33 protein-coding genes are annotated in these 40975 nt (G+C 73.9%); 17 read left to right on the top strand and 16 right to left on the bottom strand.

Features of this window, described 5'->3' with window-relative positions; translation table 11 throughout:
- Positions 1-207: 207 nt before the first annotated feature.
- Positions 208-924 (top strand): TetR/AcrR family transcriptional regulator, encoded by a 717-nt coding sequence (locus ACFRCR_RS01330; protein ID WP_377674842.1) that lies wholly within the window; start codon positions 208-210, stop codon positions 922-924.
- 107 nt (positions 925-1031) lie between these two features.
- Here ACFRCR_RS01330 and ACFRCR_RS01325 read toward each other — a convergent pair whose 3' ends face one another.
- On the bottom strand, positions 1032-3335 hold the full coding sequence (locus ACFRCR_RS01325) for a sodium-translocating pyrophosphatase (RefSeq protein WP_377674840.1): 2304 nt from the start codon (positions 3333-3335) through the stop codon (positions 1032-1034).
- A 222-nt stretch (positions 3336-3557) separates the two neighbouring features.
- Between ACFRCR_RS01325 and ACFRCR_RS01320 the strand changes: the two genes are divergently transcribed.
- From ACFRCR_RS01320 to lysX, 5 genes are all read left to right on the top strand, one after another.
- The gene (locus ACFRCR_RS01320) at positions 3558-4259 is read left to right on the top strand and encodes an RNA polymerase sigma factor (protein WP_377674838.1); all 702 of its coding nucleotides are present in this window, start codon (positions 3558-3560) and stop codon (positions 4257-4259) included.
- The gene (locus ACFRCR_RS01315; protein ID WP_377674836.1) at positions 4256-5734 is read left to right on the top strand and encodes a hypothetical protein; all 1479 of its coding nucleotides are present in this window, start codon (positions 4256-4258) and stop codon (positions 5732-5734) included. The genes ACFRCR_RS01320 and ACFRCR_RS01315 overlap by 4 nt, the downstream gene beginning before the upstream one ends.
- 153 nt (positions 5735-5887) lie before the next feature.
- Entirely contained in the window at positions 5888-6436 is a 549-nt protein-coding gene (locus tag ACFRCR_RS01310; protein ID WP_377674835.1) for a sigma-70 family RNA polymerase sigma factor, read from the top strand.
- Positions 6433-7833, top strand: a complete 1401-nt coding sequence (locus ACFRCR_RS01305; RefSeq protein WP_377674833.1) for a hypothetical protein — start codon at positions 6433-6435, stop codon at positions 7831-7833. Before ACFRCR_RS01310 ends, ACFRCR_RS01305 begins: the two co-directional genes overlap by 4 nt.
- 152 nt (positions 7834-7985) lie before the next feature.
- Positions 7986-11387 carry a bifunctional lysylphosphatidylglycerol synthetase/lysine--tRNA ligase LysX gene (gene lysX, locus ACFRCR_RS01300; RefSeq protein WP_377674831.1) on the top strand — a complete coding sequence of 1134 codons (3402 nt, stop codon included), beginning with the start codon at positions 7986-7988 and terminating at the stop codon, positions 11385-11387.
- A 31-nt stretch (positions 11388-11418) separates the two neighbouring features.
- On the opposite strand, the gene ACFRCR_RS01295 is transcribed toward lysX, so the two are convergent.
- A complete protein-coding gene (locus ACFRCR_RS01295) occupies positions 11419-11655 on the bottom strand; it encodes a hypothetical protein (RefSeq protein WP_377674829.1) in 237 nt (78 codons plus the stop codon).
- Between the two features lie 292 nt (positions 11656-11947).
- On the opposite strand from ACFRCR_RS01295, the gene ACFRCR_RS01290 reads away from it, so the two are divergent.
- Entirely contained in the window at positions 11948-13525 is a 1578-nt protein-coding gene (locus tag ACFRCR_RS01290; protein WP_377674827.1) for a D-alanyl-D-alanine carboxypeptidase family protein, read from the top strand.
- A 10-nt stretch (positions 13526-13535) separates the two neighbouring features.
- Here ACFRCR_RS01290 and ACFRCR_RS01285 read toward each other — a convergent pair whose 3' ends face one another.
- From ACFRCR_RS01285 to ACFRCR_RS01275, 3 genes are read right to left on the bottom strand one after another with little or no spacing between them, the layout of a single operon-like run.
- Positions 13536-14384, bottom strand: a complete 849-nt coding sequence (locus ACFRCR_RS01285) for an alpha/beta fold hydrolase (protein ID WP_377674825.1) — start codon at positions 14382-14384, stop codon at positions 13536-13538.
- 13 nt (positions 14385-14397) lie between these two features.
- Positions 14398-15192: a DUF998 domain-containing protein gene (locus tag ACFRCR_RS01280; protein WP_377674823.1), complete on the bottom strand. Its 795-nt coding sequence runs from the start codon at positions 15190-15192 to the stop codon at positions 14398-14400.
- A complete protein-coding gene (locus ACFRCR_RS01275) occupies positions 15189-15956 on the bottom strand; it encodes a TetR/AcrR family transcriptional regulator (RefSeq protein WP_377674821.1) in 768 nt (255 codons plus the stop codon). Before ACFRCR_RS01275 ends, ACFRCR_RS01280 begins: the two co-directional genes overlap by 4 nt.
- A 191-nt stretch (positions 15957-16147) precedes the next feature.
- Between ACFRCR_RS01275 and ACFRCR_RS01270 the strand changes: the two genes are divergently transcribed.
- Together ACFRCR_RS01270 and ACFRCR_RS01265 are read left to right on the top strand one after the other, a co-directional pair.
- The gene (locus ACFRCR_RS01270) at positions 16148-19057 is read left to right on the top strand and encodes a DEAD/DEAH box helicase (protein ID WP_377674819.1); all 2910 of its coding nucleotides are present in this window, start codon (positions 16148-16150) and stop codon (positions 19055-19057) included.
- Entirely contained in the window at positions 19054-19914 is an 861-nt protein-coding gene (locus ACFRCR_RS01265; protein ID WP_377674817.1) for an SWIM zinc finger family protein, read from the top strand. The genes ACFRCR_RS01270 and ACFRCR_RS01265 overlap by 4 nt, the downstream gene beginning before the upstream one ends.
- On the opposite strand, the gene rlmC is transcribed toward ACFRCR_RS01265, so the two are convergent.
- Positions 19879-21075, bottom strand: a complete 1197-nt coding sequence (rlmC, locus tag ACFRCR_RS01260) for a 23S rRNA (uracil(747)-C(5))-methyltransferase RlmC (protein WP_377674815.1) — start codon at positions 21073-21075, stop codon at positions 19879-19881. The two genes, ACFRCR_RS01265 and rlmC, sit on opposite strands and share 36 nt — an antisense overlap.
- A 50-nt stretch (positions 21076-21125) precedes the next feature.
- Positions 21126-21677 (bottom strand): putative protein N(5)-glutamine methyltransferase, encoded by a 552-nt coding sequence (locus tag ACFRCR_RS01255; RefSeq protein WP_377674814.1) that lies wholly within the window; start codon positions 21675-21677, stop codon positions 21126-21128.
- Between the two features lie 329 nt (positions 21678-22006).
- Between ACFRCR_RS01255 and ACFRCR_RS01250 the strand changes: the two genes are divergently transcribed.
- The gene (locus ACFRCR_RS01250) at positions 22007-23329 is read left to right on the top strand and encodes a M18 family aminopeptidase (protein WP_377674848.1); all 1323 of its coding nucleotides are present in this window, start codon (positions 22007-22009) and stop codon (positions 23327-23329) included.
- 231 nt (positions 23330-23560) lie between these two features.
- On the top strand, positions 23561-26239 hold the full coding sequence (locus ACFRCR_RS01245) for a DEAD/DEAH box helicase (protein WP_377674846.1): 2679 nt from the start codon (positions 23561-23563) through the stop codon (positions 26237-26239).
- Between the two features lie 84 nt (positions 26240-26323).
- Here the strand turns inward: ACFRCR_RS01245 and ACFRCR_RS01240 are convergent, their stop codons facing one another.
- From ACFRCR_RS01240 to ACFRCR_RS01225, 4 genes are all read right to left on the bottom strand, one after another.
- Entirely contained in the window at positions 26324-26677 is a 354-nt protein-coding gene (locus ACFRCR_RS01240; protein WP_377674812.1) for an Rv3654c family TadE-like protein, read from the bottom strand.
- Positions 26674-27060, bottom strand: coding sequence for a TadE family type IV pilus minor pilin (locus ACFRCR_RS01235; protein WP_377674810.1), 387 nt, complete (start codon positions 27058-27060; stop codon positions 26674-26676). Before ACFRCR_RS01235 ends, ACFRCR_RS01240 begins: the two co-directional genes overlap by 4 nt.
- Complete coding sequence (locus ACFRCR_RS01230) at positions 27057-27269, bottom strand: DUF4244 domain-containing protein (RefSeq protein WP_377674808.1); 213 nt, start codon at positions 27267-27269, stop codon at positions 27057-27059. The genes ACFRCR_RS01235 and ACFRCR_RS01230 overlap by 4 nt, the downstream gene beginning before the upstream one ends.
- Before the next feature lie 164 nt (positions 27270-27433).
- Positions 27434-28393 (bottom strand): alpha/beta fold hydrolase, encoded by a 960-nt coding sequence (locus ACFRCR_RS01225; RefSeq protein ID WP_377674806.1) that lies wholly within the window; start codon positions 28391-28393, stop codon positions 27434-27436.
- 157 nt (positions 28394-28550) lie between these two features.
- Here ACFRCR_RS01225 and ACFRCR_RS01220 point away from each other — a divergent pair, with 157 nt between their 5' ends.
- From ACFRCR_RS01220 to ACFRCR_RS01210, 3 genes are read left to right on the top strand one after another with little or no spacing between them, the layout of a single operon-like run.
- Positions 28551-28961, top strand: a complete 411-nt coding sequence (locus ACFRCR_RS01220) for a YciI family protein (RefSeq protein ID WP_377674804.1) — start codon at positions 28551-28553, stop codon at positions 28959-28961.
- Between the two features lie 12 nt (positions 28962-28973).
- Positions 28974-29312, top strand: coding sequence for a YciI family protein (locus ACFRCR_RS01215; RefSeq protein ID WP_377674844.1), 339 nt, complete (start codon positions 28974-28976; stop codon positions 29310-29312).
- Between the two features lie 22 nt (positions 29313-29334).
- The gene (locus ACFRCR_RS01210) at positions 29335-30612 is read left to right on the top strand and encodes an RNA polymerase sigma factor (protein ID WP_377674802.1); all 1278 of its coding nucleotides are present in this window, start codon (positions 29335-29337) and stop codon (positions 30610-30612) included.
- Positions 30613-30646: 34 nt separating this feature from the next.
- Here ACFRCR_RS01210 and ACFRCR_RS01205 read toward each other — a convergent pair whose 3' ends face one another.
- From ACFRCR_RS01205 to ACFRCR_RS01185, 5 genes are all read right to left on the bottom strand, one after another.
- Positions 30647-31279 (bottom strand): type II secretion system F family protein, encoded by a 633-nt coding sequence (locus ACFRCR_RS01205; protein ID WP_377674800.1) that lies wholly within the window; start codon positions 31277-31279, stop codon positions 30647-30649.
- Positions 31276-31935, bottom strand: coding sequence for a hypothetical protein (locus ACFRCR_RS01200; RefSeq protein WP_377674798.1), 660 nt, complete (start codon positions 31933-31935; stop codon positions 31276-31278). The genes ACFRCR_RS01205 and ACFRCR_RS01200 overlap by 4 nt, the downstream gene beginning before the upstream one ends.
- Positions 31932-33089 (bottom strand): TadA family conjugal transfer-associated ATPase, encoded by a 1158-nt coding sequence (locus ACFRCR_RS01195; protein ID WP_377674796.1) that lies wholly within the window; start codon positions 33087-33089, stop codon positions 31932-31934. Before ACFRCR_RS01195 ends, ACFRCR_RS01200 begins: the two co-directional genes overlap by 4 nt.
- A complete protein-coding gene (gene ssd, locus ACFRCR_RS01190) occupies positions 33086-33853 on the bottom strand; it encodes a septum site-determining protein Ssd (protein WP_377674794.1) in 768 nt (255 codons plus the stop codon). Before ssd ends, ACFRCR_RS01195 begins: the two co-directional genes overlap by 4 nt.
- A gap of 143 nt (positions 33854-33996) precedes the next feature.
- Positions 33997-35622: an FAD-dependent oxidoreductase gene (locus ACFRCR_RS01185; RefSeq protein ID WP_377674792.1), complete on the bottom strand. Its 1626-nt coding sequence runs from the start codon at positions 35620-35622 to the stop codon at positions 33997-33999.
- A 176-nt stretch (positions 35623-35798) separates the two neighbouring features.
- Here ACFRCR_RS01185 and ACFRCR_RS01180 point away from each other — a divergent pair, with 176 nt between their 5' ends.
- The 3 genes from ACFRCR_RS01180 to acs all read left to right on the top strand — a co-directional run bounded on the left by ACFRCR_RS01180 (position 35799) and on the right by acs (position 40948).
- Positions 35799-36674: an HAD family hydrolase gene (locus ACFRCR_RS01180; RefSeq protein WP_377674790.1), complete on the top strand. Its 876-nt coding sequence runs from the start codon at positions 35799-35801 to the stop codon at positions 36672-36674.
- Positions 36675-37160: 486 nt separating this feature from the next.
- On the top strand, positions 37161-38564 hold the full coding sequence (locus tag ACFRCR_RS01175; RefSeq protein ID WP_377674788.1) for an NAD-dependent malic enzyme: 1404 nt from the start codon (positions 37161-37163) through the stop codon (positions 38562-38564).
- 353 nt (positions 38565-38917) lie between these two features.
- Positions 38918-40948: an acetate--CoA ligase gene (acs, locus tag ACFRCR_RS01170; RefSeq protein WP_377674786.1), complete on the top strand. Its 2031-nt coding sequence runs from the start codon at positions 38918-38920 to the stop codon at positions 40946-40948.
- Positions 40949-40975: the final 27 nt, after the last annotated feature.

The raw sequence follows: 40975 nt of genomic DNA, 5'->3' as shown, positions 1-40975 counted from the left end.
GGAACGAGGTCTTCATCCCTCCATGATGCGGGCTGGAGGCCCTGCACCGAAACTGCCCGACCCGCACCGGAGCGGCCGGATCGACGCAGAACGGACGTCCGTCGAGGCCCGACCGGCCCCGGTCCCCGACCACCTGCCCCGCGACCGTCACCAGTTCTCCACGGTGGACGACGCCCCCTTGGTCCGGTTTCTCCCTAGGATGACCGCGTGAGCGCGACGCAGCGAGAGACGGTCGGACCCTCCCACGCCACGGGACCGGAGGGCGAGCCCCTCCTCGCCCGCCCCGACACCCCTCCAGCCGTCCCCCCGGACCCCACGACCGCCCGACGCCGGAGCACCGACGCGCGCGTCCCCGTCCAGGCCCGCAGCAGCGACCGCCAGCGCGCCATGGTCGACGCCGCCGCGCGCCTCCTGATCGCCGAGGGCTTCCCCGCCGTCACGCACCGCCGGGTCGCGCGAGCGGCACAGGTCCCGCAGGGCTCGGCCTCGTACTACTTCCCGTCGAGCTCCGCGCTCGTCACGGCCGCGGTCGAGGCAGCCGAAGACCTGCGCAGCACCGCGGCGACCGAGAAGGCCGCCGGTCTCGCGCGTCGTGACCGTTCGACCGCGACGACGGCGCGGCTGCTCATCGAGACGTTCTACGCGCCCTCGGTCGACGACCAGGTGGTCGACGTCCGGCTGGACCCCGTGCTCACCGCGATGCGCGACCCCGCGCTGCGCCCCATCCTGCGCGCGAGCCGCCCCCGGCTGCTCGCGGCCCTGCGGACCGTGCTCGAGGCCAGCGGGTACGACCACGTCACCGACGTCGACCTCCTGGGGCACTTCATCGACGCCGCACTCCTGTCCGCAGCCGCCGACGGGACCGAGGACGTCCTCGACCGGGCGACGGGGACGACGGCGCGGCTGCTCGAGCACTGGCGCTGAGGCGGGCACGACGACGGGAGACGGTGCGCGGCGCGTGGGGTCGGTTCGACAGAAGGGGGCCGGGCGACAGCCCGACCCCCTTCCGACGAGATTCCCCCGGTGGCGCCTCAGCTCGTCCGTACCGCCTGCGGCTCCTCCGACATCTGCTCGCGGTCCACGCGCGCCGCACGCAGCCTCGACAGGATGACGGCTCCGAACGCGATGCCCGCCGCGACCACCGCGATCGCGATGCGCAGCGTGTGGTTGGCGTCCTCGGGGACGCTCAGCAGCACCACGGCCGGGGCGATGAGCACCGATACCAGGTTCATGACCTTGAGCAGCGGGTTGATCGCCGGACCGGCAGTGTCCTTGAACGGGTCGCCCACGGTGTCGCCCACGACGGTCGCCTCGTGCGCCGGTGACCCCTTGCCGCCGTACGCGCCGTCCTCGACGATCTTCTTCGCGTTGTCCCACGCGCCGCCCGAGTTCGCCAGGAAGACCGCCATGAGCACGCCGGCACCGATGGCCCCCGCGAGGAAGCCCGCGAGCGGCCCTACGCCGAGCCCGAAGCCCACCGCGATGGGCGCGAACGCGGCCAGCAGGCCCGGGGTCGCGAGCTCGCGCAGCGAGTCACGGGTGCAGATGTCGACGACCTTGCCGTACTCGGGGCGCTCGTCGTACGTCATGATCCCGGGGTGCTCGCGGAACTGGCGGCGCACCTCGTACACGATCGCACCTGCCGCGCGGGTCACGGCGTCGATCGCGAGTCCCGAGAACAGGAACACGGTCGCGGCGCCGAGGATCACCCCGACCAGGGTGATGGGCGAGATGATCGAGTAGTCGAGCATCGAGACGACGAGCCCGCCGGCCGGGTTCGTGATGTCCGCGAGCGCCCCGCCCACGGCGTCGGCGTACGACCCGAACAGCGCGGTCGCCGCGAGCACCGCGGTCGCGATCGCGATGCCCTTGGTGATGGCCTTGGTCGTGTTGCCCACGGCGTCCAGGTCCGTGAGGATCTGCGCGGCCTCCGGGTCGCCGTCGCCCGACTCGCCGACGGCCATCTCGTAGATGCCCTGCGCGTTGTCCGAGACGGGCCCGAACGTGTCCATCGCGACGATCACGCCGACCGTCGTCAGGAGGCCGCAGCCCGCGAGCGCGATGAGGAACAACGACAGCCAGACCGAGCCGCCCGCGATGAGGAAGACCCCGCAGATCGCCGCCGCGATGATGCCCGCGGTGTACACCGCGGACTCGAACCCGACCCCGATCCCGGACAGGACCACCGTGGCCGCGCCCGTGCGGGAGGTGGCGGCCACGTGGAGGGTGGGCTTCGACGTCGTGCCCGTGAAGTAGCCCGTGACCCACAGGATGATGCCCGCCAGGACCACGCCGATGAGGACCGCGAGCGCCGCGACCATGCGCGGGTCGCTCGTGACGTCGCCCAGGTCCGCGGTGCCCGACAGCTCGGAGAACGAGGACGGCAGGTACACGAACGCCGCGACGCCCGCGAGGACCGCGCCCAGGAGCGCCGAGAGGTAGAAGCCGCGGTAGATCGCCCGCAGGCCGTTCTCGCTGCCGCGCACGCGCGTGATGAACACGCCCAGCACCGCGACGAACGCGCCGATGGCCGTGACGATCAGCGGGAAGACGAGCCCCTGCTCGCCCATCGCGGCCTTGCCGAGGATGAGGGCCGCGACGAGCATGACGGCGTAGGACTCGAAGAGGTCGGCCGCCATGCCCGCGCAGTCGCCCACGTTGTCGCCCACGTTGTCCGCGATGGTCGCGGCGTTGCGCGGGTCATCCTCGGGGATCCCCTGCTCGACCTTGCCCACCAGGTCCGCACCGACGTCCGCCGCCTTGGTGAAGATCCCGCCGCCCACGCGCATGAACATCGCGAGCAGTGCAGCCCCGAACCCGAACCCCTCGAGCACAGCCGGTGCGTCCCCTCGGTACAGCAGCACCACGCCGGCCGCACCGAGCAGGCCTAAACCCACGACGGACATCCCCACCACGCCACCGGTCCGGAACGCGACGCGCGCCCCCTCGGTCCGCCCCCCGGGCCGGGTCGCGGCCGACGCGACGCGCACGTTCGCGCGCACCGCGAGCCACATCCCCAGGTAGCCGATGCACGCCGAGAACCCGGCACCGACGAGGAACGCGACCGACCGCCCCACCTTGATCCCGGCGTCGCCGGGCAGGAGGAACAGCAGTCCGAAGACGATCACCGCGAACAGCGCCAGGGTCCGGAACTGCCGGTTGAGGTAGGCCGAGGCTCCCTCCTGGATGGCCTGGGCGATGTCCTGCATCTTCGCGGTGCCCTCGGGAGCGGCCAGGACCTGGCGTCTGAGGACGAAGGCGAAGACGAGCGCGGCGAGACCTATGGCCCCGATCACCGCGACGATCGTGAGACTGGTGGAGCTGAGCGTGAGCATCCGTCCTCCTTGACGACTGCTGGACCGGGATCACCGGCTGGTCCTCCGGCACCCCCGGAGGATGCGCCCGAGTCTAGCCATGTGTGGCGTGCGTCACGAGACGTCGTGAGAGACGTCACGAGGAGGCGCGCCCGACTTCACCCCCAACGATCCACGGGCACCGGGCGTCATGATCAGTGACACCGCCCACCAGGGGTGGTCGGACGGAAGAAGGGGGGAACGGTGGCTGACTGGGACGACGAGCTCACCGCGCTGAGCAGCCAGCGCGGCGACGCGCTCGTGGGGTACGCCTACCTGCTCTGCGGGAACAGGCGCGACGCGGAGGACGTGGTGCAGGACGCACTCGTCAAGGTGTTCTCGAGGCTCCGCGGAAGGGGCCCGACGACGGAGCGGCAGGCCCCGCCCGGCTCGCCCTCGGGCGGGACGCGGCTCTTCACGCTCGACGACACCGCCGACCGCGAGGCCCACCGCCCCGTCGCGCACCTCGAGGGGTACGTGCGCCGGGCGATCCTCACGCTCTACCTCGACGGGTACCGCCGCCGACGGCACTGGCTCGGGCTGAGACATCTCGTCGGTCAGCGAGAGGGCGTCGCCGGACCGGAGGCTCCGGCCACGGCCCGTGCCGACACCGCCAGGGCGCTCGCCCGGCTCACTCCGCGGCAGCGGGCGTGCGTCGTGCTCCGGTACTACGAGGACCTGACGGTCCCGCGCATCGCCGAGGAGCTCGGGTGCGCCGAGGGGACGGTCAAGCGTCACCTGTCGGACGCGATGGCCGTCATGCAGCAGACGCTGGGCGCAGCACCTCCGACGGCGGCCTCCGCCGCGGCGGCGACGACCTCCTCTGCACCCTCCGCCGGGTCCACCACCGACCCGGCCCCCACAGCCACGGCACCGCGCACGACGAACGGGAGGACCACGAAGTGAGCACCACCGACCACGGACCCTCGAACCACGAGGACGACCTGGGCCGCGCGCTGCGTGACCTGGTCGACGACGCGTCCCTGCCCGGTCTCGACGCCCACCTCGACGTCGTCCGCGGGCGGACGCGGCGCCGTCGGGCGGCGAAGAAGGTCGCCCTCGGGGCGACGACGCTGTGCGTCGCGGGGGCCCTCGGCATCGCCGCGGTCTCGCTCCCGCAGGACGCCCGGCCGGAGCCGATCGCACCGGCCCAGTCGCCGACAGCGACCCCCTCGCCGACGTCTGCGTCCCTGCCGACCTTCCCGACTCCGCTCACCGCGCAGGCCCTCGGGTGCCAGCAGCCCGCCCCGACCCCGACGGGCGACCGGCTCCCCGCCCTTCTGAGCATCGACGCGGCCGCGCTGACGGTGCAGAACCTCGGCCTCGTCGACACCACGGTCACGGCGACCTTCACCGACGACGCGAGGATCACCGTCGCCGGGGAGAAGTGGCCGGGTGCCTACGTCGTGGTGCAGGACGGGGTGATCGTCAGCTCGCTCCTCCCCCTCCCGGAGTCCGACGGCCCCCTCGCGCCGGAGCCGGGCTCCTCGGTCACCCAGGAGCTGAGCGTCGACTCGTTCGCCTCCTGCGACCCCGAGGGGCTCGGCGACCACTCGCCGTCGTTGTCGCCCGGCGACTACCAGGTGTACGCACTGTCCAGGTTCCAGCTCGACTCCTGGGCACCCGTCGGGCCCGACGGCACCGTGGGCCCGGAGACCACAGGAGCGCTCTACGACGGGTGGCTCGTCTCGGAGCCCGTGCCGCTGACGATCGCACCCGCGACGGACACCGATCCCGTCGCTCTCCAGGACGTCCTGCTCGCGGACACGTCGGCCGTCTTCGCGTCCCTCCGCCAGGCGGCGGAGGCAGGCGACCCCGTGGCTCTCGACCTCCTCGTCGACCCCTCGCGGATCCCCGTGGCCGACGGACCGTACGGGACGTGGACACTCACCATCGCCCCGAACGCCAGCACCGGTGAGCGTCAGCGGACGACCAGCGACGACGGATGGACCCTGGTCCTGCGGGGTGGAGCGCCCTTCTCCGCCCCGGCGCCGTCGGGCCTGGCGTTCTCCCGCTTCGTCGGGACCTACGACGTGCTGGTGGACGACTCGGGAGCGACCCCGACCATCAGCCTCCAGGTGGTCGAAGGAGGGATGGCCGTCGAGGCCCCGGCGACCGAGGATCGAGAAGTCTGCGACGCCTACGTCGACGCGAGCAGGGGCGTCGACACCGCCGGCGGCCCCCTGGGCACGTACATGGACGACCTCGTCCTGCTCGCCGGTGACACGGTTCCTGCCGCGGACTCTCCGCTCTACCGGGAGCTGCGAGCACGGTGGATCAGCTCCCCCAGCGCCTGGTGGTCCATCGTCCACGGCGTGGACCTGATGCGCACGACGGACGTCGGCGGAGACTCCCTCGCCTTGATCTGCGAAGGATCCTGACCCCGCCCCCGGGCCGCGGCCCCGCTCGCCCCACGGTGAGCGGGGCCGACGTGCGCGGCCCCCGACGGTCCGCCCCGACCTCACCCCAACCTTTCGTCGCTGCTGCTCGTTGAGAGCAGTGACACGGCACGCAGATCGACGCAGGAGGACTTCATGGCCCGTTGGGAGCAGGTGCTGGACGAGATCGTCCGCACCCGTCGGAGAGCGCTCGTGGGGTACGCGTACCTCCTGTGCGGCGACCTGCGGGAGGCGGAGGACCTCGTCCAGGAGGGGCTCGTCCGAACGTTCCGGCGCGGGCGTGCCGCGACCGACTTCCAGCTCGCCGAGAGCTACGTCCGCAAGGCGATCCTCACGACCTATCTCGACGGGTTCCGGCGCCAGCGGCACTGGGAAGGGGTCCGGCACCTGTTCAGCGGCACCGACGAGACCGAAGCGACCGGCCCCGGCACCCCGGCCGCCACGGACGCCCGCCTCGACGTGCAGAAGGCGCTGATGACGCTCGCTCCCCGCGAGCGCGCCTGCGTCGTCCTGCGCTACTACTCCGACCTCACGATCCGTCAGGTCGGCGAACAGCTCTCGCTCAGCGAGGGCACGGTCAAGCGGTACCTCAGCGACGCGAACAGCAAGCTTGCGGCCTCCCTCGGCCCGATCGACACCCCGTCAGACGACCTCGACGTCACTCCCCTGGGAGGAGCCCGATGAACGACAAGATCCCGCCGTCGACACCGCTTCACCTCGACGCCGCCCTCTCCGAGATCGCGACCGACGCGAGCCGTGCCGCCTCCGACGGGCTCACGGGCTCGGCCGAGGTGCACCGCCTGATCAAGCGCTCGCGCCGCCAGCGCGCGACCGCGTTCGGCTCCGCCGGTTTCGTCCTCCTGGGCGTCGCGGGCATCGGGCTCTCAGGCGTCCTCTCACCTGCCCCGGTCGAGATCCTGCCGGCCCCGCCGGTGCCGTCGCCGACCCCCGAGGTCGTCGAGCCTCTCGACGGTGCGTTCGCTCCCGCGTGCGGCGAGGACCTCTCGGAACTCCGTGCGACGACCACCCCCGTGGCGCTCGGGCCCGCGACGTCCGACGTCACGGGTGAGACGCCTCTCCAGGTCACGAACACCGGCGACACCCCGCTCACCGTCGCGTCGGCGGGCCGCGTCACGGTCTACCTGCTCGATGCCGAGGGCAAGGTCGCCTCGACCCACGTGCCGGCCGACCCCGCGACCGACGAGGCACCGCAGCCGCTCCACCTCGCCCCCGGCGAGTCCGGCGAGCTCGGGCTCTCGGCCGTCGGCCCCTGCGGCGACGCGACACCGCCGGCGGCCGGGACCTGGTCCGCGATCGGGTCGCTCGCCGGCGAGACCACGCCCGCGGGCGGGGTCGCGGCCGCGGGCACCGTCGTCGGTGGCCCGTGGACCGTGACGCTCGACGACCAGGGCAGGGTGACGAGCCTCGACGGCCGCACGGTCGCCGTCCCTCCCGCCCAGCCCGCCACTCCCCCCGAGGCCCCCGAGGCCCCCGAGACCCCGGAGCCGCCGACCCACCTGCCTGGTGCCTTCGGCTCCGAGAAGGCGACCTTCCCCGCTCCGACGGAGTGGGAAGACCTCCAGTGCGGCAGTCCCGCACCGGCCGCCACAGGTGACGCCCTGCTCGCGCGTCTCAAGGTCGTCGGACAGGTCCCGGCGATGGGCGGTTCGTCCGAGAAGTCGGTCACCGCGCGCGTGACGACGCACGCGCACGCCAGGCTCGACGTCGTCGACTGGTTCTTCCTCTACGAGTACGTGATCTCCCAGGACGGCGTGATCGTCTCGAGCCCCCTGACCGCCACGGACTCGTACGAGAACGCGGAGCTGCAGCCCGGGTCGGTGCAGGACGGCCGGTTCACGCTGGCGGCCACCGCGTCGTGCGACCCGTACGGCACGAGCAGTCCCCAGCCGCTGCCCCCCGGCACGTACCAGCTGCACGCGACCCTTCCCTGGATGATCGACTCGTACGCGCTGCAGCAGACGGACGGGGCGTGGGGACGCACCGTCCAGCGGGAGGCGGGAGCGGAGGCACTGTTCAAGGGCAGGCTCGTGTCCGCCCCCGTCACGTTCACGGTGCAGTAGCCGCCCACGACAGCGCCCTCGCGGCGGCCGGCCCGACGAGACGTCGAACCGGCCGCCGCACCACGTCAGCGGCGTGGTCAGCCGTGTTCCACCTCTCGCATCCACCGCTCCTGCGCTTGAATGAGTGCACCGACCTGCACCGAGGAGCACGCATGCCCCGCTCGACCTCCCTGTCCCGCACCTCCGCCCCGCCGTGGGCGGAGACCGTCGCCTCGTGGGCGGGGAGGATCGTGCAGGCCGTGGCCTTCTGGCTCGTGCTCGCGCTGATCCTGCTGCTGTTCGCTCCCGGCGTCGTGCGGACGGTGAGCGACTGGCTGGCGGTCCTGAACATCCCCACCTTCCCGAGCGTCTTCTCGGTGGTCCTGGTCGGAGTGATCGCGAGCGGCCTCCTGCGCCGGCAGCGGGCGGCCCTGTGGTTCGTCGTGATCGTGTGGCAGTTCCCGGTCGCGGTGCTGGGGCTGGCGGTGGGCCTGCTGTGGGTCTTCGACGAGGACAAGCAGGCGCTGCGAGCGGACGGCCTGGTGCTGTCACCGCTCGAGATCGCGTCGTGGGTCGTGGCCGTCGCGGCGGTCGTCCTGCTGATCGCGGCCCGGGCCGCGTTCCCTGCCCGGGTCAGCAAGGGCGCGTGGTGGCGGGCGATCCTGGTGCTCGTGGGCGGTGTCGCCGTCTCGGGGTTCCTCACGCTCCTGCTGCTCGAGGTCTTCCCCCACACGCTGCACGGGATGCGCAACCGGGTGAACTGGAGCCTGTCGGTCGCGCTCGGCCTCAAGCCCAGCGACTACCCGCTGCACGCCGACGGCTCGGGTCCTGGCTGGCTGGCCCTGGTCGCCGGTCTGATCTCGGCGCTCGCCCTGGTGCTCGCGATCGCGGTCTTCATGCGTTCGGCCCCGCACGACGCCAAGGTCGAGGCGGCCGACGAGCTCGCGGTGCGCAAGCTCCTGCTCGAGCACCCCAGCGACGACTCGCTCGAGTACTTCGCGACGCGCTGGGACCGCAGCGCGATCTTCTCCCAGGACCAGCGGGCGGCCGTGACCTACCGGGTCATCTCGGGCGTGTGCCTCGCGGCCGGGGACCCGATCGGCGACAAGGCGAGCTGGCCCGACGCGATCGAGCAGTGGCGCGCGCACGCGCGGCGCTTCGGTTGGGTGCCTGCCGTGCTGTCGACGAGCGAGCTGGGCGCCAAGGCCTACCAGGCCGTCGACCTGCACCCGATCGCGCTGGGCGACGAGGCGATCATCAACACACGGACGTTCACTCTCGACGGCCCGGCGATGAGGTCGGTGCGTCACGCGGTCGCGCGCCCCGAGCGCGAGGGGTACAGGGTCCTGGTCCGCCGCCAGGCAGAGATCCCGGTCGACGAGCTCGCGGCCCTGGTCGCCGCGGCCGACGAGTGGCGCCACGGCGAGGAGCGCGGTTTCTCGATGTCGCTCAGCCGCCTCGGGGACGCCGCGGACCCGCGCGAGATGATCGTCTCCGCGCACGACGCCGACGGGAACCCGCGGGGCCTCCTGTCGTTCGTGCCCTGGGGCCGCCGTGGCCTGTCGCTCGACGTCATGCGCCGCCACCCGCAGGCCGTCAGCGGGGTCACCGAGCTCATGGTGACCGAGCTCGTCGCCGCCGGGCGCAGCATGGGCATCGACCGCATCTCGATGAACTTCGCGATGTTCCGCGGCTCGTTCGAGCAGGGGGCGCGCATCGGCGCGACCCCGATCCAACGCTTCAACCGCCGCGTGCTGCTGATCGCGTCGCGGTTCTGGCAGCTCGACTCGCTGTACAAGTCGAACGAGAAGTACCTGCCGGACTGGAAGCCGCGCCTCCTGTGCTTCCAGAACGCGGGCCAGCTCACGCAGGTCATCTTCGCGGTGGGCCAGGCCGAGGGCTTCCTGCCGAACACCCCGAACCTGTTCCACCGCCGTGACCGCTCGCCGGACCTGCACCGTCCCGAGGTCTCCGCGGCGTTCGCCGAGGCGGTGCGCGCCCAGGAGACCGCGCTGCTCACCGTCTCGGCCCCCACGCGCCGCCTGACCGAGCAGCAGGCCACGCGCCACGCCAAGCTCGGCGTGCTCCGTGCGGCGGGCATGGAGCCCTACCCCGTCTCCGTCCCGCGCACGGTCTCGATCGCGGAGGCCGTGCGACGCGGCACGTCGCTCGGCCGGTCGCAGGGCGCACCGGGGCCCGACGGCGCCGCACCGGCCGGGGCGAGCACCGCACCGGGCGACGCGGACGCCCAGGGCGACCTGTCCGTCGTCGGGCGCGTGGTGCGTCTGCGCGACCACGGCGGCGTGATCTTCGCCGACCTGCGCGAGGGCGTCGACGAGATCCAGGTCATGTTCACGGCCGACCGGCCCGGGCCGGACCTCGAGCTCTGGCGTCGCGCGGTGGACCTCGGCGACCAAGTGAGCGTCACGGGCGACCTGACCCGCAGCCGCCGCGGCGAGCTGTCCCTGCACGCGAACGCGTGGCAGATGGCGTCCAAGGCCCTCACGTCGCCGCCCGACAAGCACCGCGGGCTCGCCGACGCCGAGGCGAAGGTGCGGCTCAAGCACATGGAGCTGGCCCTCGACACCCGGACGGCGCAGGTCCTGCGCGGGCGCAGCGCAGCCGTGAAGTCGCTGCGCGACTCGCTCGCTGCGCGCGACTTCATCGAGGTCGAGACCCCGATCCTGCAGCGCGTGCACGGCGGTGCGAACGCCCGGCCCTTCACGACGCACATCAACGCGTACGACCTCGACCTGTACCTGCGCATCGCTCCCGAGCTGTTCCTCAAGCGGCTCGCGATCGGCGGCGTCGGGCGGGTCTTCGAGCTGGGGCGCAACTTCCGCAACGAGGGTGTCGACGCGACCCACAACCCCGAGTTCACGTCGCTCGAGGCGTACCAGGCGTACGGCGACTACACGACGATGCGCGAGCTCACGCGCGACCTCATCGTCGAGGCCGCGATCGCCGTGCACGGTGAGCCGGTCTCCCGCCGGGCGGACGGGACCGTGGTCCGGCTCGACGGCGAGTGGCCCGTCCGTACCGTGCACGGGGCGGTGTCCGAGGCCGTGGGCCAGGAGGTCACGCCGGACACCCCGATGGCCACGCTCCAGGCGATCTGCGAGGAGAAGGGCGTCCACTTCACCCCCGACATGACGCACGGGGCGATCGTGACCGAGCTCTACGACGCGTTCGTCGAGGGGCAGACGGTCGAGCCGACGTTCTACACCGACTTCCCGCTCGAGACCTCGCCCCTGACGCGCACTCACCGCCGCGACCCGCGGCTCGCCGAGCGGTGGGACCTCGTGGCGTTCGGCGCCGAGCTGGGCACCGCGTACTCCGAGCTGATCGACCCCGTGGACCAGCGCAACCGGCTCACGCAGCAGTCGCTGCTCGCCGCGGCGGGCGACCCCGAGGCCATGGAGGTCGACGAGGACTTCCTGTCCGCCCTGGAGTTCGCGATGCCGCCCACCGGTGGGCTCGGGATCGGGGTGGACCGCGTCTACATGATGCTCATCGGGGCGAGCATCCGCGAGACGCTCGCGTTCCCGTTCGTGAGGCCCTCGGGTCGGGGCTGACCCGGTCGGGGCCCGGTCGTCGGACCCGCGGTCAGCGCGTGGCCGCGCGCCGGAGCCCCGCGCCGAGCAGCATCCCGGGGGCGAGCGAGATCAGCGCGGCCCCGACCGCGAACGGCGCGTCCGCCACCGCACCGAAGGCCCCGCCCCCGGCACCGAAGGCAAGTACGAGCGCGAGCACCGCCGTCGTGGCGCGCTGCTGCTTGAGGTGGTCGAGGACCACTCCCGTCGCGGCCCCGAACACCACGGCGAACAGGTACAGCATCGTCATCCCTCGTTCCGGTCGGGGGTCGGTCCGCACCAACCATGACGTACCGGACACGCGTCGGCCAGCCGCTGGACGGGACGACGGCGGGACGGCGGCGGGATCGGACGAGTTTTCCGCACCACCGTGCGGCCCCGGTCGCATCGGGGACCGACGGGGTTCCGCGCATCGATAACGAACGAGTAACGTAGGCCGCGATCGGGCGCACGACGGACGGCAACGACCACTGGCTCCCGCACCACGAAGTCGGTACCGACCTCCAGCCGGAGGCCGTCCCAGAGCACAGGAGTCACGTCAGGTGGAAACGTCCGCACCGGTCCAGCAGCGCCCGCACGGCGCCGCGCCGACCCCCACGCGGCGTCAACGTCAGGCCGAGCTTCGCGCGCGAGAGCTCGCCGCGGCCGGACTCGAGGGACGCCCCCACGTCGACCACCTGCAGGTCGAGCACCGGCACACCAGCAGCTCGCGCCCCGCGACGTTCGCCGTGCCGCGAGCCACGGTCGAGGACCGCCCGACGCCGTCCCGCCCGTTCCCCGTGCCGACGGCGGCGACTCCCGCGACCGCCCCGGCCCCGCTGGCGGCAGCACCGGCAGCGGCCGTCGCCGCAGCCCCTCGCACCTCTCCGTTCCCGCCGACCGGCATCCTGCGCGCGGCTCCCGAGCCGGCCGCCCCGATCCGGACGCCGTCGGGTGAGATCCCCGTCGTCCTGGTCCCTGCCCCGACGCCGCTCCGCTCGACGCCCACGCCGGTCGTCGTCACCGGTGGCGAGGACGCGATCACCGACCCGGTCTTCCCGCCGCTGAGCCGGCGTGAGCGCAAGTCGGGCGGCCCCGCGACCGGCTCCACCCCGGTCGCCCCCGCGACACCGGCCCGGGGGACCCTGTTCGGCTCGCGTCTCGTGGCGCGCGCCGCGACGGGCGCCGCGTTCGTCGGTGCCCTGGCGTGCGTGCCCATGATCATCCCCGGCACCGCGTCGGGCGACCTCGCCCCCGGCGGGCAGCAGGCCGACCTCGCGGACGACGAGGGCGGGAACACCACGACGCTCGCCGGGCAGGCGGACGGCTCCCAGGACGACATGATCGCCAAGGCGGAGGCCCTCCTGGCACGTGCCGAGGCGTCCTCGGCCTCCACGCACGAGCTCGAGACCGCGCGTGCGGAGCTCGCAGCCCTCAAGGACCAGATCTTGGCCGAGCGCAGCGAGGGCTCGCAGCGTGCGTCCCGCTCGAACGAGCGCACGTCCCTCGCGGACAGCGCCGAGGTCGCCGACACGACGGTCACGCAGGACGAGGGTGCGGCCACGGGTCCGCTCACGACCGCCGACCTCGGCCAGGCGATGAACAACGTGGCGATGCAGCTCAACGACTTCGGTGAGCCGTCCCAGTCGGTCGTCACGCCGGCCCCCGCGACCCCGGCAGAGCTCGCGGCCGAGCGTCGAACCCGTGCCGCGACGTTGCTCGACCAGTGCGGGTCCGCCAACTTCTCCAACGGCAAGATCCCGGCGTCGGCCCTCACGTCGTTGTCGTTCGCCCCGAGCCAGTCCCTGCGCTGCGACGCCGCCGCGATGCTCGAGGAGCTGTCCGCGGCCTACGCTCAGCGGTTCGGCACGTCGATCCCGCTCACGGACACGTACCGGTCCTACTCGGAGCAGGTCTCGACGCGGGCCGCGAAGCCCGGACTCGCGGCCGTCCCCGGGACCTCGAACCACGGCTGGGGCCTGGCGATCGATCTCGCGGCGCCGGCATCGAGCCCTGGTTCGGCCCAGTACAAGTGGCTGCGCGCCAACGCCCCCCTGTACGGGTGGGACAACCCCGCGTGGGCCCGCCCCAACGGGTCCAAGCCCGAGCCCTGGCACTTCGAGTACGCGGCCGGCTGGTAGCCGCCGTCCTTCAGCGGAACGCTGCGTCCTGGTCGGGCGCGAGCGCCCCGTCCGGGACCTCTCCTCGCAGGACCTGCGCGACGACGTCGGGCCTCGTGAGCGGGAACATGTGCCCCTCGCCCGGGAGCCCGTAGACGCTCGCGCCGAGGCGTGCCCCGAGCTCGCGCTCCTCCCGCAGGAACGGCCCCTGCCCTCGGCTCCCCCACCCGACGAGCTGGACCGGGCGGACCGCGAGACGGTCGAGCGCGTCGGAGCGGTCGGCGAACAGGGCGGTGACGCGTTCGGCCTGCGACCAGCTCTGCTCGTACTGCCCCACCAGGAGTCGCCACGCCTCGGGCGTGCCGTAGCGGCGGGCGGCCTCGTCGTCGGGCATGGGGTCGGGGCGGTGCGTCCCGTCGTACCAGGCCCGACGGCGCAGCGCGGGCCCGCGCCTCGTCACCGCCCCGCAGCGCGAGAGCAGGGTGCCGCCCGCGTGGAGCAACCTCTCCGCGAACAGCGTCGCCCCGACCGGGGCGGGCCGCTCGGGGCGTCGTGGCAGGAAGGGCGCCGTCGGGTCGAGGAGCACGACGGCACCGAGCTCCTCGGGGTGGGTCAGCGCCCACTCGATCGCCGCGAGGCCGCCCACGCTGTGCCCCACGAGGCCGATGCTCGCGGCGGCGTGCCTCCCCTCCAGCCCGAGAGACGCCCGGATCGCGGCGACGGGCGCGGTGACCGCCGTCTCCCACGAGTCGAGCACGAGCACGGTCGCGGCCGGGAACTGCTCTCGCACGACGCGCGCCAGAGGCTCCATGTCGGAGGGGGCGAGCAGGAGCCCGGGCAGGATGACCCACGTGGTGGGGGGCGGGGTCGCCGTCGTCATGGGGCCCAGTCCATCACGCGTCCCTGGGACTCGCCTCGGAGGAGGCTGTGGGTTCGGTCCCCGCCTCCCCTGTGCGGTCCTCCCGGGGGCGCGAGCGATGCTGCGGGATCCTCAGGACCTGCACCGCGAGCACCAGGACGACCGAGAACGCGACGATCTGGACGCGCTGCGCGATCCCCGTCCCGAGCGGCAACGGGCTGCCGAACATGCCGATCGTGCCGGTCACGATCCCCAGGACCGGTCCGACGGCGCCCGCGAGGCGGGCCGAGAGCCCGAGGGGGGTCCGACGTCGGGCCCGCGCGAGCCATACGATCCCCGCGCTCGCGACGAACGAGCCGATCCCCGACGCGACGCTCGAGAACGTGTGCGCGTGGTGGGCCGTACTCACGGCTCCCGCCTCCTCGCGCGCGGCGCAGGTCCCGACGGACAGCGCGCAGTCGAGCGGCAGCAGGGCGTCGGCCATGGTCGCGAGCCCGAACGCCACGAGCGACCAGAGAGTGACCCGCTGCACGAGGGTCGCTGCCGGGTGCCCGGCCGCACGCCGACGCCGGTACGCGACGCCCAGGACCGCGAGCCCGACGACCACGAGCGCGCCCGCGGCGAGATCGGTGCCCCGGAAGAGCGCGGACGTCGGCTGGTCGAGCGCCGCGAGCTCGGACAGGTACGAACGGGTCGGGTCGAGGGGCCACCCGGCGGCCGCCTCCAGCACGACGCCCACGTAGAGGATCCCGGCGAGGGTCAGGAGGGCCTGAGCGAGCGTGACGAGCCGGCTCGTGGGCCCTGTCCGGGCGACCTGCGCACCCCTCACGCGACCAGTGCCTGCACGCCCGCGACGATGCGGTCGATCCCGAACTCCAGCTCGGCCTCGGCCGAGTACGCGGACTGCTGCGCCTCGCCGACCGTGGCGCCCACGCGCCCGGCCACGGCGAAGGTGCTCATCTCGCTGATCCGTTCGAGGAGCGGGGCGTTCGCGGTCCACCACTCGTCGTCGGTCTGCCCGCTCTCCTCGTGGGCGAGGCGGGCCGCACGGGCCCGGCGCGCCGCGGTGGTCGCCTGCCCGACGACGAGCGTCACGGTCGCGTCCATCGCGACGTCGTCGAGGCCGACGCCCTCGATCGCCCGGAGCTCGACGTCGTACTTGCGGGTCTCGCCCGGCCCGAGGACGGGCCGCGCGAGGTCGATGTCGAGGAGCCAGGGGTGCGACGCGAAGAGGTCCCAGTTGGCGCGGGCCACCGACCGCAGCCGGTCCTGCCACGTGGCGCCCGACGCCTCGCCCTGCGGGTAGAGCTCGCCGTACGCGCGGTCGACGACCAGGTCCACGAGGTCGTCCTTGTTCTGGACGTAGGTGTAGAGCGACATGGTGCCGATCCCGAGCTCGGCGGCCACCTTGCGCATGGACAGCCCGGCGAGCGCTCCCTCCGAGTCCGCGAGCCCGACGGCGGCGCGCGCCACCTCGTCCGTCGTCCGGGACTGCTGGGGCCCCCTCGCGCCACGGTCGGCGTGCAGCCCCCACAGGAGCGCGAGGGTGCGCGCGGGGTCGCGAGTGGTCGCGGGGGACGTCGGGGTCGGCACGGGCTGCCTCCTCGTGAGCGATCGGGGATCATCGAGGGGGCTCGACGGATGCCCGACCTGTCGGGAATGATCTGCGTACATCGTACGTTGATCGCTCGGAAGATCGACGTACGACGCACCAGGAAAGAGGCCCTGTGCCGCGACCAGCGCCACGCCCGACTGTCGGCCCCCCGGCGAGCGACGAACCCCCGATGGTGTCCGGCGACCTGCTCGACGGACTGCTCGACGCCTGGGCGGCAGGCGACGGCAGCCGCGCCGACGTGTTCTGGGGAGCAGTGTGCGCCGAGGCCCTCGGGCACGTCGCTGCCGGTCGTCTCGTACCCGTGGTCGACGCGGGCCGCGCGGGCTGGCGGGTCGGCCCGCTCGACGGCGCCGCCCTCGACCGTGTGGACGCCCTCGCGGACGCGATGCCCGACGACGTCGCCGTCCCGGAGGTGCTCGGTGCCGGGACCGGGATGCCCGCAGACGGCGTCGTCGACGACGAGGCGCGCACCGACGGCGTCTCGATGCACGGAGCGGCACGCACGAGCACGGTGCGACAGGCCATGGATGCCGTCGCGGACGCATGGGTCCGGCGCGCCGCGCCGACCAGCGACGTTCCCCAGGGGCGGTCCGGCCTGCTGGTGGTCGCGCCGGGCGGCACGACGCCGCACGAGACGGCCGATGCAGCCGCCGCCGAGCTCGCCGGGTGGGCGCACGACGCCGCCGCGCTGCTCGACCCTCGCGTCACCGTGACCCTCCGGCTCGCCCCCTTGCCGGACGACGGCCCGACCACCGAGGGTGACGGCCATTCCGCCGAGGGTGACAGCCCGACCACCGAGGGTGACCTCGCCGTCCGCGACTGGCTCGCGACGGTCGTCGTCCGCGGACGCGACGGGGCCCGGACGGCGGACGCGCTGTGGGCGTCCGCCCGCACCGACGCGGCTGCCCGCGAAGCGGTCGGGGACGTCCTGGTCCGGCTGCGTGCGGGAGCCCACGCCTGGCCCCCGCTCGACGGGCTGCTCGACCGGCCGGTCCCCGACGCCCTCGTCCTCGCCCCGGCGGACGTCCGCGAGCTCCTCGCCGAAGGAGCATCAGCGCTTGCCGCGACCGGTGTCGGTGTCGAGTGGCCGGCGAGCCTCGCCGGTCAGGTCCGGTCCGTCGCGGTGTTCTCACCGATCGAGGCCCCGGAAGACCGGGGCGGCGCGCTCCCCGCCCTGCTGCGGTCCGATGCGCACGGGGGCGCCTCCGCGTCGGGCTCCCTGTCGAGCCCCATGACGCTCACGCACGAGCTCACGCTCGACGGGGTACGCCTCACCGCGGCCGAGCGCGAGCACCTGGCGCGCGTCCACGCCGAGGGGCGCTCCGCCGTCGTGCGGCTGCGCGGACGATGGGTCCTCGCCGATCCCGCCGCGGCACAGGCTGCCACCCGACGCACGGCCCAGCCCGTCTCCGCGCTCGACGCCGTCTCCGCGGCGCTCACGGGCGTGACCCGCGTGGGCGACCAGGACCTGGTCGTGACCCCGACGCCGTGGCTCGACCGGCTCCGCGCCGAGCTCGAGGACCCCACCCCGGCGCGCGACGTCGTCGCACCGGGGGGGCTGAACGCCTCGCTGCGCGACTACCAGCTCCAAGGCCTGCGCTGGCTCGCGCGCCTGACCGGGCTCGGGCTCGGCGCGTGCCTCGCCGACGACATGGGACTCGGCAAGACGATCACGCTCATCGCGCTGCACCTGCACCGCTCCCGACCCGACGACGCCGCGCCGCAGGTGGCCGACACGGCCACCGGGCCCACCCTGGTCGTGTGCCCGGCCTCCCTCCTGGGCAACTGGGAGCAGGAGATCCGCCGGTTCGCGCCCGGGATCGCGGTGCGCCGATTCCACGGTGCGTCACGCGACCTGCGCGGGGTCGACGACGGGTTCGTGCTGACGACCTACGGGACCGTCCTGTCGGACGCCTCGCGGAGCGCACCCGTGCTCGGTGCGCACCGCTGGGGGCTCGTCGTCGCGGACGAGGCGCAGCACGTCAAGAACCCGGGGTCCAGCACCGCGAAGGCGCTGCGCACGATCCCCGCCGCGGCCCGCGTCGCGCTGTCCGGGACGCCCGTCGAGAACAACCTCACCGAGCTGTGGGCCGTCATGGACTGGCTCAACCCGGGCCTCCTGGGCACGCGCGGGCAGTTCCGGCGGCGATGGGCCGACCCGATCGAGGGGACCCGCGACCCGGTCCTCGCCGAACGCCTCGCGCGCCTGGTGCGGCCGTTCCTGCTGCGGCGGCGCAAGTCCGACCCGGGGATCGCCCCCGAGCTGCCGCCCAAGACCGTGACCGATCAGGTGGTGCCGCTCACGGCCGAGCAGGTCGGGCTCTACGAGGGCGCCGTGCGATCGGCCCTCGCGGAGATCGACCGGGCCGAGGGCATGGGGCGTCGCGCCATGATCGGCGGCCTGCTCACGCACCTCAAGCAGATCTGCAACCACCCGGCGCAGTACCTGCACGAGGAGGATCCTCGGTTGTCGGGAAGGTCGGGCAAGCTCGACGCGTTCACCGAGCTCGTCACGACCATCCGGGCCGAGGAGGGTGCGATCCTCGTGTTCACGCAGTACGTCGCGATGGCCCGGCTCCTCGAGTCCTCCCTCGCTCGTCGCGGCGTGCCGACGATGCTGCTGCACGGCGGGACGCCCGTGGCGCAGCGCGAGCAGATGGTCGCTCGCTTCCAGGCGACCGAAGGGATGCCGCCCGTCTTCCTGCTCTCGCTGAAGGCCGCGGGGACCGGGCTCAACCTCACGCGTGCCGACCACGTCGTCCACTTCGACCGCTGGTGGAACCCGGCCGTCGAGGAGCAGGCGACCGACCGGGCGTACAGGATCGGGCAGACACGGCCCGTCCAGGTGCACCGCCTGACCAGCGAAGGAACCATCGAGGAGCACATCGCCCGCATGATCGAGTCCAAGAGGGAGCTCGCCGACGCCGTGCTCGGGGCGGGCGGCGTCGAGGGCGCGATCTCCGAGCTGAGCACCGCCGACCTCGCCGAGCTGGTCGCCCTGCGGAGCGCCGAGGGCGAGGAACCGGCCGCCGAGGGTGACCGACGAACGCCCGGCGGCGACGAGAGGAGGCGACCGTGAGCGCCGTGGGCTTTCCCGCCTTCCCCCCGACCGGTACCGCGACCAAGGGTGCCGTCCGGCGTGGCCAGTCGTGGTGGGCACGTGCCTGGGTCCGGTCGATGGAGGAGTTCGCCCTGGACGCAGGGCCGCTCAAGAAGGGTCGCGCCTACGCCCGGACGGGGCGCGTGGGATCGATCACGGTCAGTCCAGGAGCCGTCCAGGCACGTGTACAGGATGACGATGGCGAGATGTACCACACGGTCGTCTCGCTCGAACCGCTGACCGACGACGAGTGGGACCGGTTCCTGCGCGTCCTCGCGTCCCGGTCAGGGCGGCTCGCAGCGCTGCTCACGGGCGAGATGCCCCGCGACGTCGTCGCCGCCGCGGTCGACGCCGACATCTCGCTGCTCCCGGGGATCGGCGACCTCGAACCCGAGTGCGACTGCCCCACCTGGGACCTCCCCTGCCTGCACGCCGCAGCGCTGAGCTACCAGGCGGGCTGGCTGCTCGACGCCGACCCGTTCGTGCTCTTCCTCCTGCGCGGACGTTCCCGCGATCAGGTCCTCGACGCGCTGCGCGGACTCTCGTCGCCCGACCCGGCCGCCGCGCCGTCGTACCCGTCGGTCGATGGCACGCCCGACCCGGCCGACGCACCGGTGAGCCACGAGGGGACGGACGCTGCGCCGTCGGGCCAGCGGATCCTCGGTGAGCTGCCGCCACCTCCCGACGTCCCCGAGCCTCCCTCCGCGGCCGACCTCCTGCCCGGCGTGCCGGACCGGACGGCCGACGGGACGCCCGTCGACCTCGCCCGTCTGCAGGCCGTGCTCGCCGCTGCCGCGCTCTCAGCGGCGGAACGGCTCACCGCGCTGGACCGCTGACAAGCCGCAGCGGGCCACAGGCCTCAGCCCCCCCTGACCCGTGCGCTCGAGCAGGACCATGACCTCGTAGTGCGTGGTCTGCGGAAACATGTCCAGGACACGGCCCCGCACGGGGCGCAGCGACGGCATGGCCGCGAGGTCGCGGGCCAGCGACACCGCGTTGCAGCTCGAGTAGACGACCTGCTGCACGGTCGAGCTCTCGAGCCAGCCCGCGAGCTCGGCGCCGATCCCGCGACGCGGCGGGTTCACGATCACGAGGTCCGGGGCCCGCTCGGCCGCGAGCGCGAACGCCGTGGCGTCACCGGCCGCGAACGTCACGTCGTCGAGCCCGGCCTGGGCCGCGCTGCGCTCGGCGCTCACGATCGCCTCGCGGCTGGACTCGATCCCGACCACCTGACGGCCAGGCGTCGCGCAGTGGAGCGCGAAGCCGCCCACGCCGCAGTACAGGTCCCAGACGCTGCCCGGCGCGGCCTCGTCGACCCATTCGCGACCCTGTCGGTACAGGGCCGCGGCGACGTCGGTGTTGGTCTGGAAGAAGCTCTGCCGACGCAGGTGCATCTCGATCCCGTTGACGCGCATGGTCAGCGTGTCGGCCTCGGTCAGCAGGATCTCCTGCTCGCCCTCGAGCGCGGCCTTGTGCTCGGGCAGGATGTTGGCCGACACCACGCGCGCCTGCGGCAACGCGTCGAGCAGGCTCGGCAGGTGCTTGCGCAGGCGCGAGACCGGCTCCTGCGAGCGCAGCACGAAGCGCACCATGAGCTCGCCGTCCGGGGACTGCGTGACCAGCACGTTCTTGAGCTCACCGCGCCGCGTCGCCACGTCGTAGGGCGTGAGGCCCGCCCGGGTGACGAAGTCCGCGAGGACGGGGAAGACCGCCTGGAGGTCGGCCGGGTAGAGGCCGCAGTCCTGGAGGTCGACGCCGCGTCCGCCCGCGTCGAGGATGCCGAGCGTCGGGCGCTCGACCGTGCCGCCCACGACCATCTTGGCCTTGTTGCGGAAGCCCGACTCGCGGCTCGCGACCGGTCGCTCCCACCGCAGGTCGCCGTGTGCCGCGAGGAGCTCGCCCGCGTGCCGCTGCTTGTCGGCGAGCTGCGCGGCGTAGCCCTGGCCCATGAGGGTGCACGAACGGCACTCGTGGGCGTCGAAGTGGGGGCACTGCATTCCCCCGATCCTACGGGGCGGGCCTGTGAGGGACGGCCTCGGCCGAGGGGCTACGGCTTCTCGCCGATCACGACCGTCGCCCCGAGCTCGTCGTCGGTCTCGACACGCGCGACGAGGCCCCCGCGCTCGAAGAGCCCGACCGCGACGGGCGCCTGCCGCTCGCTCGTCTCGATCAGGAGGTGGCCGCCCGGGGCCAGCCAGGTTGCCGCGGCGGCAGCCACGCGACGGTGCACGTCGAGGCCGTCGTGGCCGCCGTCGAGCGCGACGCGGGCCTCATGGACCCTCGCCTCGGGCGGCATGGTCTCGATCGCGCCGGTTGGGACGTAGGGAGCGTTGACGACGAGGACGTCGACGATCCCGCGCAGACGCACCGGCAGAGCCTTGTACAAGTCCCCCTCGTACACGTGTCCATCGAGGTTTCGGCGGGCGCAGCGCACCGCGGCGGGATCGATGTCCGCCGCGTGCAGGTCGATGCCCGGGTGCGCCGCGATCAGCACCGCCCCCAGCGCGCCCGTGCCGCAGCACAGGTCGACGACCGTCGCGTGCTCGCCCGTGAACCCGCTCGCGAGCGACGCGAGGAGCTCCGTGCGTCGGCGCGGCACGAACACCGTCGGCTCGACCAGGATGCGCAGCCCGCAGAACCTACCAGGATGCGCAGCCCGCAGAACTCCGCCCAGCCGATGACCTGCTCCAGGGGCAGTCCCGCCACCCGGCTCGCCACCATGGCGTCCAGCTCGGCCGCAGACGTCGCGGCCGAACGGAGGAGGTCGGCCTCCTCCTCCGCGAACACGCACCCCGCAGCACGCAGGATGGACACGACGTCTGACGGGCTCATGGCGGGACTCAGGCTACTACCCGGCCCCGCGCGCTGGCGGATAATGGGCACGTGCCCGACGACGCAGCCCCCGCCCCCGCCCGTCCCACCTCCCCCGTGGTCGCCACCCCACGGGGCCCGTCCCCGCAGGCGCGAGCCCACGCGGAGGACCTCGCACGATTCGTCGAGGCCTCGCCCTCGTCGTTCCACGCGGCCCACGAGGTCGCGCGCCGCGCCGTCGAGGCAGGCTTCACGCTGCTCGACGAGGCCGACGCCTGGCCGCAGCAGACCGCCGGGGGCCGCTACGTCGTCGTGCGTGACGGTGCCGTCATCGCGTGGGCCACGCCCGCAGGCGCGCACCCGACGACGCCCTTCGCGATCCTCGGCGCGCACACCGACTCCCCCGGCTTCAAGCTCAAGCCCAGGCCGACCACCGGCCGCGAGGGCTGGTGGCAGGCGGGTGTCGAGGTCTACGGCGGACCGCTGCTCAACTCGTGGCTCGACCGCGAGCTCGAGCTCGCCGGGCGGCTCGTGACGCTCGACGGCCGCAGCCACCTCGTACGGACCGGCCCCCTGCTCCGCATCCCGCAGCTCGCGATCCACCTCGACCGCGCCGCTAACGACGGCCTCACGCTCGACAAGCAGCGCCACACCCAGCCCGTGTGGGGCCTCGGCGCGCTCGGCGCCCCCGACGCCGACCTGCTCGCGCTCCTCGCCGAGCACGCGGGGGTCCGGGCCGCGGAGGTCGGCGGGTACGACCTCGTCGTCGCGGACACCCAGGCGCCGCGGATCTTCGGCGCGCACGAGGAGCTGCTCGCGTCGGGACGGCTCGACAACCTGCTCTCGGTGCACGCAGGACTCGTCGCTCTGCTCGAGGCGGCGGCAGGGACCAGGACCCCGGGCGGGGAGGCGCCGATCGCCGTCCTCGCGGCGTTCGACCACGAGGAGATCGGCAGCGAGACGCGCTCGGGGGCCAGCGGGCCGTTCCTCGCGGACGTCCTGTCGCGCATCAGCGGCGGGTCCGGGGCGAGCGACGAGGACCGGCACCGTGCGCTCGCGGGGTCGCTGTGCGTGTCGAGCGACGTCGGGCACTCGGTCCACCCCAACTACCCGGAGCGGCACGACCCGGCGAACCGCCCCGTGGCGGGCGGTGGCCCGATCCTCAAGATCAACGCCAACCAGCGGTACGCCACCGACGCCCACGGGGCGGCGGCCTGGGCCGCGGCCTGCGCGGCGGCCGGGGTCCCGAGCCAGGAGTTCGTCTCGGAGAACACGGTGCCGTGCGGGTCGACGATCGGACCGCTGACCGCGACCCGCCTCGGCATCCGGACGGTCGACGTCGGCGCTCCGATCCTCTCGATGCACTCGGCGCGCGAGCTCACGGCCGTCGCGGACCCGTACTACCTGTCCCGCGCGATCGCGCAGGTGTTCGCGGGCTGAAGACCTTCCCGCCATCGAACCAGCTCTCGCACCAAGGTTCGGCGACCGCACGTGCCAGGTGGGAGACTCTGAGACGTGCCCAGCCCGTCGCGAACCCCGGAACCGGACGCCGCGTCGGACGACACGGCGGGCGCCAGGCGTCCGGATTCGAGCGCGGGCGGCCGGCCCTTCTCCGACCGGCCCGGTGCCCTCCTCGACGTCCTCCTTGCGGGCGGCCGTCGTGCCGACCGGCTGACGCACGTCGAGCACCTGCCCGGTCGCCCCGGGCAGCAGGCGGACTGGCCCGGCTGGGCCGACGCGTCGCTCGTCGCGGGCTACCGCTCGATGGGCGTCGAGCGCCCGTGGTCGCACCAGGTCGAGGCCGCCGAGGCCGCCTGGTCGGGACGCCACGTCGCGCTCGCGACGTCGACCGGCTCGGGCAAGTCCCTGGCGTTCTGGCTGCCCGCGCTCACCGCCGTGCGCGCGGACCGCGCGGCGCAGACCCTGGCCCCGGGCCGGATCGAGAGCGCCCGCACGCGCGGCACCGTCCTCTACCTGAGCCCGACCAAGGCCCTGGCGGCCGACCAGGTCGACGGCCTCCAGCACCTCCTCGACGCCTCGCGTGCCAACGACGTCAAGGTCTCGACGTGCGACGGCGACACGTCGTTCGAGGAGCGCAAGTGGGTGCAGGAGTACGCGGACGTCGTGCTGACCAACCCCGACTTCCTGCACTTCGCGCTCCTGCCCAACCACCGGCGCTGGACGCGGTTCCTGAGCAACCTGCGCTATGTCGTCGTCGACGAGGGGCACTCCTACCGGGGCGTGTTCGGGGCGCACGTGGCCCTCGTGCTGCGGCGCCTCGCACGGCTCGCGGCGCACTACGCGGCGGCGCCGGCGACGGCCCGCACCGGGTCGTCGGCGCCACGCCGGGGGATCACCCGGCCCGCTGCTGACGACGGTCGCGCACGGGGCCTCACGTTCGTCGTCGCGTCGGCCACGACGGCCGACCCCGCCGTGAGCGCGGGCCGCCTCATCGGGGTCCCGCCCGAGCAGATCGTCACGGTCGACGCCGACACGAGCCCTGCCGGGCGCAAGACGTTCGCGCTGTGGCAGCCGCCCGAGGTCCTGGGCTACGAGGCCGCGCAGGCCAGGGCGGCAGCGGCGAACGACCCGGCGGCCGACGCAGCCCTCGCCGAGGCCCTGCTGATCGACCCCACGGCCCACGACGAGCTGGGCCTGACGCGCGACCCCGACGAGCCCGCGACCCCGGGCGACTCCCCCGAGCGGCCGCGACGGTCCGCGACGGCCGAGGCCGCGGACCTCCTGGCCGACCTCACGGCGGCGGGCGCCCGGACCCTCGCGTTCACGCGCTCGCGCCGAGGCGCCGAGGCCGTCGCGACCCAGACCCAGGACCACCTGCGCGTCGTCTCGCCCCAGCTCGCGCGCCGCGTCGCGGCCTACCGCGGCGGCTACCTCCCCGAGGAGCGCCGGGAGCTCGAGCAGGCGCTGCGCAGCGGCGCGATCCGCGGCCTCGCGACGACCAACGCGCTCGAGCTCGGGGTCGACATCTCGGGCCTCGACGCGGTGCTCATCGCGGGGTGGCCGGGCACGCGCATGTCGGTCTGGCAGCAGGCGGGGCGTGCGGGGAGGGCCGGGGCCGACGGCCTGGTCGCTTTCGTCGCGCGCGAGGACCCGCTCGACACCTACCTCGTGCACCACCCCGAGGCGATCTTCGCGGCGCCTCTGGAGGCCACCGTCTTCGACCCCGCCAACCCGTACGTCCTCGCGCCGCACCTGTGCGCGGCCGCCGCGGAGGTCCCGCTCCGACAGTCCGACCTCCCCCAGTTCGGCGACCCCGCCGCGGTGACCGAGCTCCTGGGCGTGCTGGTCGCGCGGGGTGCGCTGCGCCGTCGGGCGTCAGGGTGGTACTGGACGCATGCCCGGTCGGCCGCCGCGATGACGGACCTGCGCGGCTCGGGCGGCTCGCCCGTGCGCGTCGTCGAGGCCGGCACCGGACGCCTGCTCGGCACGGTCGACGCGGCCTCGGCCGACGGCTCGGTCCACGACGGCGCGGTCTACGTCCACCAGGGCGTGAGCTACGTCGTGGAGTCGCTCGACCTGCGCGACGGCGTAGCGCTCGTCGCGCGCCGGGACGTCGACTTCGGGACGTGGTCGCGATCCGTCACGGAGATCGCTATCCACGGCATCCGCGACGAGGAGCCGGACGGGGCCCCGGCCACGGTCCCGGGCGAGGGCCCGGACCCCGTCGATGCCCCGAGCGACGGCCCGACGGCGGAGCCCGCCCCGGGCGAGCAGCCCTCCGTCCCGCAGGGCGCGGCCCCGAACGACGCCGCGCACCCCGCGATCCAGCGCTGGTGGGGACCGATCGGCTGGGGGTTCGGGCCGGTCGAGGTCACGAGCCAGGTCGTGAGCTTCCAGCGTCGACGCCTGCCGGACCTGCAGATCCTGGGCACCGAACCGCTCGACCTGCCCGAGCACACGCTCCCGACGACCGCCGTGTGGTGGACGGTCCCGGCCGACGTCCTCGAGGCCGCGGGCATCGACGCCGACACCGCGCCAGGAGCGCTGCACGCGGCCGAGCACGCGTCGATCGGGCTCCTGCCCCTGCTCGCGACGTGCGACCGCTGGGACCTGGGCGGGGTCTCGACAGCGATGCACGTCGACACCGAGCAGGCCACGGTCTTCGTGTACGACGCGTACCCCGGCGGTGCGGGCTTCGCCGAGCGGGGGTTCCACCTGGGCGCGACCTGGCTGCGCGCGACGCGGGCCGCGATCTCGCGCTGCCCGTGCACGGACGGCTGCCCCGCGTGCGTGCAGTCGCCCAAGTGCGGCAACTTCAACAACCCGCTCGACAAGGCCGCCGCGGTCCGGCTGCTCGACGCGGTGCTCGCCTACGCGCCGTCCGACTGACGCCTCGTGCGCTGAGTGCATGATTCGGCCACGACTCGCCGGGTGCGTCGCAGCCGAGTCATGCACTCACCGGTCGATGCCCGCTCACCGCGCCGACGCCGGTCCCGCGCGCGCCGCAGCACGCGCGGTGCCCAGCACCCCGGCCCACCCCGTCGCCTCGCGCGTGACGTCGACCCGGACGACACCGTGACCCTGCTCGTCACAGACCACGACCACGGCGCCGTTGCGCCCCGCGGTCTCCCGCGCCGTCGGGCAGGCCTCCCACCCTCGCTGGAGGGCGGTCGCCGCGGCGAGCGCTGCGAGGTCGGCTGCCGCCTGCGCCCTGCCGCGGGCCCCCTGGGCCGAGGCGAGCGCCGAGAGGGCGAGCCCCAGCACGAGGGCGACCGCGATCAGGCCGAGCGCCAGCACGGTTCCCGAGCCGCGGTCGCAAGGCCTCACGGCTCGCTCCACGCGACCGCCGCCCCGCGTGCCTGGAGCGGAGAGCGCGACAACCAGCCGCCGACCACAGGCTGGGCGACCCGCACCTCGACCCACGGGCCGCCGCGCGTGACGGTCACCGTGGCCTCGGCGCCGGCCACCTGCCCGACGACGGCGCGCACCGCCGCGTCGTCCTCGCCGATCGCGACGGCCCGGGCAGCGGCGCGCGCGGCGTCGGCGGCCTGGAGCTGCGCGTTCGCCGCCGCGGCGAGCGTGAGGACGGCCACCAGCACGAGGACGACCGCGGGCAGCGCGAGCGCGAGCTCGGCGGTCACGGTGCCGCGCTCACGGTCGCGGAACCTGCGCCCGGGCCGCCACCACGCGCCGGTGGCCGTCGCGCTCATCCGATCGACAGGGCGCGCTGGATGATACCGAGCAGCATCTCGCGCACCTCGCCGCTCTTGAGGATCGCGATGAGCAGTCCGGCGAACCCGACCGCCGCGATGGTCGCCACCGCGTACTCGGCGGTCGCGAGACCGGCCTCCGGGTCCTCGCCGCGGACGCGGGCGAGCAGCCCCGCCCACCCTGCTCTCGCTCCGTGCACAACCTTCATGGGTGTCTCCTCCTGGTCCGTGGCCCGCCCGTCGCGCGCCGTGCCGCCCACTGTGGCGGGCCCGGCCCCCGGCGCGCTGGACCGAGCGGCGTCGCTGTGGAGCCAGGCCCCCACAAGCGGCCTGTGGACGGCCCGCCCCCGTCCAGCGGGCCCCTCCCGAGCCGCTAGGTGGCGTCCTGCTGTGCCAGCCAGGCGAGGATCACCCGGTTCGTCTCCTCCGGCAGCTCCTGCTGGATCCAGTGACCGCAGTCCAGGTCGACCACGTCCACGTGAGGCACGTACTCCGCGAGCCGCTCCGACCTCGCGACCATGTCCCGCGAGCCGTGGATCATGAGGGCCGGCTGCTTGATGACGGGGTCCGCGTCCGCCAGCAGGTGCCAGTTGCGGTCGAGGTTCCTGTACCAGTTGATGCTGCCCGTGAAGCCGGTCGACTCGAAGGCGGAGACGAAGACGGCCAGCTCACCGTCGCTCATGAGGGGCTCGCCGAGCGGCGCCTGCGCCCTGGCGAGACTCATCATGGCCATGCCCGGCTCGGGTGCTCGGAGCGGCTCGTTCTTCCGGTACAGGTTGCGCAGGAACCGGGACGTGTTCTCGTCGAGCACCGCGTCCGCGACGCCAGGCCGGCGGTTGAAGTGCACGAAGTAGAAGTCGCCGCCCAGCACCTCCTCCATGAGCTCGATCCAGGGCCGCTCGCCACGTTCCTGGTAAGGCAGGCTCAGGTTGATCACCCGGTCGACCCGGTGCGGGTGCAGCAGGGTCAGCCCCCAGACGACGAACGCCCCCCAGTCGTGACCGACGAACGTGGCGTCCTGGTAGCCGTAGTGGTCGAGGAGCGCGACGAGGTCTCCCGCCAGGTGCTCGATGTCGTACTCGGTCACGTCGGCCGGACGGGACGAGCCGCCGTAGCCCCGCTGGTTCGGGACGATCACGTGATAGCCCGCTGCGACGAGCGCAGGCACCTGATGACGCCAGGAGTAGGCGTGCTCCGGCCAGCCGTGGCACAGCACGACGGGCCGTCCTGCGTTGTGCCTGCCGGCTTCGAAGACTTCGAGCTCCACGCCGTTGACGGCCACCAGGGTGGGCTCGGGGAAGTCGGGGACGCTCGGACTCGTGAGTGGGTTCATGTCGCCATGGTGCGCACCGGTACCGGTCAACCCGTGTCCGGTTCTCCGCGCGACCGCCACCTCTTCCCGCGAGACTGGTCGGCAGCGGCTGTCGATTCCGTCGGTGGTCACGCGTCATCGTGATGAAGGACCCACCACCCACTCACCTGGAGGAATCATGAGCACCGAGTACGCGATCCTCATCCACGCCCCGGAGGACGGCACGCCCGCCATGCGTCCGGACCTGGCCGCGGAGATCATGGCCCAGCACGACGAGTTCTCGCGCCGCGTCGTCGCCGAGGGGCACCGCATCACGGGCGGCGTCGAGCTCGAGGCAGCCGGTACGGCGACCCTGGTCCGCCCGGGCGTCGGGACGACCGAGGGCCCGTTCACCGAGCTCGCCGAGCAGATCGGCGGCCTCTACCTGGTCGTGAGCGACGACCTCCCCGGGCTCGCGACGATCATCGACGAGGTGTTCGCAGGCGACGGCTGCACGTACGAGATCCGCCCCACGGTCGACCACGGCGGGTCCGACGGCGCGACCGACCCCGAGGCGGCCGTCGCGTCGACCACCGGCGCGGAGGTCTGACCCGTGAAGGTCATGTTCCTGCTGTACGAGGACGAGCAGGTCTGGGCCGCGGCCTCCGCGGACGACCGGTCGCGGTACATGGTGCAGCACGACCAGTTCGCGGCGTTCCTCCGCGAGCGCGGGACCCTGGAGGCCGCCGAGGCGCTGAGCACGGTCTCGGCGGCGACCACGGTCCGGCGACGCGGCGGCGACGTCGTCGTGACCGAGGGCCCGTACGCCGAGCTCACCGAGCAGCTCGGCGGCTTCTACCTCGCGGACCTGCCGAGCATCGACACCGCGATCGAGGCCGTCGCCCTCCTGCCGCAGTACACGGTCGAGCTGCGCCCGGTCGTGGACGTGGACGACCTGTGAGCCGGCGCCTCGGAGACCACGGGTGACGGAGACCGACGACGCGCTCTCGGCCGCCTGGCGGGAGCACTGGGCGCGGTTGCTCGCGATGCTCATCGCGCGCTACCGCCGCCCCGACCTCGCCGAGGAAGCGCTCGCGGACGCGTACGCCGCCGCGGCCCGCACCTGGCCCGTCGACGGCGTGCCGGACTCCCCCGCCGCCTGGCTGCGCACCGCGGCCGGGCGGCGGGTCCTCGACCGCCTGCGCGCAGAGGCTGTCGCCGTCCAGAAGGTCCCGCTCATGATCGTGGAGGCGAGGTCCGCGGCGGACGCCTCGGACGCAGTGCCCGGCCCGCCCGACGACGGCGCGCACCTGCCCGACGAACGGCTGCGGCTCGTGTTCTCGTGCTGCCACCCGGCGCTGTCGGTCGAGGCGCGCACGGCGCTGACGCTGCGGTTCGTCGCCGGTCTCCCGGTCCCGGACATCGCGCGCCTCTTCCTGGTCCAGGACTCGACCATGGCCGCTCGCCTGACGCGCGCGAAGAAGCGCTTGGTCGCGGCGGGCATCCCGTTCGAGGTCCCGCCGCCCGGGCGGCTGGGCGAGCGGCTCGACGACGTCGCCTCGGTCCTGTACCTGACCTTCACCGCGGGCTACGCGCCGGGTACGGGGAGCGACGTCCTGCGGGTCGCGCTCGCGGGCGAGGCGATCCGTCTGGGGCGCCTGCTCGACGAGCTGCTGCCGGGCCGCCCGGTGGTGCGTGCGCTGCTCGCGCTCATGGTGCTCCAGCACTCGCGCCGGGACGCGCGGACCGCGGCCGACGGGTCGCTCGTGCTGCTCGCGGACCAGGACAGGTCGCGGTGGCACGGCGAGGAGATCGCGTCGGGCCTCGCGCTGCTCGCGTCCGTGCCCGACGACGTCACGGGCCTCGCGTACGAGTACCGCCTCCAGGCGTCGATCGCCGCCGCGCACGCTGTCGCGGGACGTGCCACCGACACCGACTGGGGTGCGATCGCCGACCTGTACGCGGAGCTGGAGGTGGCCACGGGCTCGGCGATGGTGCGGCTCGCGAGGTCGGTCGCGGTCGCCGAGTCCCAGGGGCCGGCCGTTGCCCTCGCTCTGATCGACGACTTCGAGGGCATCGACGAGGTCCTGCGGACGAACCACCGGCTGCCCGCGACCCGGGCCGAGCTGCTGGTGCGGGCCGACCGACCGGAGGAGGCGGCAGTGTTCTTCGAGGAGGCCGTCCGTCGCTGCGGCAACGCGGCCGAGCGCGAGCACCTGACGCGCCGTCTGGCCGAGGTGCGCGCTGCCCCACGTCGGTGATCTCCTGCTTCCCGAGGTCTCCCCGTCCCGCCGATCAGTTCCCCAGCACCCCGCCCCCCAGCGACAGCAGCACGGGCAGCAGACCGATCAGGACGAACGCCGGCAGGAAGCACACTCCGAGCGGCAGCACGAGGTGCACGGCGAGCCGCGCCGCGGCCTGACACGCGGCGGCCTGCTGGTCGCTGCGCAGCTGCTCGCCCGCCGCGCGCAACGCCTCCCCCGGCGCCGCGCCCTGCTCCCACGCGAGCCCCAGCGCAGACTGCACCACGGCCAACCGGGCAGGCGCGCCGACCCACGCCTCGGCCCACCCTGCCCCGAGCACGACCGCAGCCCCCGCGCGGTGGAGCGCGGCGCCGTCGGGCCCTCCGACGGCCTGCCCCACGGCCTCGAGCGCACGCGGGACGCTCGTCCCCGCCCGGACCGCAGCCGCGAGCAGCTCGAGCAGGACTCCGATCTCCACGGAGCCCACGGGCCCTGTCCGGCCCCCCGCGGCACGTCCGCCCCTCGTGAGCTCGTCGAGCCGCACTCCGACACCGGCCCGCGCGGCCCACCACGCGCTCGACGCGACGAGGCACCCGCACGCGACCGCCACGACCAAAGACCAGTCGACGCCCAGAGACAGGTCGACGCCGAGAGACGGGTCGACGCCCAGGGACCACGCGCTCACGGCGGCGCCCCCACCGCACGGGCTCGTGCCACGAGACGCCACGACCACCGCCGACCGACGAGGAGGAGCACCGCTCCCGCGAGCAGCCCGGCAGACCCCACGCCCCCGCCGAGTGCCGTCGCGAGCGGGTCCACTCCCAGCGCGACCCCGAGCAGCACCCCGACGAGCGGCAGCCACAGCAGCACGCGCGCCGTCGCGGCGGGACCCGCGAGCGAGGCCTCTCGGTCGGCCCGGGCCTCGGACTCGGCCGCGAGCGCCCGCGCGATCGACTCCAGGACCTCGCCGAGCGGCGCGCCGACGTCGGCGGCCAGTCGGCTCGCCGCGACGACCGCGGCGACCTGCCCCTCGGCCTCGACCGCCCCGCGAGCACTGACCACGGTGAGCAGGTCCCGGCGGTCTGGGACCCCCTGCTGGTCGACGCGCACCCCGGCGGCCGAGACCCAGGCGGCTCCGGGGGCGGCCCCTGCGCGCAGCAGCGAGGCGACGTGAGCGACGACGAGACGCACCGAGGACGTGGCTGCCGTGCGCCGCCACGCGAACAACCGGGCTCCTCGGCCCCCGCGGTCCGGACGCCCACCGGCGACCTCCACCGCCGCGCGCCCGGAAGGCGCGACCGCGACCCACACCACGCACGCGACGAGCAGGCCGAGGATCACGCCCCGCCCCACCGGTCGACGAACGCGTCCCACCCGGCCCCGTAGACCGGGTCCTGCTCGCGGTCCCACGTCGCGACGGGATCGACCACGAGCTCTCCACGGGCGTCGCGCCGCACGACCCCCATCTCGGCGAGGTACCGCACCCGCCCGGACCGCCTCAGGTGCAGGACCACGTCGAGCGCACCGGCTGCCTGGGCCGCGACGGCCTCGCGCGGCATGCCCGCGAGCGCGGCGAGCGCCTCGAGGCGTGCGGGGACCACGGCCGCCGCGTTGGCGTGAATCGTGGCGAGCCCGCCGTCGTGCCCCGTGTTGAGCGCCATGAGGACCTCACGGACCTCGGCGCCGCGGCACTCGCCCAGGACGATGCGGTCGGGTCGCATGCGCAGCGCGTTGCGGACCAGGTCGGCGAGGTCGACGGCGCCGGCCCCCTCGACGTTCGGGCGTCGGGCGGTGAGGGGCACGACGTGCGGGTGGTCGGGGACGAGCTCGCGGGCCTCCTCGACGCACACGATGCGCTCGTGCCCGGGGACGAGGGACAGGAGCGCCGCGAGCAGGGTCGTCTTGCCCGTTCCCGTGCCGCCCGAGACGAGCATGTTGGCGCGTTCCGTCACGAGGCGTCGGAGCACCGGTGCCCAGCACCGGTGCAGGCCTCCTGAGTCGACGAGCTCGTCGAGCGTGAAGGCCCGGGAGCGGAGCACGCGCAGCGAGATCACGGCCCCGGACTCGCACACGGGCGCGATCGCGGCGTGCAGGCGCGTGCCGTCGGGCAGCCGGGCGTCGACGAGAGGGCTCGCGTCGTCGAGCCGCTGCCCGCCCGCGGCGGCCAGCCGGACCGCGAGCGCCCGCACCTGTGCGGGGCTCCCCAGGTGCAGGGGGACCCGCTCGAGCCCCGCGCCACGGTCGATCCACACCTCCGCGGGTGAGTTGACGAGGACGTCGGTGACCTCGGGGTCGTCGAGCAGGGGCTGGAGCGGCCCGGCACCGTAGAGCTCGGCGCGGGCGCGCCGGGTCAGGTCCGCGAGCGCGGTGCTGCCGAGCACCCGGCCCGAGCGGCGCAGGGCCGCGTGGAGCTGGGCGTCGTCTGCTGGGGCGCCCCCGACGAGCTGCCCGCGCACCTCGGCGAGCAGGGCGTCGTCGAGCGCGTCGCCGGTCATGCGGCGCCACGCGACGCGACGCCGGCCCCACCGACCGAGACGGCCAGCTCGGTCCCGGCACGGCCGAGGGGTCGCCGGGCCCGGACGTCGGGCCCCTCGCCGCGCTCGACGCGCGCGGCGTGCCCACGGTCCCAGGGGACGACCGCTGCGAGCGGCAGCCCGACGACGTCGCCCACGTCCCACGGGTCGAGGCGCCCGGGTGCGGGTCGCCGTGCCACGAGGCGCAGGGCGCGTCCGGCGCCCTGCCGGGTCGCGAGCGCCGCGGTCGCGACGGCCCCGGCGACCGAGGGCAGGTCGAGAGGGGTCACGAGGAGGAGCGTGTCGCAGGCCCCCACGAGTGTCGCGTTCCGGGTGCCCGCGGAGTCGGCCCCGTCCAGCACCGAGCGCGGCAGGTCGAGGACCAGGACGTCGCACGCGTCCGCGAGGGCCGAGCAGACGTCCACGACCACGCCGTCGTCGAGCGTCACCGGGTCGGCGCGGTGCGCGCTGAGGACGGGCACGTGCCGCCAGGCGGGCAGGAGCCCGGCGAGCGCGGGACCGTCGACGGTCCCGCGCGCGTCGCGCAGGTCGGACCAGCGGGGCCCGTCCCGGTGGTCGATCCCGAGCAGCACGTCGATCCCGCCGCCTCGTGTCTCGAGGTCCACGAGCACGGTGCGCCGTCCTGCCCGCCGCAGCCCGTCCGCGAGCACCGCGGTCACCGTGCTCGTCCCCGCCCCGCCGCGTGCGCCGATCGCACCCACCACGGCTGCCACTGCCCTGCCCATGGACGTTCCCCCCTGTCGCCGGCCCGGGACCGGGCCGGGTCCATCCTGGGGCGAGACGCGTGCGCGTGGGGGCTGCGCCGTCGGGCCTGTGGAAAACCTGCGCCGTGCCGCGCCTGTGGGCGACCGCCCGGGACGCCCTCTGCTCAGCGGGCGAGCGCGAGGTACTGGTGCGCGTACGCGATCACCATCCCGCCCTCACCGACTCCCGCCGCGACGCGCTTGACCGAGCCCGAGCGCACGTCGCCGATCGCGAAGACCCCCGGAGCGCTCGTCTCGAGCGCGAACGGTCGCCGGTCGGCCGTCCACCCCGGCGCGGCCGCCGCGTCCCCGCCCGTGAGGACGAACCCGTGCGTGTCGCGCGCGACCTCGGACGGGAGCCAGCCCGTGACCGCGTCGGCGCCGATCATGACGAACACGACGGGCAGCGCGCGCCGGGTCGTGGTCCCCGTCGCGGAGTCCAGCACGTCGAGGGACTCGAGGGCCCCGTCGCCGTACAGGTCGGTGATCTGGTGCCGCGTCTCGACGCGGATGCCGGGGTTCGCGGCGATCTGGTCGATCAGGTACCGCGACATGCTCGCCCCGAGGGACGGCCCGCGCACGAGCATCGTGACCGACCGGGCGTGCCGCGAGAAGAAGATCGCGGCCTGCCCCGCGGAGTTGCCCGCCCCGACGATGCAGACGTCCTGCCCCTGCGCGAGCGCGGCGTCGCTGCGGGCGGCCCCGTAGTACACGCCGTTGCCGAGGAAGCGGTCGACCGACGCGAGCGCGAGCGAGCGCCACTCGACGCCCGTCGCGACGATCACCACGGGAGCGACGAGCGAGTCGCCGCCGTCGAGCACGACCCGGTGCGCGCGCGGGTCTATCGCGCCGACCGTGCGCGTCACGACGATCTCCGCCCCGAGGCGCTGCGCCTGGGTGAGGGCGCGGCTCGCGAGGTCGTCCCCCGAGATGCCGTACGGGAAGCCCGTGTAGTTCTCGATGCGGGTCGACGTCCCGGCCTGGCCGCCCGGGGCGAGGCTCTCGACGACGAGCGTGCGCAGCCCCTCGGCCGCCGCGTTGACCGCCGCGGTCAGCCCCGCGGGGCCGGCCCCCAGGACGACGACGTCGTACTCGTCGTGCGCCGGTTCGACGGCGAGCCCCACCGCACGGGCGACGTCCCGCATCGCGGGGTCGGCGAGCCGCGTCCCGTCGCGGAGCTCGAGCACGGGGTGCGCGAGGCCGTCGGGCTCGTCCTGCGGCTCGACCACGACCCGGTCGAACGGGACGTGGTTGCGCGTCAGGAACGTCGCGAGGCCCCGGACCCGCGCGTCGAACCGAGGCCCGATCACGCACGCCTCCGCGACGGGCTTCTCCGACGCGTGCGCCTGGAGCGCGTCGAGGTAGGAGCGGGCGAGGCTCGCCACGTGGTCCGGCACGGAGGGTGCCATGGCCGCGAGGGTGTAGAAGACGGCGGCCTCGAGCTTGATGATGCGCGACGCCTCGGTCGCCCGCCCGCTCGCCGGGAACGCCGTGCTCAACGTCATGGGGACCTCGCCGAAGAACATGCCGGGAGTGCGCACCCCGATCACGCGCTCGGCGCCGGCCACCATCTTGGTGATCTCGGCCCTGCCCTCGATCACGACGAAGAACGCCCGCTCGTCGCCCTCGTGCGCGAAGTACTCCCCCGGCAGGAGGCGGATGTCCTCGACCGCGCCCACGAGGAACTCGAGCGGCTCGGGCGGCAGGGGCTCGAACATCGCGACGGCGCGGAGCTCGGCGAGCGTGATCATGCGTGCCTCCAGCGGACCGGGTCACAGTGGTGACCGGCGACGCGGCCTCGGTGCCGCGGAGCCGTCACCGGCGAACGTACCGCGCCCCGGTGCGCACGACATCCGCTCACCTCGGGACCGCCCTGGAACCGGGACATTCCGCCCCGCCGGTCGCCGGTTGCGGCTAGGCTCGCCGGGTGACCCATCTCCAGGACTCACCGCAGCCCGGCCACCGCCCCACGACCGGCACCCACGAGGGGCGCCCTCGGAAGGTCGCCGCGTTCTTCGACCTGGACAAGACGATCATCGCGACGTCCTCGACCGCGGCCTTCTCCAAGCCCTTCTACGCGGGCGGGCTCATCAGCCGCGGCGACGTGCTGCGCAGCGCCTACGCGCACTTCCTCTACATGGTGGGCGGTGCAGATGCCGACCAGACCGAGCGCATGCGCGCGCACCTGAGCGCGCTCGTGACGGGCTGGGACGTCCGGACCGTGTCCCAGATCGTCGAGGAGACGCTGCACGAGTACATCGACCCGGTCGTGTACGCGGAGGCCGTCGACCTCATCGTGAGCCACCACGACCGGGGCCACGACGTCGTGATCGTGTCCGCCTCGGGGTCGGAGGTCGTCGAGCCCATCGCCGCGGTCCTGGGCGCCGACCACTACGTCGCGACCCGCATGGAGATCGTCGACGGACGGTACACGGGCGAGATCGACTTCTACGCGTACGGCGAGAACAAGGCCATCGCGATCCGTGAGCTCGCCGAGGTGCACGGCTACGACCTCGACGCGTCCTACGCGTACTCGGACTCGATCACGGACGCGCCCATGCTCGCCGAGGTCGGGCACGGGTTCGCGGTCAACCCCGACCGCACCCTGAGACGCCTCGCGGGCGAGAGCGGCTGGGGCACCCTGACCTTCACGCGCCCCGTCACGCTGCGCACCCAGCTCTCCCCGCCGCGTACCGCGGCGGTGGTCGGCGGTGCCGTGACGGCCGTGGTCGTGGCGTGGCTCGTGTGGCGGGCCGTGCGTGGGCGCTCGGGCGGCGCGTCGCAGGAGGGCACCGCCGCGTAGGAGAGCCCGTGCCCGACGGCGGAGCACGGGTCGCGAGACCTGCTCACCACCGGGCGTCGCGCTGAGGTCCCTGACGGCGTCGGCGTTCGAACCGAGTCCTCGTTGTCCGGGTCCTCCCGGCTCGGGATCGAACACCTCGTGGAGGTTCCCGCGTTCCGCTCCCCACCCCTTGCGCGGCACCTGGGACAGGCGTATCACAGAGGGACAACAGCACCAGGGGCGGGCGGAACCCACGCGCGAGAAGTCCACGCATAGGACTGGCTGACCGGGCTTGACCCGTTGCAGCACCTACCCTCGCAGCACGCTTGCTAACCCTCGCCCCGCTGGCGAGCACGGCGTCCCTCCGGGGGCGCCGTTCCCGTGTCAGGGCGTGCCAGAGCCTCGGCTGTGGCACGTTCGAGCGCCGCCGGTCGCGTCGCCGGTCACGTCGCCGCTTCGCCCGCCCGCCTGCACCCGACGGTCGCCCGCGCCGAATACCCTGGCTCCATGACCTCAGCGCCGAGCGTTTCCTCGTCCATCACCGTCCGCCTCCAGGTCGAGGCCAGGCCCACCGCGGTCAGCGAGCTCACGACCGCGATCGAGCAGACCGGTGGGATCGTCTCGGCGCTCGACGTCACGGCGTCGGGCCACGAGCGCATCTCGGTGGACGTGACGGTCGCGACGCGCGGCGAGTCGCACGCCGAGGAGATCGTCGAGGCCCTGCGCGTGCTGCACGGGGTCAGCGTGGAGCGGGTCTCGGACCGCACGTTCCTGCTGCACCTGGGCGGCAAGCTCCAGATCGAGTCGAAGGTCCCGATCCGCAACCGTGACGACCTGTCGATGATCTACACGCCGGGCGTCGCGCGCGTGTGCGAGGCGATCGCGGCCCACCCCGAGGACGCGCGCCGCCTGACGATCAAGCGCAACACGATCGCGGTCGTCACGGACGGCTCGGCGGTGCTGGGCCTCGGGGACATCGGACCGCTCGCGTCACTGCCCGTCATGGAGGGCAAGGCCGCGCTCTTCAAGCGGTTCGCGGACATCGACGCGTTCCCCATCGCGCTCGACACGCAGGACACCGACGAGATCGTGCGCACGGTCAAGGCCATCGCGCCGGTCTTCGCGGGGATCAACCTCGAGGACATCTCGGCGCCGCGCTGCTTCGAGATCGAGCGCCGGCTGCGCGCCGAGCTCGACATCCCCGTGTTCCACGACGACCAGCACGGCACGGCGATCGTCGCGCTCGCCGCGCTGACGAACGCGCTCAAGGTCGTGGGCAAGGACCTGGCCGAGGTGCGGATCGTGCTCTCGGGCGCGGGAGCCGCGGGCACGGCGGTCCTCAAGCTGCTCCTGGCCGCGGGCGCGCACGACGTCGTGGTCGCGGACGTCGACGGCGTGATCCACCCCGACCGTCCGCGTCTGTCGCCCGCGCTCGCGTGGACAGCGATCAGCACCAACCCGCGCCGCGTGAGCGGCACGCTCGTCGAGGCGCTCGCGGGGGCCGACGTCTTCATCGGCGTCTCCGCCCCGGACATCCTCACGGGCGACGACATCGCGACCATGGCACCGGACTCGATCGTGTTCGCGATGGCCAACCCCGTCCCGGAGGTGGACCCGGTCGAGGCCGCGCAGCACGCCGCGATCGTCGGCACGGGCCGCAGCGACTTCGCGAACCAGATCAACAACGTGCTCGCGTTCCCCGGGGTGTTCCGCGGCCTGCTCGACGCCCAGTCGCACAAGATCACCGACACCATGCTGCTCGCGGCGGCCCGCGCGCTCGCGTCGACGATCCACGAGGACCAGCTCAACCCGACGTACATCGTGCCGAGCGTGTTCAACCCCGAGGTCACGACCGTCGTGGCGGCCGCGGTCGAGGCCGCGGCCCGCGCGGAGGAGGCCGCCGCGTCCTGAGGGCGCGCGTCGGCACGGGCCCGCTCGCCGAGTGTGCAGTTCGGGCTCTTGCTCGCGCGTGGAGACAGCCCGAAGTGCACACTCGGCGTGGCCCGATGCCCTCCCTCCGGTGCTCCCGCAGGGCCGGACCCGAGCGCGACGACTTGTGGGCTTTTGTCAGCACCTTCTCCCATTTCGAGAAACAGTGACCGGGGTCACCTGATGGGGTCTAGACTCGGCCCGGTCGGGGCAGGACAGGCCCCGTCGCTCGACGTGTCTCGCACCCCTCCCACCACCTCGCGGGCGGAGGGGATCTCACGTCACGAGCCCCGCACCAGAGTCGATGCGCACCGGAGGTAAGAGTGCCTGAGAATGTGACCACCACCGAGAACCAGGTCGACGGGCAGCCCGAGTCGCCGGGTCTGGAGAACCTCCTCCACGAGGAGCGCAGCTTCCCGCCCAGCCCCGAGTTCGCCGCCCAGGCCAACGCCCAGGCCTCGCTCTACGAGGAGGCCAAGGCAGACCGTCTCGCGTTCTGGGCACGCCAGGCCACCGACCTCGTGTCGTGGAGGACCCCGTTCACCGAGACCCTCGACTGGTCGAACGCCCCCGTCGCCCGCTGGTTCGCCGACGGCACCCTCAACGCGGCGTACAACGCGGTGGACCGTCACGTCGAGGCGGGCAACGGCGACCGGGTCGCGATCCACTTCGAGGGCGAGCCGGGCGACACCCGCACCGTCACCTACGCGGACCTGCAGCGCGAGGTCTCGCGCGCGGCCAACGCTCTGGGCGCTCTCGGCGTGACCACGGGCGACCGCGTCGTCATCTACCTGCCCATGATCGTCGAGGCCGTCGTCGCGATGCTGGCCTGCGCCCGCATCGGGGCACCGCACTCCGTGGTCTTCGGCGGGTTCTCGGCCGACGCGCTGCGCAGCCGCATCGCGGACGCCGAGGCCAAGGTCGTCATCACCGCGGACGGCGGCTACCGTCGCGGTGCCGCGTCGGCGCTCAAGCCCGCGGTCGACGAGGCCCTCGCTCCCAAGGAGGGCGCCGAGGCCACGACGGTCGAGCACGTCCTCGTGGTGCGGCGCACCGAGCAGGACGTGAAGTGGACGCAGGGGCGCGACGTCTGGTGGCACGACGCCCTCGAGGCGGCCGACGTCCAGCACACGCCCGTGTGGGTCGAGGCCGAGCACCCGCTGTTCATCCTCTACACGTCCGGCACCACCGGGAAGCCCAAGGGCATCCTGCACACGACGGGCGGCTACCTGACGCAGGCGTCGTACACGCACAAGAACGTGTTCGACCTCAAGGCCGAGACCGACGTCTACTGGTGCACCGCGGACATCGGCTGGGTCACGGGCCACTCCTACGTGACGTACGGGCCGCTGCTCAACGGCGCGACCCAGGTCATCTACGAGGGCACACCCGACTCCCCGCACCAGGGCCGCTGGTGGGAGATCATCGAGAAGTACAAGGTCTCGATCTTCTACACGGCCCCCACCGCGATCCGCGCCTGCATGAAGTGGGGCGAGGAGATCCCGAACAAGTACGACCTCACGAGCCTGCGCGTCCTGGGCTCGGTCGGAGAGTCCATCAACCCCGAGGCCTGGATGTGGTACCGCCGCGTCATCGGCGGCGACAAGGCCCCGATCGTCGACACGTGGTGGCAGACCGAGACCGGCGCGATCATGATCTCGCCCCTGCCGGGCGTCACGGCGACCAAGCCGGGCTCGGCGCAGGTCCCGCTGCCGGGCATCGTCGCGGACGTCGTCGACGACAACGCGCAGCCGGTCCCGAACGGTGGCGGCGGCTACCTCGTCCTGTCGGAGCCGTGGCCGTCCATGCTGCGCGGCATCTGGGGAGACCTCGAGCGCTTCAAGGACACCTACTGGTCCCGCTTCCAGGGCATCTACTTCGCGGGCGACGGCGCCAAGAAGGACGAGGACGGCGACATCTGGCTCCTCGGCCGTGTCGACGACGTCATGAACGTCTCGGGCCACCGCCTGTCGACGACGGAGATCGAGTCCGCGCTGGTCTCGAACCCGCTCGTCGCCGAGGCCGCGGTCGTGGGCGCCACGGACGAGCTGACCGGCCAGGCAGTCGTCGCGTTCGTCATCCTGCGCGGCGAGCACGCGGCCCGTGCGGCGGACCCGGAGGGGGCCGCCGCAGTCGAGCTCGAGCTGCGCAACCACGTGGCCAAGGAGATCGGGCCCATCGCGAAGCCCCGCAAGATCCTCGTGGTCCCCGAGCTGCCCAAGACGCGGTCCGGCAAGATCATGCGCCGCCTGCTGCGCGACGTCGCCGAGAACCGCACGGTCGGGGACGCGACGACGCTCGCGGACTCGTCCGTCATGACGCTCATCGCGTCGGGTCTGGCGAAGCCCGCCGGCTCGGAGGACTGAGGCGGCCCGGCGCGCCGAGCTGGTCGG

Origin of the sequence: Oerskovia sp. NPDC056781 (assembly GCF_042789955.1) — a bacterium.
GTDB classification, from domain to species: Bacteria; Actinomycetota; Actinomycetes; order Actinomycetales; family Cellulomonadaceae; genus Oerskovia; species Oerskovia rustica.
Note: the sequence above shows the minus strand (reverse complement) of the source record. Positions and strands in the feature narration are given on the sequence as shown.

Coding starts and splice junctions, on each gene's coding strand:
- ACFRCR_RS01325 (WP_377674840.1), bottom strand. CDS start 3,335: ATGCTCACGCTCAGCTCCACCAGTCTCACGATCGTCGCGGTGATCGGG.
- ACFRCR_RS01310 (WP_377674835.1), top strand. CDS start 5,888: ATGGCCCGTTGGGAGCAGGTGCTGGACGAGATCGTCCGCACCCGTCGG.
- ACFRCR_RS01305 (WP_377674833.1), top strand. CDS start 6,433: ATGAACGACAAGATCCCGCCGTCGACACCGCTTCACCTCGACGCCGCC.
- lysX (WP_377674831.1), top strand. CDS start 7,986: ATGCCCCGCTCGACCTCCCTGTCCCGCACCTCCGCCCCGCCGTGGGCG.
- ACFRCR_RS01295 (WP_377674829.1), bottom strand. CDS start 11,655: ATGACGATGCTGTACCTGTTCGCCGTGGTGTTCGGGGCCGCGACGGGA.
- ACFRCR_RS01285 (WP_377674825.1), bottom strand. CDS start 14,384: ATGACGACGGCGACCCCGCCCCCCACCACGTGGGTCATCCTGCCCGGG.
- ACFRCR_RS01270 (WP_377674819.1), top strand. CDS start 16,148: ATGGTGTCCGGCGACCTGCTCGACGGACTGCTCGACGCCTGGGCGGCA.
- rlmC (WP_377674815.1), bottom strand. CDS start 21,075: ATGCAGTGCCCCCACTTCGACGCCCACGAGTGCCGTTCGTGCACCCTC.
- ACFRCR_RS01235 (WP_377674810.1), bottom strand. CDS start 27,060: ATGAGCGCGACGGCCACCGGCGCGTGGTGGCGGCCCGGGCGCAGGTTC.
- ACFRCR_RS01230 (WP_377674808.1), bottom strand. CDS start 27,269: ATGAAGGTTGTGCACGGAGCGAGAGCAGGGTGGGCGGGGCTGCTCGCC.
- ACFRCR_RS01225 (WP_377674806.1), bottom strand. CDS start 28,393: ATGAACCCACTCACGAGTCCGAGCGTCCCCGACTTCCCCGAGCCCACC.
- ACFRCR_RS01220 (WP_377674804.1), top strand. CDS start 28,551: ATGAGCACCGAGTACGCGATCCTCATCCACGCCCCGGAGGACGGCACG.
- ACFRCR_RS01215 (WP_377674844.1), top strand. CDS start 28,974: ATGTTCCTGCTGTACGAGGACGAGCAGGTCTGGGCCGCGGCCTCCGCG.
- ACFRCR_RS01195 (WP_377674796.1), bottom strand. CDS start 33,089: ATGACCGGCGACGCGCTCGACGACGCCCTGCTCGCCGAGGTGCGCGGG.
- ssd (WP_377674794.1), bottom strand. CDS start 33,853: ATGGGCAGGGCAGTGGCAGCCGTGGTGGGTGCGATCGGCGCACGCGGC.
- ACFRCR_RS01185 (WP_377674792.1), bottom strand. CDS start 35,622: ATGATCACGCTCGCCGAGCTCCGCGCCGTCGCGATGTTCGAGCCCCTG.
- ACFRCR_RS01175 (WP_377674788.1), top strand. CDS start 37,161: ATGACCTCAGCGCCGAGCGTTTCCTCGTCCATCACCGTCCGCCTCCAG.